The 55,149-nt window shown below is 63.1% G+C and carries 55 protein-coding genes (1 of these 55 cut by a window edge); 23 read left to right on the top strand and 32 right to left on the bottom strand.

Annotated elements, in window-relative coordinates; genetic code table 11:
- Positions 1-99 precede the first annotated feature (99 nt).
- The 4 genes from BLP10_RS07255 to BLP10_RS07240 all read left to right on the top strand — a co-directional run bounded on the left by BLP10_RS07255 (position 100) and on the right by BLP10_RS07240 (position 5,588).
- On the top strand, positions 100-1,314 hold the full coding sequence (locus BLP10_RS07255; protein ID WP_091132693.1) for a putative DNA modification/repair radical SAM protein: 1,215 nt from the start codon (positions 100-102) through the stop codon (positions 1,312-1,314).
- 106 nt (positions 1,315-1,420) lie between these two features.
- A complete protein-coding gene (locus BLP10_RS07250) occupies positions 1,421-2,863 on the top strand; it encodes a UdgX family uracil-DNA binding protein (RefSeq protein ID WP_091132690.1) in 1,443 nt (480 codons plus the stop codon).
- A 175-nt stretch (positions 2,864-3,038) separates the two neighbouring features.
- Positions 3,039-5,171, top strand: a complete 2,133-nt coding sequence (locus BLP10_RS07245; protein ID WP_091132687.1) for a transglycosylase domain-containing protein — start codon at positions 3,039-3,041, stop codon at positions 5,169-5,171.
- 84 nt (positions 5,172-5,255) lie between these two features.
- Positions 5,256-5,588: a DUF1330 domain-containing protein gene (locus BLP10_RS07240; RefSeq protein WP_091132684.1), complete on the top strand. Its 333-nt coding sequence runs from the start codon at positions 5,256-5,258 to the stop codon at positions 5,586-5,588.
- A gap of 4 nt (positions 5,589-5,592) precedes the next feature.
- Here BLP10_RS07240 and BLP10_RS07235 read toward each other — a convergent pair whose 3' ends face one another.
- The 3 genes from BLP10_RS07235 to BLP10_RS07225 form a co-directional block, all read right to left on the bottom strand.
- Complete coding sequence (locus BLP10_RS07235; RefSeq protein WP_091133493.1) at positions 5,593-6,786, bottom strand: multidrug effflux MFS transporter; 1,194 nt, start codon at positions 6,784-6,786, stop codon at positions 5,593-5,595.
- Between the two features lie 82 nt (positions 6,787-6,868).
- Complete coding sequence (locus BLP10_RS07230) at positions 6,869-7,612, bottom strand: M48 family metallopeptidase (protein WP_091133491.1); 744 nt, start codon at positions 7,610-7,612, stop codon at positions 6,869-6,871.
- 109 nt (positions 7,613-7,721) lie between these two features.
- Complete coding sequence (locus BLP10_RS07225; RefSeq protein ID WP_091132680.1) at positions 7,722-8,951, bottom strand: polyhydroxyalkanoate depolymerase; 1,230 nt, start codon at positions 8,949-8,951, stop codon at positions 7,722-7,724.
- A gap of 244 nt (positions 8,952-9,195) precedes the next feature.
- Between BLP10_RS07225 and BLP10_RS07220 the strand changes: the two genes are divergently transcribed.
- Together BLP10_RS07220 and BLP10_RS07215 are read left to right on the top strand one after the other, a co-directional pair.
- Positions 9,196-10,572 carry an ActS/PrrB/RegB family redox-sensitive histidine kinase gene (locus BLP10_RS07220; protein WP_091132677.1) on the top strand — a complete coding sequence of 459 codons (1,377 nt, stop codon included), beginning with the start codon at positions 9,196-9,198 and terminating at the stop codon, positions 10,570-10,572.
- A gap of 59 nt (positions 10,573-10,631) precedes the next feature.
- The gene (locus BLP10_RS07215) at positions 10,632-11,189 is read left to right on the top strand and encodes an ActR/PrrA/RegA family redox response regulator transcription factor (RefSeq protein WP_139165443.1); all 558 of its coding nucleotides are present in this window, start codon (positions 10,632-10,634) and stop codon (positions 11,187-11,189) included.
- A 23-nt stretch (positions 11,190-11,212) separates the two neighbouring features.
- Here BLP10_RS07215 and BLP10_RS07210 read toward each other — a convergent pair whose 3' ends face one another.
- The 3 genes from BLP10_RS07210 to BLP10_RS07200 form a co-directional block, all read right to left on the bottom strand.
- Positions 11,213-11,710, bottom strand: a complete 498-nt coding sequence (locus tag BLP10_RS07210; RefSeq protein ID WP_091132670.1) for an MmcB family DNA repair protein — start codon at positions 11,708-11,710, stop codon at positions 11,213-11,215.
- 78 nt (positions 11,711-11,788) lie between these two features.
- On the bottom strand, positions 11,789-12,175 hold the full coding sequence (locus tag BLP10_RS07205; protein ID WP_091132667.1) for a YkvA family protein: 387 nt from the start codon (positions 12,173-12,175) through the stop codon (positions 11,789-11,791).
- 59 nt (positions 12,176-12,234) lie between these two features.
- Positions 12,235-12,789 (bottom strand): tetratricopeptide repeat protein, encoded by a 555-nt coding sequence (locus tag BLP10_RS07200; RefSeq protein WP_091132663.1) that lies wholly within the window; start codon positions 12,787-12,789, stop codon positions 12,235-12,237.
- A gap of 167 nt (positions 12,790-12,956) precedes the next feature.
- On the opposite strand from BLP10_RS07200, the gene BLP10_RS07195 reads away from it, so the two are divergent.
- The 5 genes from BLP10_RS07195 to BLP10_RS07175 all read left to right on the top strand — a co-directional run bounded on the left by BLP10_RS07195 (position 12,957) and on the right by BLP10_RS07175 (position 19,497).
- Positions 12,957-15,476, top strand: coding sequence for an ABC transporter ATP-binding protein (locus BLP10_RS07195; protein WP_091132659.1), 2,520 nt, complete (start codon positions 12,957-12,959; stop codon positions 15,474-15,476).
- A gap of 96 nt (positions 15,477-15,572) precedes the next feature.
- Positions 15,573-16,475: an MBL fold metallo-hydrolase gene (locus BLP10_RS07190; protein WP_091132656.1), complete on the top strand. Its 903-nt coding sequence runs from the start codon at positions 15,573-15,575 to the stop codon at positions 16,473-16,475.
- 16 nt (positions 16,476-16,491) lie between these two features.
- Positions 16,492-17,499: an NAD-dependent epimerase gene (locus BLP10_RS07185; RefSeq protein ID WP_091132653.1), complete on the top strand. Its 1,008-nt coding sequence runs from the start codon at positions 16,492-16,494 to the stop codon at positions 17,497-17,499.
- A 1-nt stretch (position 17,500) separates the two neighbouring features.
- On the top strand, positions 17,501-18,559 hold the full coding sequence (locus BLP10_RS07180; RefSeq protein ID WP_244510434.1) for an MraY family glycosyltransferase: 1,059 nt from the start codon (positions 17,501-17,503) through the stop codon (positions 18,557-18,559).
- Positions 18,556-19,497, top strand: coding sequence for an NAD-dependent epimerase/dehydratase family protein (locus tag BLP10_RS07175; protein ID WP_091132649.1), 942 nt, complete (start codon positions 18,556-18,558; stop codon positions 19,495-19,497). Before BLP10_RS07180 ends, BLP10_RS07175 begins: the two co-directional genes overlap by 4 nt.
- Here the strand turns inward: BLP10_RS07175 and BLP10_RS07170 are convergent.
- From BLP10_RS07170 to BLP10_RS07160, 3 genes are all read right to left on the bottom strand, one after another.
- Complete coding sequence (locus BLP10_RS07170; RefSeq protein ID WP_091132645.1) at positions 19,430-21,394, bottom strand: nucleoside-diphosphate sugar epimerase/dehydratase; 1,965 nt, start codon at positions 21,392-21,394, stop codon at positions 19,430-19,432. The genes BLP10_RS07175 and BLP10_RS07170 overlap by 68 nt on opposite strands.
- 63 nt (positions 21,395-21,457) lie before the next feature.
- Positions 21,458-22,270 (bottom strand): ABC transporter ATP-binding protein, encoded by an 813-nt coding sequence (locus BLP10_RS07165; protein WP_091132642.1) that lies wholly within the window; start codon positions 22,268-22,270, stop codon positions 21,458-21,460.
- Positions 22,267-23,271 (bottom strand): FecCD family ABC transporter permease, encoded by a 1,005-nt coding sequence (locus BLP10_RS07160; RefSeq protein ID WP_091132638.1) that lies wholly within the window; start codon positions 23,269-23,271, stop codon positions 22,267-22,269. The genes BLP10_RS07165 and BLP10_RS07160 overlap by 4 nt, the downstream gene beginning before the upstream one ends.
- Positions 23,272-24,123: 852 nt before the next feature.
- Between BLP10_RS07160 and BLP10_RS07155 the strand changes: the two genes are divergently transcribed.
- From BLP10_RS07155 to BLP10_RS07140, 4 genes are all read left to right on the top strand, one after another.
- Positions 24,124-25,278, top strand: a complete 1,155-nt coding sequence (locus BLP10_RS07155; RefSeq protein ID WP_091132635.1) for an aminotransferase — start codon at positions 24,124-24,126, stop codon at positions 25,276-25,278.
- Positions 25,279-25,390: 112 nt separating this feature from the next.
- Complete coding sequence (locus tag BLP10_RS07150; protein ID WP_091132632.1) at positions 25,391-26,476, top strand: polyamine ABC transporter substrate-binding protein; 1,086 nt, start codon at positions 25,391-25,393, stop codon at positions 26,474-26,476.
- An 84-nt stretch (positions 26,477-26,560) separates the two neighbouring features.
- A complete protein-coding gene (locus BLP10_RS07145; protein WP_091132628.1) occupies positions 26,561-27,292 on the top strand; it encodes an SIMPL domain-containing protein in 732 nt (243 codons plus the stop codon).
- 191 nt (positions 27,293-27,483) lie between these two features.
- A complete protein-coding gene (locus BLP10_RS07140; protein WP_091132624.1) occupies positions 27,484-27,909 on the top strand; it encodes a hypothetical protein in 426 nt (141 codons plus the stop codon).
- Positions 27,910-27,916: 7 nt separating this feature from the next.
- On the opposite strand, the gene BLP10_RS07135 is transcribed toward BLP10_RS07140, so the two are convergent.
- The 10 genes from BLP10_RS07135 to BLP10_RS07090 form a co-directional block, all read right to left on the bottom strand.
- On the bottom strand, positions 27,917-29,908 hold the full coding sequence (locus BLP10_RS07135; protein WP_091132621.1) for a methyl-accepting chemotaxis protein: 1,992 nt from the start codon (positions 29,906-29,908) through the stop codon (positions 27,917-27,919).
- 64 nt (positions 29,909-29,972) lie between these two features.
- On the bottom strand, positions 29,973-30,431 hold the full coding sequence (ptsN, locus tag BLP10_RS07130; RefSeq protein ID WP_091132617.1) for a PTS IIA-like nitrogen regulatory protein PtsN: 459 nt from the start codon (positions 30,429-30,431) through the stop codon (positions 29,973-29,975).
- 82 nt (positions 30,432-30,513) lie between these two features.
- On the bottom strand, positions 30,514-31,089 hold the full coding sequence (gene hpf, locus BLP10_RS07125) for a ribosome hibernation-promoting factor, HPF/YfiA family (protein WP_091132613.1): 576 nt from the start codon (positions 31,087-31,089) through the stop codon (positions 30,514-30,516).
- A 93-nt stretch (positions 31,090-31,182) separates the two neighbouring features.
- Positions 31,183-32,613, bottom strand: coding sequence for an RNA polymerase factor sigma-54 (gene rpoN, locus BLP10_RS07120; protein ID WP_091132610.1), 1,431 nt, complete (start codon positions 32,611-32,613; stop codon positions 31,183-31,185).
- A 99-nt stretch (positions 32,614-32,712) separates the two neighbouring features.
- Complete coding sequence (gene lptB, locus BLP10_RS07115) at positions 32,713-33,567, bottom strand: LPS export ABC transporter ATP-binding protein (RefSeq protein ID WP_091132606.1); 855 nt, start codon at positions 33,565-33,567, stop codon at positions 32,713-32,715.
- 48 nt (positions 33,568-33,615) lie between these two features.
- Positions 33,616-34,224, bottom strand: coding sequence for an LptA/OstA family protein (locus tag BLP10_RS07110; RefSeq protein WP_244510433.1), 609 nt, complete (start codon positions 34,222-34,224; stop codon positions 33,616-33,618).
- Positions 34,221-35,021, bottom strand: a complete 801-nt coding sequence (gene lptC, locus BLP10_RS07105) for an LPS export ABC transporter periplasmic protein LptC (RefSeq protein ID WP_091132603.1) — start codon at positions 35,019-35,021, stop codon at positions 34,221-34,223. The genes BLP10_RS07110 and lptC overlap by 4 nt, the downstream gene beginning before the upstream one ends.
- A gap of 63 nt (positions 35,022-35,084) precedes the next feature.
- Positions 35,085-35,699, bottom strand: a complete 615-nt coding sequence (locus BLP10_RS07100; protein ID WP_091132599.1) for a ribonuclease D — start codon at positions 35,697-35,699, stop codon at positions 35,085-35,087.
- Positions 35,700-35,812: 113 nt separating this feature from the next.
- Positions 35,813-36,319 (bottom strand): hypothetical protein, encoded by a 507-nt coding sequence (locus tag BLP10_RS07095; RefSeq protein WP_091132595.1) that lies wholly within the window; start codon positions 36,317-36,319, stop codon positions 35,813-35,815.
- A gap of 108 nt (positions 36,320-36,427) precedes the next feature.
- The gene (locus tag BLP10_RS07090; RefSeq protein WP_210183603.1) at positions 36,428-36,826 is read right to left on the bottom strand and encodes a response regulator; all 399 of its coding nucleotides are present in this window, start codon (positions 36,824-36,826) and stop codon (positions 36,428-36,430) included.
- Positions 36,827-37,211: 385 nt separating this feature from the next.
- Between BLP10_RS07090 and BLP10_RS07085 the strand changes: the two genes are divergently transcribed.
- Positions 37,212-37,763: a sigma-70 family RNA polymerase sigma factor gene (locus BLP10_RS07085; protein ID WP_091132588.1), complete on the top strand. Its 552-nt coding sequence runs from the start codon at positions 37,212-37,214 to the stop codon at positions 37,761-37,763.
- Between the two features lie 55 nt (positions 37,764-37,818).
- Here BLP10_RS07085 and BLP10_RS07080 read toward each other — a convergent pair whose 3' ends face one another.
- The 3 genes from BLP10_RS07080 to BLP10_RS07070 form a co-directional block, all read right to left on the bottom strand.
- The gene (locus BLP10_RS07080; RefSeq protein ID WP_175493814.1) at positions 37,819-39,909 is read right to left on the bottom strand and encodes a PQQ-dependent sugar dehydrogenase; all 2,091 of its coding nucleotides are present in this window, start codon (positions 39,907-39,909) and stop codon (positions 37,819-37,821) included.
- A gap of 297 nt (positions 39,910-40,206) precedes the next feature.
- A complete protein-coding gene (locus BLP10_RS07075) occupies positions 40,207-40,707 on the bottom strand; it encodes an Hsp20/alpha crystallin family protein (RefSeq protein ID WP_091132580.1) in 501 nt (166 codons plus the stop codon).
- Between the two features lie 72 nt (positions 40,708-40,779).
- On the bottom strand, positions 40,780-41,241 hold the full coding sequence (locus BLP10_RS07070; RefSeq protein ID WP_091132577.1) for an Hsp20 family protein: 462 nt from the start codon (positions 41,239-41,241) through the stop codon (positions 40,780-40,782).
- 231 nt (positions 41,242-41,472) lie between these two features.
- Between BLP10_RS07070 and BLP10_RS23110 the strand changes: the two genes are divergently transcribed.
- Positions 41,473-41,634 carry a hypothetical protein gene (locus tag BLP10_RS23110; protein WP_175493813.1) on the top strand — a complete coding sequence of 54 codons (162 nt, stop codon included), beginning with the start codon at positions 41,473-41,475 and terminating at the stop codon, positions 41,632-41,634.
- On the opposite strand, the gene BLP10_RS07065 is transcribed toward BLP10_RS23110, so the two are convergent.
- From BLP10_RS07065 to BLP10_RS07045, 5 genes are all read right to left on the bottom strand, one after another.
- Positions 41,635-42,540 (bottom strand): YihY/virulence factor BrkB family protein, encoded by a 906-nt coding sequence (locus BLP10_RS07065; RefSeq protein ID WP_091132574.1) that lies wholly within the window; start codon positions 42,538-42,540, stop codon positions 41,635-41,637. It abuts the gene before it with no gap.
- 107 nt (positions 42,541-42,647) lie between these two features.
- A complete protein-coding gene (locus BLP10_RS07060; RefSeq protein WP_091132571.1) occupies positions 42,648-43,412 on the bottom strand; it encodes a HugZ family pyridoxamine 5'-phosphate oxidase in 765 nt (254 codons plus the stop codon).
- Positions 43,413-43,426: 14 nt separating this feature from the next.
- The gene (gene hutX / locus BLP10_RS07055) at positions 43,427-43,957 is read right to left on the bottom strand and encodes a heme utilization cystosolic carrier protein HutX (RefSeq protein ID WP_244510432.1); all 531 of its coding nucleotides are present in this window, start codon (positions 43,955-43,957) and stop codon (positions 43,427-43,429) included.
- Positions 43,957-44,292, bottom strand: coding sequence for a heme-degrading protein HmuQ (gene hmuQ, locus BLP10_RS07050; protein ID WP_091132567.1), 336 nt, complete (start codon positions 44,290-44,292; stop codon positions 43,957-43,959). Before hmuQ ends, hutX begins: the two co-directional genes overlap by 1 nt.
- A 31-nt stretch (positions 44,293-44,323) precedes the next feature.
- On the bottom strand, positions 44,324-46,483 hold the full coding sequence (locus tag BLP10_RS07045) for a TonB-dependent hemoglobin/transferrin/lactoferrin family receptor (protein WP_244510431.1): 2,160 nt from the start codon (positions 46,481-46,483) through the stop codon (positions 44,324-44,326).
- 243 nt (positions 46,484-46,726) lie between these two features.
- Between BLP10_RS07045 and hemP the strand changes: the two genes are divergently transcribed.
- The 6 genes from hemP to BLP10_RS07015 all read left to right on the top strand — a co-directional run bounded on the left by hemP (position 46,727) and on the right by BLP10_RS07015 (position 51,144).
- A complete protein-coding gene (gene hemP, locus BLP10_RS07040; protein WP_244510430.1) occupies positions 46,727-46,897 on the top strand; it encodes a hemin uptake protein HemP in 171 nt (56 codons plus the stop codon).
- Positions 46,898-46,909: 12 nt separating this feature from the next.
- A complete protein-coding gene (locus BLP10_RS07035) occupies positions 46,910-47,779 on the top strand; it encodes a heme/hemin ABC transporter substrate-binding protein (protein ID WP_091132560.1) in 870 nt (289 codons plus the stop codon).
- An 11-nt stretch (positions 47,780-47,790) separates the two neighbouring features.
- Positions 47,791-48,843: a FecCD family ABC transporter permease gene (locus BLP10_RS07030; RefSeq protein WP_091133481.1), complete on the top strand. Its 1,053-nt coding sequence runs from the start codon at positions 47,791-47,793 to the stop codon at positions 48,841-48,843.
- Positions 48,840-49,655 carry a heme ABC transporter ATP-binding protein gene (locus tag BLP10_RS07025; protein WP_091132556.1) on the top strand — a complete coding sequence of 272 codons (816 nt, stop codon included), beginning with the start codon at positions 48,840-48,842 and terminating at the stop codon, positions 49,653-49,655. The genes BLP10_RS07030 and BLP10_RS07025 overlap by 4 nt, the downstream gene beginning before the upstream one ends.
- 74 nt (positions 49,656-49,729) lie before the next feature.
- Positions 49,730-50,368: an LbetaH domain-containing protein gene (locus BLP10_RS07020; RefSeq protein WP_210183602.1), complete on the top strand. Its 639-nt coding sequence runs from the start codon at positions 49,730-49,732 to the stop codon at positions 50,366-50,368.
- On the top strand, positions 50,365-51,144 hold the full coding sequence (locus BLP10_RS07015; RefSeq protein WP_091132553.1) for an aldo/keto reductase: 780 nt from the start codon (positions 50,365-50,367) through the stop codon (positions 51,142-51,144). Before BLP10_RS07020 ends, BLP10_RS07015 begins: the two co-directional genes overlap by 4 nt.
- Here BLP10_RS07015 and BLP10_RS07010 read toward each other — a convergent pair.
- From BLP10_RS07010 to BLP10_RS06985, 5 genes are all read right to left on the bottom strand, one after another.
- Entirely contained in the window at positions 51,141-51,569 is a 429-nt protein-coding gene (locus tag BLP10_RS07010; protein WP_091132549.1) for a VOC family protein, read from the bottom strand. The genes BLP10_RS07015 and BLP10_RS07010 overlap by 4 nt on opposite strands.
- Before the next feature lie 157 nt (positions 51,570-51,726).
- Positions 51,727-52,470 (bottom strand): Crp/Fnr family transcriptional regulator, encoded by a 744-nt coding sequence (locus tag BLP10_RS07005; RefSeq protein ID WP_091132545.1) that lies wholly within the window; start codon positions 52,468-52,470, stop codon positions 51,727-51,729.
- A 754-nt stretch (positions 52,471-53,224) separates the two neighbouring features.
- Positions 53,225-53,890: a DsbA family oxidoreductase gene (locus BLP10_RS06995; RefSeq protein WP_091132537.1), complete on the bottom strand. Its 666-nt coding sequence runs from the start codon at positions 53,888-53,890 to the stop codon at positions 53,225-53,227.
- Between the two features lie 52 nt (positions 53,891-53,942).
- Positions 53,943-54,857, bottom strand: coding sequence for a DMT family transporter (locus BLP10_RS06990; RefSeq protein WP_175493812.1), 915 nt, complete (start codon positions 54,855-54,857; stop codon positions 53,943-53,945).
- A gap of 13 nt (positions 54,858-54,870) precedes the next feature.
- Positions 54,871-55,149, bottom strand: partial view of an amidohydrolase gene (locus BLP10_RS06985; RefSeq protein ID WP_091132530.1) — the 3' portion only. It continues 1,392 nt past the right edge of the window; only the last 279 of its 1,671 coding nucleotides appear in the window; its start codon lies off the right edge, out of view — the gene reads right to left on this strand; it ends in the stop codon at positions 54,871-54,873.

Raw genomic sequence — 55,149 nt, 5'->3', positions numbered from 1 at the left:
TTCCCGATGCGACCTCCCGACCCGTTATCCACTCTCGCCTCTTCAGCCTGTCCGTGCTAGAACAAAACACGAACAATCCAGCGGAAGGCTTGTGATTCCATGGACGAAAAACTCAGCCGCAAACTCCGGATCCTCGCAGACGCCGCGAAATACGATGCCTCCTGCTCCTCTTCCGGCGCTGGTGGCCGGAAGGCCGACATCGACGGCCTGGGGTCCACGACGGCATCCGGCATCTGCCACGCCTATACGCCGGATGGGCGTTGCGTTTCCCTGCTCAAGATCCTGCTGACGAATTATTGCCTGTTCGACTGCGCCTATTGCGTGAACCGGCGCACATCGAACGTGAAGCGGGCCAAGTTCTCGGTCGACGAGGTGGTGACGCTCACGATCGAGTTCTACAAGCGCAACTATATCGAAGGCCTGTTCCTGTCCTCGGGCATCATCCGCTCCCCCGATTACACCATGGAGCAGATGCTCCTCGTCGCGAAGAAGCTGCGGCGCGAGCATGGTTTTCGCGGTTACATCCATCTGAAAACCATTCCCGAAGCGAGCCCCTGGCTCATCGAGGAAGCGGGGCTTTGGGCTGATCGCCTGTCCATCAATCTCGAACTCCCGACGGAGCAAAGCCTGGAGCGTCTCGCCCCGGAGAAGGACGGCGCGTCCATCGAGGGCGCCATGGCGCAGATGTTCGAGCGCATCGAGGAGGCCCGCGAGGAACGACGCCACTTCTCGCCCGCGGGCCAGACCACACAGATGATCGTCGGCGCGGACGACACGACCGATGCGGATGTCCTACGCACTTCGGCCAAGCTCTATGGGCATTACGCCATGAAGCGCGTGTATTATTCCGCCTTCAGTCCGATCCCCGATTCAAGCGCCATCCTGCCCTTGAAATCGCCGCCGCTGATGCGCGAAAGCAGGCTCTATCAGGCCGATTGGCTGCTGCGCTATTACGGCTTTCAGGTCGAGGAGATCGCGGAGAGTGCCGAGAAGGGCATGCTCGATCTCGACGTTGATCCCAAACTCGCCTGGGCACTCAAGAACCGTCACCTCTTCCCGGTCGACGTGAACCAAGCCGAGCGCGAGATGCTTCTGCGCGTGCCGGGCCTCGGCGCCCGCGCCGTGGACAAGATCGTGATGGCGCGCCGGCATACAACCTTGCGGCTGGAGGACGTGGCGCGCCTCACCTCCGGCCTCAAGCGCGCCAAGCCCTTCCTGATCGCCGCCGATTACCATCCCAACAAGAAGCTCGACCGGCAGGATTTGCGCGAGCGCCTGATCGAGAAGCCGCAACAGTTGAGCCTGTTCGCATGATGAAGATGGCACAGCGCGAACTCTCCTCCCTCTTGTGGGGAGGGAAACAGCGTCTGATCCTGCACTTAAGCTGCACTTCATCGAGGATTAAAGAGAAAGAGTTCGCATGAGCCTTCATCTCATCACTCTCAAAAATGGCGCGGATCTCGACGGCTTTCGCCGGGCCGTGCGCTGGCTGATGGCGGAGGAGCTTGCTCCTCAGCACATCCTCTGGTCTCTCGACGAGGCACCCGGCCTGTTCGGCGACGATGATCTGCACGACGCGCCGCCGGTCACGCTGCCCAAAAGCGTGGCGCGGCTCATCGAGATGTGCGTGTGCCACAGCGATCCCGAGCGTTATGCCCTGCTCTACCAGCTTGTCTGGCGGGTGCTGAACGGCGAGCGCGATCTTCTGGAAATCGCCAGCGATCCGCTGGTGCACCGCATCGACATGATGGCGCGTGCGGTCAGGCGCGACCTTCACAAGATGTATGCCTTCGTGCGCTTCCGCCGCATGAGAACCGAGCATCTCGAACGCTTCGCAGCCTGGTTCGAACCGGACCATTTCATTCTCGAAGCCGCAGCCCCGTTCTTCATCGACCGCTTCCGCTCGCTCGACTGGACGATCCTCACCCCAATCGGCTCCATGCGCTGGGACCGGCGCGACCTCACCTTCGGCCCGCCCGCGCGGCGGGAAGATGCTCCGGACGAGGACAGTTTCGAGGAGGGATGGCGCGGCTATTACGAGAGCGTGTTCAACCCGGCGCGAGTGAACCCCACCGCCATGCGGGCCGAGATGCCGAAGAAATACTGGCGCAACCTGCCGGAGACCGCCGCCATTCCCGGACTGATCCAAACCGCCTCCCAGCGCGTTGATTCCATGATGGAGCAGGAGGCAACCATGCCCTCTAAACGCACACCGGAACGAGCCCTCGAGGCCATGTGGGATCAGGAGCCCAAGACCCTCGAGGAACTCAACGCCATCATCGCGAAGGCGGGCCCGCTGGTGCCCGGCGCAACGCAGGCCGTCTTCGGCGAAGGGCCGAAGCGCGCGGAGATCGTGTTCGTGGGCGAGCAGCCGGGCGATCAGGAGGATCTCCAGGGCCGCCCCTTCGTTGGCCCCGCCGGCAAGCTCCTGACGAAGGCCATGGCCGAGGTCGGCATCGACCGTTCCAAGGCTTACCTCACCAATGCGGTGAAGCATTTCAAATTCGATCAGCGCGGCCACCGCCGCATCCACGCGAAACCCACCACCGGCGAGGTGAAGCATTACCGGCCCTGGCTGATGAAGGAGCTGGAGCTGGTGCGCCCGAGGCTCGTGGTGGCTCTCGGCGCAACCGCTCTCCTGGCGCTCACGGGCAAGTCGACGCCGATCTCCCGCTCCCGCGGGATCGCGCAGTTCGGGCCCTACCGCGGCTATATCACCGTGCATCCGAGCTATCTGCTGCGCCTGCCCGACGAGGCGACGAAGCGCGAGGCCTATGAGGCATTCCTCAACGATTTGCGCCGCATTCACGATCTCGCCGAGGCCGACCTGGATACCGGAGAGCTGCCGCTCGCGGCGGAATAGGACGTATTTTTCAGTCCGTTCAGAGAGTAACAGGGGGTTAAGCCCCCTGTACAAGCTCGGCCGTTCCAGTGTCTCAACGGGTTAACCGCCCCTTAAACCGCCACATTTAGGGTGCCTCAGAGCACAAAGGCCGGAATCGAAACGGCATCGAGCAAAATGCGGGGTTTCAAGGAACGTGGCGAACGGACGTGATCGGCGGGAGCCGGTTTTCGATGCGCCCGCTGCGGAGGCGGGGGAGCTGGATTTTCACCTCTCGCCCGAGGACCGGGCAGGGGGATCCATGACGAGACGGCGCGCTTCCAGGCAGGACGACGGGGGCAGGCGGCCGCGCCGCGGGTCAAGCCCGAAGAAATCCAAGCGCAAGGGCCGCTCATTCCTGGGCAAGCTCATCTATGCGGGCGTCGTGCTCGGCCTCTGGGGCATCATCGCCGTGGGCGGCATCGTGGCCTATTACGCCTCGCAGCTGCCCCCCATCGACCAGCTCTCCGTGCCGAAGCGTCCGCCGAACATCGCCATCCTGGCCAATGACGGCTCGCTGATCACCAACCGGGGCGAGACGGGCGGGCGCACGGTCATCCTGAAGGAGCTCCCGCCCTATCTGCCGAAGGCATTCGTGGCCATCGAGGACCGGCGCTTCTACGATCACTTCGGCATCGATCCCGTGGGCATCTCCCGCGCCGTCTATCGCAATCTCAGCCGCTCCGGCGGCCTGCAGGGCGGCTCGACCCTGACCCAGCAGCTCGCCAAGAACCTATTCCTGACCCAGGAGCGCACCGCCTCCCGTAAGATCCAGGAGGCGATCCTGGCGCTATGGCTGGAGCGCAACTACTCGAAGGACCAGATCCTCGAGCTCTATCTTAACCGCGTCTATTTCGGTGCAGGCGCTTACGGCGTGGAAGCCGCCGCCCAGCGCTATTACGGCAAGTCCGCGCGCCACGTATCGCTCTCCGAGGCCGCCGTGCTCGCGGGCCTCGTGCAGTCGCCCTCGCGCCTTGCACCCAACCGCAATCCGAAAGCGGCGCAGGCCCGTGCGGAACTCGTGATCGCGGCGATGAAGGAACTGGGCTTCATCACGCCCGACATGACGAAAACCGCCCTCGGCCAGCCCGCCGAGCCGATCAAGCCGAACGGTGCGGGCTCGGCCAATTACGCGGCGGACTACGTGATGGACGTGCTCGACGATTTCGTCGGCACCATCGACACGGACATCGCCGTCTTCACCACCATCGACCCGACGATGCAGGCCGCCGCCGAGCGCGCACTGGTGGACGAGCTCAACGCCAAGGGCCAGAAGTTCAACGTGAGCCAGGGCGCCCTCGTGGCCATGAAGCCGGATGGCGGCGTGCAGGCCCTCGTCGGCGGGCGCAATTACGAGGCGAGCCAGTTCAACCGGGCCACCGCCGCCCGCCGCCAGCCGGGCTCGTCCTTCAAGCCCTTCGTCTATCTCGCCGCGGTGGAACGCGGCTACACGCCCGACATGGTCCTGGAGGACGGCCCCGTGAACTACAGGGGCTGGGCGCCGCAGAACTACGACCGCAAGTACCGCGGCCCCATCGCCATGCGCGACGCGCTGGCGCTCTCGCTCAATACCACCGCCGTCAAGCTCAACATGGAGGTCGGGCCGAAAACGGTGGCGCAGACAGCGCAGCGGCTCGGCATCACGTCTCCGCTTCAGGCGAACGGCTCGCTCGCGCTCGGCACCTCGGAGGTGACGCCGCTCGAGCTCGTCTCGGCCTATGCGGCCTTCGCCAATGGCGGCATCGGCGTCACGCCTTACGTGATCAGCGAAGTGAAGACGCTGGACGGCAAGATCATCTACAAGCGCCCGTCATCCGCAGGCGGCCTCGGCCGCGTCATCGATCCCGCGGCGGTCGCGATGATGAACGAGATGATGCACAACACCTTCGTGATCGGCACCGCGCGCAAGGCGCAGATCCCCGGCTGGCCCATGGCCGGCAAGACGGGCACGACGGACGATTACAAGGATGCCTGGTTTATGGGCTTCACCGGCAATCTCGTGGCGGGCGTATGGCTCGGCAACGACGACGGCGCCCTCACCAAGCGCGTGACCGGCGGCAACCTCCCCACGGAGGTCTGGCACAACTTCATGAAGATCGCCCTGAAGGACAAGCAGCCCGTCGCGCTGCCCGGAAGCGAGCGATTCCGCAGCGACGTGCCGGTGGCCGATGCGGGCGGCGATCCGCGTTATGCCAATGCCGGCGACAGCGACGCCTGGGTTCCGCCCCAGCCTCAGCGCCGCGCCAATTCGCGCGAGAAGAACTTCTTCGAAAAGCTGTTCGGGCTTTAAGCCCGGACACATTACCTGAGACGTAATCGCCACGCCTCCCCAGGCACGGCATGCTGGCTCCGTGATCAAGCCAAGGAGCATGCCATGTCCGCTTATGCCGTTGCCCGCCTCACCGATGTCGTCATGGGCCCGGAGATCGTCGAGTATATCAAGAGGATCGACGCGACCCTGGAGCCGTTCAACGGCCATTTCCTGATTCACGGTGGTCCCGTGGAGCGGCTGGAGGGCGCGTGGTCGGGAGACCTGATCATGATCGGGTTCCCGAATATGGAGAGCGCCCGCGCGTGGTATGCCTCTTCCGCCTATCGGGACATCCTGCCCCTTCGGACCAGCAACTCAAAAGGCGACGTCATCCTCATCGAAGGCGTTTCCCCCGACCATCGGGCAACCGACATTCTGAATGCCGTGGCCGCGTGAAATCTCACGCTGCCTTTTCCCGCGCCCTTCCCGTTGCCGCAAACACCAGAAGCGCCAGCACGCCGGTGCCCGCGATGGCCGTCGGCAGCGGCAGGGCGGAGCCGCCGAGGTTCTGTCCCAACACGATTCCGAGAATGGCGGCGAACGTCATCTGACAGATGCCGAGCAGGGACGAAGCCGCGCCTGCGCGATCGGGAAATGGCATCAAGGCCGAGGCCATGGCCTGGGGCATCGTGAGGCCGACGCCCATGGCATAGATCGCCATGGGCCCTGTGATCGCGAAGGATGACGGAACGCCGAGTGCGACGAGGGCGAGCATCAGCACGCCGCCGATGGCAAGGCTCGTCACGCCGAACCGGATCGTGCCGTCGAGACCGCGCCTGCCGACGAGAAACTGCGCCAGGAACGTGCCGCCGATATAGCCGATCACCATGAAGGCGAAGGAGAACGCGTAGGACAATTCATCGAGACGGTAGACGCCCTGAAGCACGAAGGACGAGCCGGAGATGAACGCGAACAATCCGCCATAGGCGAGCATCGAGAAGCTCACATAGGTGCGATAGCCGGGATGCCGCAGCAGCACGCCGAAACCGCGCAGGATCGAGGCGAACGAGATCGGGTGAGAGGATTTCGCGCGGATGCTTTCCGGCAGGCGCGTCAGAACGATGACGGCGAGAGCGATGCCGCAGAGAAGCATCACGCCGAAGGTCACGCGCCACTCGTAGAACTGCGCGATAAGCCCGCCGAAGACCGGGGCGATGGCGGGCACGACGCCCATGATCGAGCCCATGCGCGACAATTCCTTGCCGGCGCGCGGGCCCTCGTAGAAATCGCGCACGATGGCGCGACCGAGAACGATGGGACCGGATGCGCCGAGCGCCTGCAGGAAGCGTGCTGCGATGAGAGTTTCGATATTGGGCGCGAGCGCGCAGATGAGGCTGGCCAGCGTGAACAGCCCGAGCCCGAAGAGAAGCATCGGCTTGCGCCCGACCTTGTCGGAAATCGGCCCGTAGAAGAACTGCCCTGCCGCGAAACCGAAGAGGAACGCGGACAGCGTCATCTGCGCCTGTCCGGTGGTGGCCTGCAACCCCGCAGCAATCGCCGGCAGTGAGGGCAGATACATGTCCGTCGACAGCGGACCGAGCGCGGTCAGCAACGCGAGAACGACGGTAAGAGCCAGGGTATCGGGCTTGAGCATGGACAAGATCGGCACATTGCAAGGGACACGCTGGGACTAAGCCCAAAAGCCCTTCCTGTCATCCGCCGACCTTGGTCGTGTTTCACCCGATCCGATGCAGGGCGCTGCCGTAGGTCTTGAGCCAGGCTTCCGCCTCGTCGGTGCGCGGGCAAAGCTGGTAGGTGATCTTCCAGAAGCGCTGGGAATGGTTGAGCTCGCGCAGGTGCGCGACCTCGTGGGCGGCGAGATAATCCAGCACGAAGGGCGGGGCCATGATGAGCCGCCAGGAGAAGTTGAGCGCGCCATTGGCCGAGCAGGAGCCCCAACGGCTCTTGGTGTCGCGCACGGTGATGCGCTTGGCGGGGACGCCAAGCTGAGCCGTATGCTTCTTCACGGCGAGCGCGAAGTCGCGCTTGGCCTCGGTCTCGAGGAAGTCGCGCACGCGGCGGGCCACATGGGCGGTCTCGCCCGTGACGGCAATGATCGGATGGCCCGCATTGTCGTGCGTGGCCTGCGTGACTCCGCGAATCGACGACCAATGCACGATACGGTGCAGCACGCCCCTCAAGGGGACGAGCTCCCCCGGCTCGAAAGGCACCCGTTCCGGCACCTTGGCGAGGCGGCTTGCGATCCATGGGCTGTGGCTGTCGGCAAACTTCTGGGCCAAGCCTACATCGGTGCGCTCAGGAATGGTGAGCACGACCTCGCCGGTCGCGTGGGACACGCGCAGCGTGATCCGCTTCGCGGTCGGACGGCGCTTGAGGGCCACCTTAAATACCTGGCCCTCATGGGAAACTTTCAAATGTGGTGGGTCCGCAGGAACGCGGCGAAACAGGGCGGATTTCATGTCCGCAATCTGCCCGTTTACGTCGATTCTGTCAGCGCAGCCGTTTGCCGCTCCCAGGAACGCATCAAGAACGGACTTGGGCTCTTGACGCGATCCTGAGGGCTCGTTCTCAGGCGTGCTTTTCCACGAATTCAACGATTCGAGGAGCGATCTGAGCCCTGAAGCGAGAACCGTTGAAGACGCCATAATGCCCGACCCCGGCCTGCAGGTGATAGAGTTTCTTGTCCGAGGGAAGGTTGGGTGTCAAATCGATGGCGGCCAGGGTCTGGCCTACACCTGAAATGTCATCCCGCTCGCCTTCGATGGCCATGATGGCGCAACGGCGGATCGCCATGAGATCGACCGGCTCGCCCCGGTGCAGCATCTCGCCCTTCGGCAGCTCGTGCTTCACGAATACCTTCTCCACCGTCTGCAGGTAGAACTCGGCGGTCAGGTCCATGACGGCCAGATACTCGTCATAGAAATCGCGGTGCTTCTCGGCCGAATCGCCGTCGCCCTCGACGAGATGGTTGAACATCTCCCAATGGGCGCTGAGGTGCCGGTCCATGTTCATGGCCATGAAGCCCGAAAGCTGCAGGAAGCCCGGATAGACATCGCGCCAGAAACCCGGATGGCTCGGGGGCACCTTGACGATGCAATGCTGCTTGAACCACTCGATGCCGCGCTCTTCCGCCAGCCGGTTCACGGCGGTGGGCGAGCGGCGGGTGTCGATGGGTCCGCCCATGAGGATCATGGACCGCGGGATGCCGGGATCGTTCTCGGCCTCGAGACGCGCAACGGCGGCCACCACAGGCACGGCCGGTTGGCATACGGCCATGACATGGAGATCAGGGCCGAACTCCCGGAACATGGCCTTGAGGTAGTCGATGTAATCGTCCAGGTCGAAGCGGCCGTCGGCCAGGGGCACCATGCTTGCATCGGCCCAGTCGGTGATCATCACCCGATGGGTGGGCAGGAAGGTCTCCACCGTGCCGCGCAGGAGCGTGGCGTAGTGGCCGGACATGGGCGCGACGATCAGGAGCTTGGGCTGATTCGCAGCCAAGGAATGGTCACGCTCGAAGGAGATGACCCGGCAGAAGGGACGCTCCCACACGATCTCTTCGGTCACCGTCACGTCCTCGTTGCCGATGGTCGTGGTGTCGAAACCGAAGGTCGGTTTGGTGTAACGGCGGGTGGTGCGCTCGAACAGCTCGCACGCAGCCGAAACGGTGCGCCCGTAGGGAGTGTTGGTCAGCGGGTTGCCGGGATTGTCGAAGAAGAGCCTTGTAATATCGGAAGCTGCGCGGGCGGGACTCAAAAGCCAATGCGCGGTATCGTACCAGTAATAAGAAAAATTCATTATATGTCCCCAAAGGCTGGGTGCCCATCTTCTCCCTTGCTGCAGGGTAGGCTTTATCCTCAACCGTAATTTTTAGATTAAAGTTCCCCTTAAATATTGCAACCAGCTTATCGGTTGGCCGTCTTTCCTTGCGCCATACCTCTTCCGACATATCCCTTCGAATATTTTTTAGGATTTTCTGCCTCTATCCCGTTGCTTCGCGCGTTGCTTGGCGAACAGCTTCCAAACCCTATTCTGTTCGTTCATGGTCGCCATTCCAGCCAACAACCTCAAACCCTCTCCGCGTCAGCTGCGTCTCGACACTCTTGTCAGGCTTCGCTGGCTGGCCATCGCAGGGCAATCGGCGGCCGTCGCCGGCGTGCGCTTCGGTCTCGGCTTCCCGCTGCCCTTCGAGCTGTGCTTTCTGGTCATAGCCGTCTCGGTCTGGACCAACCTGCTGCTGCGCATCCAGTTTCCCGCAAGCTACCGCCTCGGCGACAACGCGGCCACGGCGCTGCTTGCCTTCGACATCCTGCAGCTGGCGGCCCTGCTCTATCTCACCGGCGGATTGGAAAACCCCTTCGCCATGCTGTTCCTCGCGCCGGTGCTGATCTCCGCGACCGCGCTCACTCCGGAACGGACCCTCGCTCTCGGCCTGCTGGCGGTGGGCTGCGCCACCTGTCTCGTGCTCGCCCACCGCCCCCTGCCCTGGTTCCCGGGGCAGAGTCTGAGCCTGCCCTTCCTCTACGTGTCGGGAATCTGGACCGCGATCCTGCTGGGAACGGTCTTTACCGGCATCTACGCCTGGCGCGTGGCGGAGGAGGCGCGCCAGCTCGCGCAGGCTCTCGCCGCCACCGAACTCGTCTTGGCCAGGGAGCAGCATCTTTCGCAGCTCGACGGCCTCGCCGCCGCAGCCGCCCATGAACTCGGAACGCCGCTTGCCACCATCGCGCTGGTGTCCAAGGAGCTCGGCCATACCTTGCCGAAGGAGGGCCCTGTGGCAGATGACCTGCGCCTCCTCCAGGAGCAGGTGGACCGCTGCCGCTCGATCCTGACCAAGCTCACGTCCATGGGAGAGGAGGACGAGGGTTTCCTGGAGACGATCGCGCTCAGCCATCTGGTCGAAGAGATCGTCGAGCCCCAGCGGGCGGTGGGATTCGACGTGCGGGTTAAGGCCCACGGCGAGGGCCCCGAGCCCATGGGACGCCGCAATCCAGGCGTGGTCTACGGCCTCTCCAACATTCTCGACAACGCCACCGACTTTGCCGAGAGCCAGGTCACCATCGAGGCCTGCTGGTCTCCTCACGAGGTTTTCATCGAGATCCGCGATGACGGACCCGGCTACGCGCCCGATATTCTGCTTCGTGTGGGAGAGCCCTACGTCACGACCCGCAGCGCGGCGGAACGCACTGAAACCAACTTAGACGAAGGTGGAGGGTTGGGCTTAGGACTCTTCATAGCCAAGACTTTGATCGAACGATCGGGGGCCGAACTGACCCTCACGAACGCCGCTCCGCCCGCGACCGGAGCCATCGCCCGGATCGTTTGGCCGCGTCATGCGTTTGAAAAGGGTGCGGCAATTTCGCCGCAGGGAGACTCCAAGGGGACTCTCAAAGAACAGAGGAAGAATTCCCATATGTAGAACAGGCTCTTGGGCCTGCTTTCCAGGAAGGAATTTTCCCAATGCAAGGAGATGTTCTGATGGCCGATGCGCCTGTTGCGTTCGAGGATCGGACAGACAAGAGCCTGTTGATCGTTGATGACGACCGGCCCTTCTCGACCCGTCTCGCCCGCGCCATGGAAGGCCGCGGCTATCAGGTGCGCGTTGCCGAAAGCGTGGCCGATGGCATCGCTGCGATCGACAACGAGCCTCCGGCTTTCGCCGTGATCGACATGCGGCTCGGCGACGGCAACGGTCTCGATGTGATCGAGCGTCTGAAGAATCGCCGCCCCGATGCACGCGGCGTCATTCTCACCGGATACGGCAACATCGCCACCGCCGTGACGGCGGTGAAGATGGGCGCGTTCGATTATCTCGCCAAGCCCGCCGATGCGGATGAGATCCATGCGGCTCTCATGGCCCATCCGGGCGAACGTGCGCTGCCGCCGGAAAATCCCATGTCCGCCGATCGGGTGCGCTGGGAGCACATTCAGCGGGTCTACGAATTGTGCGGCCGCAACGTCTCCGAAACCGCGCGCCGGCTCAACATGCACCGCCGCACCCTGCAGCGGATTCTCGCCAAGCGCGCACCGCGGTAGAAGCTGCGCACCGCGGTAAAATCCTAAAGGCGTCCGTCAGCGATCCTGTCCGGATCGGCCAGCGCGTGCAGGGCCGATGCCGCCGCGTGGGCGAAGCGCAGGGTCACCGCCTTGCGGCGCGCGCCGGCAAGCGGATGATGCAGGGATTCCCGCATCACCGCCGCCCCGAAACTGTCGGCGATGATGAGCCCGCGATCCTCGGGAAGAATGTCGAAGGGCACCGTTTCCGGAATGGCGAAATAGAACCGGTCGCAGAAGTCCTCGTAATCGGGCCATTTGCGGTCGGCACGGAAATCCGCAACGCTCGACTTGATCTCGATGATGGTCAGCGACCCGTCGGGCGCGAGCGCGATGAGATCGGCGCGCCGCCCGTTCGCTAGGGTAAATTCAGGCAGCGTCACATGACCGAGTTCCGCAAACAGCCGCCGCACGCCACGCTGGATGCCGGCGGCCACGGGCGATTGCCGCCCGTCGGCGGGAAGGATGATGGTGGAGATGCGAGCGGCTGACGAATCGGACATGGGCGCAGAGTAACCGCTCCGCCCATGCCTGCAACGACAGGAATGTCGCGCATGGAGCGGGCTTGCCGGCGCTGTCCCTCATGAGGCCGGTGCGGGCCACAGGACCCAGAGAAGCAGGCCAGCCGTTGCAATCCAGAGAACGATGATCGCTGCTGCCGCCATGCGGCTTACAGGACGCTCCGACCGCTTCCGCGCGGCCTCGCGGAACTCCGCCATCAGCGGCTCCGGGATCATCCTGATCACGAGCGCAAGGGCCACAGGCAGGATGATCACCTCATCGAGATAGCCCAGCACCGGGATGAAATCCGGGATGAGGTCGATCGGGCTGAGTGCGTAGGCGGCAATCGCCATGGCTGCGGCCTTCACATACCATGGCACGCGGGGGTCCCGGGCCGCGATGTAGAGCGCGAGCACATCCTGCCTGATCGCGCGCGCCCACTCCTTCAGCCGTGCTCCGAATGTCATGTCCCGCCTTCCGGCGCTCATGCACGAGCGCCGGCAATACCCATGGAGGCGTTGCGCGATCAATGCAGCATCAGATTGTGCGGGGACAGGTTCTCCAGCAGGTCGTGCAGTTCGTCCATGTGCGGATTGATGGCGAGCGCGATCTGAAAGGCCGCGCGGGCCTCGTTGAGATGGCCGTTGCGCAGGCACACGTTGCCGAAGCTCGAGATGGCGCCGAAATGGCGAGGCTCCAGCCTCAAGGTCTGGGCGATATCGAGCAGGCTGTCCGCGTCGCGTTTCTCGATATAGGCGAGCGTCGCGCGCTTGTTCCAGGCCTCGGCCCAGTCGGGATGCTTGATCACGAGGTGATCGAGCAGGGGCCTGGCCTTCTGCAATTCGCCCGATGCGATCGCCTCCACGGCAGCCGCCAGCGTTTCCTCCGCCACCCGGTCCCCGTGAGCGCTCCAGAGCGTCCATATCTGGTCTTCGATATCTTCCACCGGACGGGCGGGATCCGTTTGCGACAATTCCCTGAAAAGCCCCTTCAGGCGGCTCGGCAGAGCAGGCGACGGTGTGAGCCCGGGAACTTCGAGGATGAGCTGGAAAACCGGATCGACCGGCAGGGACGACGACATAATGGAGCCTGATCACCCTCTCTGAAAATGCGGATGGAAGGGTCACATAGGGGCGATAACCGGGGCGACGAGGGGCCAATCACAGAGATTGGACTGGCCGGAATGGCCGGGCTTCGCTAGTTTCACCTCCAAATTCGGCACATGAGACAATAACCTGGGGGGATGTCATGGAGCGCGACCCGTTGCGCCTGGCCTGGAAGGCTTCTCCATTCCGTCACGTCCTCGGCTTCGGACTCCTGCTTCTTGCCGGCTTCTGCCTGATCGTCGGCCTGGAATTGATCCGCACCGTCGTGGATCGCGCCGTTGCGGGCGGCGGCTCGACGCCGGGCACGTTGCTGCGCATCGCGCTCGCTCCTCCCGCCAGCCTCTGGCCGGAACCGCTGGTTCTGTTCCCCGGCATCACCCTCGGCCCGGAAGCCTTCGCGCTCGCCTCGATCGGCGGCATCGTGCTCGTTCCCGTTCTCATCGCGCTGCTGCTGGTCCCCCTCGACGGAATCGCCGTCAGCATCGGCTCGCGGGCCCTGGCCAAACTGCGCTCCCTGACCCTGGACGCCATCCTCAAGGCCCCGCCCTCGGCGCAGGACGATCTTTCAACGGCAACGACGCTTGCCGCCCACGGGCTTGCCCGCGAGAATTCCGTGCTGGGCCTGAGCCTCTTCGTCCCCGTCAAGATCGGCGGCATGATCGGCCTGTGCTTTGCCTATGTGCTCGTGATGGATTGGTCGCTCGGCGCCACCCTCGCCGTGGTTCTGACCATCGGCGCCATCCTGAATGCGCGCCGCGCGCTGCTTCGGTTCGACGCCACTGCCGCACGGCACCGGGAGGGCGCGTTGGCCGAGGGCGTTCTCGCAGGCCTCGAGCACCGCATCCCGGCCATGCGCGCCCACGGCACCGGCTTTTACGAACGGGACCGGGTGCGCAATCTTCTCGTCGAAGGCCATCGTCCGGTGGCGCGGCGCGAGTACCGCCTGGCGCTTGTCGATTCCACCTCGGCCATCGTCCTCATGCTGGCGCCCGTCGCGGTGCTGGCGCTCGGCGCGTGGTTTGCGCAGGATCGCCCGCTGACGGCCGGCATGGTCGCGGCCTGCTCTCTTGCTTCCGCGCTCGCGGCCTATGGAGTGCGCGAGCTCGTGCAATGGCACCGGATGGCCTCGCGGGCCCGCGCCCTGCTGTCGGACGTGGCCAAAACCCTTGCTGCCCTGAAGCCGCGCGACGCCAAGAAGGGCAAAGCCTCCCTGCCGGAGAACGGCGCGCTCGTGGCGCAGGGCGTCTCGGCCTACGATCCCGCAAGCGGCGCACGGATCACGGGGGTCAACCTGAACCTCGCCTTCCCGTCGCACGTAGCTCTCGTGGGCGACGGGGATTCCGGGCCGCGCCTTCTCGCCGCCCTCATGAGCGGCCAGCTTCATCCGTCAGTCGGGCACGTCACCTATGGCGGCGTCGATCTGATCGAGGCCAATCCCCTCGAGCGCAGCCAGCGCATCGCCATCGCGGGCGACACGGTGCTCATCGAGGGCAGCCTGCGGGAAAACCTGCTCTACGGCTGCTCCGCGCCGCCCGAGGAGCGCGAGCATCGTCTCTGGGATGCCATCACGGTCGCGGGGCTCGACCGCCTGACCCATGCGCGCGGCTTGTCCGGCACCCTCGACCCCAAGCGCGAGCCCGCGATCGCGGAGGCCATCGTGACAGCGCGCCGCCTGGTGCAGGCCGCCCTGCGCGAGGAGCAGCTCGACCGCTTCGTCGATCCCTTCGATGCCGCGCGCTACAACCGCTACGCCACCATCGGCGAGAACCTTCTGTTCGGTCAGCCGGTCGGCGACACGTTCCAGCAGGACCAGCTCTCCGCCCATCCCTTCGTGCGCGCGCTCCTCGAAGCCAACGACCTCACGAAGACCTTGAGCGGCATCGGCCTGTCGATCGCCACCAGCATGGTGGAGATCTTCGCCGACATCCCGGACGGACACCCGCTCTTCGAGCGCTTCTCGTTCTTCTCCGCATCCGACCGCCCCTACTTCCAGGATCTTGTGGAGCGTCAGAGCGGCCTGCGGCGTCCCGGACGCGATCAGGAGCGCCTGATCGGCCTGGCGCTGCGCTACAACGAAAGCCGTCACCGCCTGGGCCTGGTCGACGAGGCGCTCGAGGCGCGCATCCTGACCGCGCGCAGCGATTTCGCCCGCATGCTTCCGGTCAGCCTCCGTCCGGCCATCGAATTCTACGATCAGGCGCAGTTCTGCAGCGCCGCGAGCGTGCAGGACAACCTGCTGTTCGGGCGCATCGCGGCGGATCAGGCGGGCGCGGCGGAAGCCGTGCAGGGCGTCATCCGCCGGGTTCTCACCGAGCGCGGCCTCGATGGAGAAGTCTCTCGCATCGGCCTCGATCTTCCCATCGACGTGCAGGGCGACGACCTCAGCCTGACCGAAATCGCCGCCGTGGATCTGGTGCGCTGCCTCGTGCGCCGTCCGAGCGTCCTGGTCGTCCAGAGGGCGCTCGACGGCCTGCCCGGTCCCGCAGCCGACCGGCTGGTGGCGGCGCTTCGCCGCTCCATGGTCGGGCGCGGGCTGGTCATCGTCACGCCCGCTATCTCACCTGCCATGGATCAACCGCCCTTCGATGCCGTTATCCGTTTCGAGCGGGGCGAGCCCGTCGTGGTTCCCCGCTTGCGACAACCGGAGGCGCTGAGTGCATGACAGCCCCGACTTGCTTATCCGAAAGAGCTGGGGTCATCTGATTGTCATGTGCGGCATCGCACATATACGGGGTTTTCCGCTGGGCATGATCCAACGATGGTAAGCCGAGTTGCATCTTCTGACGAGCTTCAGGTCCGCTTTTGGGGCATCCGCGGCTCCACCTGCGCATCTGGGCCACAGTTCATGGAATTCGGAGGCCATACGGCCTGCGTCGAGATCCGCTGCGGCGAGCGCCTCTTCATCGTCGATGCCGGAACCGGCATCTCGGCTCTGGGCAACGCGCTCGGCGAGAACGTTCCGGATATCGTCGATATCCTCTTCAGCCACCTGCATCTCGACCATGTGGGCGGCCTCCCCTTCTTCAAGCCGGCCCTGACGAAGGAGCGCCTCGTGCGCACCTATTGCGGCAATCTCGATGGCGACAGCGCCATGGATTCCCTCGACAAGCTGTTCTCCCCGCCGCTCTTTCCGGTTCGCCTCAGCCAGTTCCCGGCCCGTTTCGAGCATGTGGGGTTCAAGGCGGGCGAGACCCTGACCTTCGACGATGGCGCGGTCGTCACGACCCATTCCCTGAACCATCCGGGCGGCGCCACGGGCTATCGTTTCACCCATGGCAACCGCAGCGTCTGCTACATCAGCGACGTGGAGCACAGCGAAGCGTGGCCGGACAAGGGACTGACCGAATTCGTGCGCGATACGGATCTCATGATCTACGACGGCATGTTCTCGGAGGCCGAATATCCGCGCTGCCGCGGCTGGGGCCATTCCACGTGGGAGAAGGGCGTGGAGCTTGCCCAGGGAGCAGGCGTGAAATCGCTTGCCATCTTCCACATCTATCCGGGCCATGACGATGCCTTCATCCGCGCCCTGGAAACCGAGATGCAGCGGGTGATGCCCACCGCCTTCGTAGCCCGGGAGAGGCAATCCGTAATCCTGGACGCTTCCGGCAGCGAGACGGTTGCGGATTGCCCCAAGCCCGCTAAGGTGCCCGCCATCTAACGACGCGGGTCCTTTCATGTCCTCACCCATCCTGGTCACCGGGGCTGCCGGCTTCATCGGCTTTCACGTGGTCGAACGCCTTCTGGAGCTGGGTCATCAGGTGGTGGGCGTCGACTGCTTCACTCCCTATTACGACGTAAGCCTCAAGGAAGCCCGCTTCGGCAGGCTCTCTCCGCGCAACAGCTTCCATGGGGAGCGCGTCGATCTCTCCGATCCGCAGGCGACCCGCGACCTCTTCCAGCGCCACCGCTTCGAGCGCGTGATCCATCTGGCCGCCCAGCCCGGCGTGCGCTTCGTCGATCCGATGCCCTACGCGTCGTCGAACCTCATGGGCTTCATGAACATGCTGGAAGCCTGCCGCCACGGCGGCATCCGGCATCTCGTCTATGCCTCGTCGAGCTCGGTCTACGGCGCCAACCGCAAGCTGCCCTTCTCCGAGCACGACGGCACCGATCATCCGATCAGCCTCTACGCCGCCACCAAGAAGGCCAACGAGATGATGGCGCATTCCTACGCCTCGCTCTTCGGCCTGCCCTCCACGGGCCTGCGCTTCTTCACCGTCTACGGCCCGTGGGGACGTCCCGACATGGCGGTCTACAAGTTCACCCATGCCATTGCCGAGGGCCGCGAGATCCAGGTGTCCAATGCCGGCAAGGTGTGGCGCGACTTCACCTACGTGGACGACATCGTGGAAGGCGTCGTGCGGCTGGTCGACAAGGCCCCCGCCGCCAACCCGGACTGGAACGCGGAATATCCAGACCCGGCCACGAGCGCGGCCCCGCACCGGGTCTACAACATCGGCAACGACAATCCGGAAGAGGTGAACGACCTCATCGCCATCATCGAGAACGCACTGGGCAAAAAAGCCAAGCGCGTGGACGTGCCCCTGCCGCCCGGGGACGTGCTTGAAACCCGTGCCGACGTGACGGACCTGCGCCGCGACGTGGGCTTCGCGCCCTCGACCTCGCTGAAGGACGGCGTGGGGCGCTTCGTTGCTTGGTACCGCGAGTACCATGGGACTTGAGATGATCGACCCTCGGATTCTGATGTTTGCTGCCTTGTTTGTGGCTCTGATCGGAGCCGCTTTTCTATCGGCTATCCTAATCATTGTTCTTAAGCCGCTGCTCGCACGCTATGCACTCGCGCGTCCAAATGCACGTTCGAGCCATAAAGCACCTACACCACAAGGTGGCGGGATTGCCGTGGTGGGCTCGAGCCTGCTCATTGTAGGCGTATTCCTGCTCGAAACGGATTTCGCGGTAAGCTCTATCGTTCCCATCGCGGTTGCTGCGGTCATGCTCGCTATCGTCGGCGTAGCCGACGATATTCGGCCTCTTCCAGCGAAGATACGCTTTGTGCTTCAAACTATCGCTGTAGCAGCCGTAGTCTGGTTCAGCGACGTTCGTGTATTGCCTGAAATCATTCCACAGAGTGTGGAGCAAGCGATCCTCATTCTTGGGGGCGTCTGGTTCGTGAACCTCGTGAACTTCATGGACGGGCTCGACTGGATCACTGTCGCTGAGATGGTGCCAATTACAGCCTTTGTTGCCTTTGTCTGGCTGACAGATATTGTCCCGCTGCAAAATATTATCCCGTTCTCTGCAATGCTAACAGCCGCCTCGCTCTGCGGTGCCCTTCTCGGCTTCGCCCCGTTCAACAAACCTGTTGCCCGCCTCTTCCTCGGCGATGTCGGTTCGCTGCCCATCGGCCTCCTCGTCGGCTGGATGCTGCTGCAGCTGGCCGGAACTGGGGCGCTCGTGGCCGCGCTCCTGCTGCCGCTCTATTACCTGATGGATGCGACCATCACCCTTTTCCGCCGCCTCGCGAAGCGCGAGCGGGTGTGGGAGGCGCATCGCAGCCATTTCTACCAGCGCGCCACCGACAACGGCTTTTCCGTCATGTCCGTCGTCACCCATGTGTTCGTGCTCAATCTCGCGCTCGCCGCGCTCGCGGCCGTGACACTTCTCTGGACCTCGAGCGTTGTGCAGATCGGAGCCTTGGCCGCAGGGCTTCTTCTCGTCGGCGTTGTTCTCCGCCGCTTCTCCCATCCCCGTATGACGGCCCCCCTGGAGGTTTCCCGATGAATGCACCCTTGATTGCGCTGACCGGCTCAACGGGGTTCATCGGCCGTCATCTCCTCGCCGAACTGCCGAAGCGCGGCTACCGGGTGCGGGTGCTGCTGCGCCGTCCCTCGGAGGTGCCGGCGGGTGCATCGAGCGCCGTGATCGGCGACATCGCCTCGCCGCACAACATGGCGGCGGCCCTGCGCGACGTGGACATGATCGTCCATTCCGCGGGCCTCGCGCACGTCATGTCGGGAAAGCCCGAAGACGATTACCGCACCATCAACACGGAGGCGACGATCAAGCTCGCGCAGGCCGCCGAGCGCGCGGGCGTGAAGCGCTTCGTCTTCCTCTCCTCCATCCGCGCGCAGAGCGGGCCGGTGGCGGAAGGCGTTCTCACCGAGGACATGGAGCCGAAGCCCACCGACGCCTATGGCCGCTCCAAGCTGGAAGCGGAAAAAGGCCTCGCGGCGCTGGGGCTGGACTGGGCGGCGCTTCGCCCGGTGCTCGTCTACGGACCGGGCGTGAAGGGCAACATGGCGGCCCTCCTCGGCCTCGCTCAATCGCCATGGCCGCTGCCCTTCGGCGGCCTGAAGGCGCGGCGCTCGCTTCTGTCCCTCGACAACCTGACGGCGGCTCTCGACACGCTCCTGAAGGCGCAAGGCCCGTTGCGGCGGCCCTTCATCGCCGCCGATCCGGACCCGGTGACGGTGCCTGAGATCATCGCCGCCCTGCGAAAGGGCCTCGGACGCGGCCCGGGCCTCATTCCCGTGCCGTCCTTCGCTCTGGGCGCGGCGGCCGGACTGGTGGGGAAGACAGAGGCTTACCAGCGCCTGGCGGGCTCCCTGGTGGCGAGCCCCGCGGCGTTGCGGCGGCTCGGCTGGCAGCCGGTCAATTCGACGCCAGACGGGCTGGCTCAGCTGGCACGGCAGGCTGCAGAGACAGCTTCCGGCGCTTGAATTCGGGGATCGCATCCTCGAACACACGATCAGCCGCCGCGCGATCTCCGTCCTTGACCGCCCGGCTGAGAGCCTTCAGCCATTCATCGACCTGAGCGCGATCGGCGAAGATGGGCTTGGCGGCCATGACGCCGTCGATGCCGATCTCGGCGCGGGGCTCCTCACGGGCAAAGAGAATCTCATGCAAGCGCTCGCCGGCGCGCGCGCCGGTGACCAGGATCTCGATATCCTCGCCGGGCTCGTAGCCAGCAAGGCGGATCATGCGCTCGGCAAGGTCGTAGATGCGCACCGGCTGACCCATCTTCAGCACGTAAACGGAGGCGCGCTCCTCGCCGTTGGTGGATTCGACGCGAATGCGGTCCTGATCCGCATGGGACGCGGAGGTGAGCACGAGATCGGCGGCCTCGCGGGTGGTCATGAAGTAGCGCACCATGTCGGGATGCGTGACGGTGAGCGGGCCGCCGCGGGCGATCTGCGCCTTGAACTTCGGCACCACGGAGCCGACCGAACCCAGCACGTTGCCGAAACGAACGGCGATGATGCGCGTGGCGCCGTTGCGGCCCATGAACTCCGCATCGAGCGCCTGGCCGTACATTTCGGCGAGGCGCTTCGTGGCGCCCAGCATCGACACGGGATCGATGGCCTTGTCGGTGGAGACGATCACGATCTCGGACGCGCCGGCCTCCACCGCCGCATCGGCCACGTTCACGGAGCCGAACACATTGGTCTTGATACCCTCCATCCAGTTCCGCTCGAGATAGTGAACATGCTTGAGCGCCGCGGCATGGAAGACCACGTCGGGACGGAACTCGTTCATCACCTCCTGCACGCGCACGCGGTCGCGCACATCGGCGATGACGCCGTCGACATGGGTGTCGCTCGACAGAAGGGTCGGGTTCTCCAGGATGTGGTAGAGGGACGGCTCGGAGCTTTCCACGATCATGAGATCGCTGGCGCCGAAGGCCACCACGCGGGTGCAGATCTCCGACCCGATGGAGCCGCCGCCGCCCGTCACGAGCACGCGCTTGCCGCGGATGAAGTTCTCCAGACGCTGCCGGTCGATCTGCACAGTGGGCCGCAACAGCAGGTCCTCGATCTCCAGCGGGGCCAGCTCGGCATTGCGCATGCCCTCGCCCAGGCTGGTCACACGCACGAGCGGCAGGCCGAGGCGGCGGGCGCGGGCGAGCAGCATGTCAGGGTTCGCTTCCGGCACGAGCGCGCTCGGCGTCGCCACGATCCGGCGGATCGGCTCGCCGCGTTCCTGGAAATCCTGCACCACCTGATCGAGATCGTTGAAGTTGCCCAGCACCGGCACGCCGCGGATCGCTTGGCCCAGATCGTCCGGGCGGTAGGAGAGGACGCCCTTGGGACGCATCTTCTTGACGGTGCCGGTCTCGATGGCGCGCAGGATCACCTCGATATCGCTGCCGCGGCCGAGCAGCAGGGTCGGCGTGTTCGTGTCCCGGTCGAGGGTGTGGCGCGAGCGGGCGTATTTGACATAGCGAAAGGCAAGGCGGGGCCCGCCCAGCAGGAACATCTGGATCAGCCAATAGAGGGCGATCGTGATCTTGCCGAAGAAGAACGCGCCGAAGAATTGCGGCGAGAGCAGAACGTAGTCGATCACCAGCAGGGACAGCGCCAGCACGGTGGAGGCGCGGAAGATGTTGAAGAGATCGGGCAGCGAGGCGAAGCGCCACTTGGAGCGGTAGAGGTGGAACACCCAATAGACCACGCCCGCGAAGACGATGTAGGGCGGCAGGAAGACTGGCATGTCGCCCAGTCGCTCTTGCAGCAGCGGGCCCTCGAAGCGCACGGCGAAGGTCGCGACGATGGCCACGCCCGTCATCAAGAGATCATGCGCGACGATCAACGCCTTCTTGAAATTCTGCCGATTCATTGCCTTGCCATCTTTTGAAACCGGGGTATCGGTCCGGCTTATTCCTTTGTCAATGTAAGGATGTCACTTCAGTGCAGGCGCGGCGTTTCCGTGCCCGGGGACAGGCAGTGGACGGTCCGCCACCACCACGAGGTGTCCGTCCTCGTGCGAGACATGCGCCTGGATGCCGAAATTCCTGGCGAGCCCCTCCTCCGTCAGGACCGCCTCGGGAGCGCCCGAATCCGCGACAAGTCCCTGATTTAATAGAACGATCACATCCGCGAAACGCGCGGCCAGGGTCAGGTCGTGCATGATCACGGCAACCGTCCGGCCTGCCCGGGCCTGGTTCTTCAGCACATCGAGCACGATGAGCTGGTGGCGCGGATCGAGCGCGGCCACAGGCTCGTCGGCGAGCAGCACCGGAGCCTGCGTCGCCAGGGCGCGGGCAAGCAGCACCCGCGCCCGCTCGCCGCCGGACAATTCCGTCGCGGGCCGGTTCTCGAACCCCTCGAGCCCCACCGCGTGGATGGCCGCCGCCACCGCCTCCTGCCCGCGCGGGGGAAGGTCGTCGGGCTTTTCGCCATGGGGGAGACGTCCGAGGGCGATCACCGCGGAAACGGGCAGCGGCCAGGCGACGGTGCCGCCCTGGGGCAGATAGGCGATGGAGCGCGCCCGTTCCCCGGCCAGCATGCGCGTCACGGGCTGCCCGTCGAGGGTGACTTCTCCGTCGGCAGGCTCCAGAAGCCCCGCAAGGGTGCGCATCAAGGTGGTCTTGCCCGCGCCGTTGGGGCCGACGATCACCGTCAGGCGGCCGGAGGACAAGGTCAGATCGACGCCTGCAAGCGCATGGCGCTTTCCCAGATCGACGGCGAGTCCATGGGCCTGGAGTGTGCTCATACGGGCATCTCCGAAAGCTCCGCCTTGCGGCGGGCGATCACCCACAGGAAGAACGGCACGCCGAGAATGGCCGTCAGCACGCCGATCTTGATCTCCGTCTGGGAGGGGACGAGGCGCACGGCGCAATCCGCGGCCAGCAGCAGAGCCGCGCCCGCCAATCCTGAAGGCACGAGGGTGCGCGCCGGATCGTAACCTGCGAAGGGGCGCACCAGATGCGGCGCGACGAGGCCCACGAAGCCGATGGAGCCTGCCACAGCCACCGCAGCCCCCGTGCCGACGGCCGCTCCCGCGACGAGAAGAACCCGCAGCCGCATCACGTTCACCCCGAGGCTGCGCGCGGTCTCCTCCCCTAAGGCCAGCGCCCGCAATCCCGTCGAGGAGGACAGGACGAGGGCGGAGGCCACGACGATGAAAGGCGCTGCGAGCAGCACGTGAACCATCGACCGGTCCTCGAAGGAGCCCAGGAGCCAGAACACGATCTCCGTGACGGCGAAGGGGTTGGGCGAGAGGGTGATGGCCAGCGACGTGCCCGCCCCCGCAAGGCTTCCGATGGCAAGGCCCGAGAGCACCAGAACCACCACCGTGGCCCTGCGCCCCGCAACAGCGACCACAAGCGCGATCGAGGCCAGCGCCCCGAGGATCGCCGCGAACGGCAGGGCCCAGGACAGCGCGCCCACAAGGCCGGAATAAAGCACCAGCACCGCCCCGAAGGCTGCGGCCTGCGGCGCGCCGAACACCGCCGTGTCGGCGAGCGGATTGCGCAGCAGCCCCTGCAGGCCCGCTCCAGTGAGCCCGAAGATCCAGCCGATCAGGATCGCAAGCAGCGTTCGCGGCAGGCGGATATCGCGCACCACCACGCTCGTGCTGCCCTGATCCGAGACGAGCGCCGCCAGCGCGCGCAAGGGCGGGATCGGAGCAGGCCCGATCATGAGGGAAGCGACGCTCAGCCCTCCGACGAGAAGGACGAGGCCGAGAATGAGAGGCAGCCGGGGCGAATGCATGAAGGGGTTCGGTGTTGTCGCGTCTGGCGATAGCAACCCCGCCCTCGGTTGTCATCCCGCACAACGCAGCGGGACCCGGGATCGCGTAACGAATGCAGCGCGCTTCCCTCCCCCTTGCGGGGAGGGGTAGGGGTGGGGGTCGGAGTGTCGGAGCGCTGCGCTTCATCCAGAACGTACGACAGTCCTACACCACATCCCCTCTCCCGGGTGGGAGAGGGGCAGGGGTGAGGGACTGCCTTGTCCGGAGAGGGCACTCCCTCACCCGGAGCTGCGCTCCGACTCTCCCACCCGGGAGAGGTATTCCAGTGTGTCACTGGTTCAGCCGCTCACCCGGTCGATCGACCCCCACCCCTTCCCCTCCCCGCAAGGGGGAGGGAACACCCGCCTCATCCGCCGACGCTCCCGGCTCTGGCTGGGCCAGATGCAATGTTCTTACTTTGTTCTTGACTTTGGTCCTAAGCTGGGCTATATCCTTGCCTGTCCCGACCCGCTGAGGGGCGCGCTCGCGAGGCGTCGCATGTGTGGGGTTGGGAGCGGTCCTGTGCAGGCGCTGACGCAGCGCCTGGATGGGAGGCCCATCGCTGAAAGACGCGGTGTACGCCTAAACAAACCGTGCGTGAGGGGCCGTCAGGTTCTTCATTCCTTCCATAGCGAGCCGGACGCCTCCTCGCGCCCTCCCTCGTCCCAAACCTCGGAGCAACACGCTCGCGAGGACACTCCCGCATGCTCTTTGACAGCCGAGAGCTCGACCCGCCCCGGACCCGCTTATTTCTCTTTGGTCTGTGTTCAACCCCGCCCGCCTTCCATGATACGAAGCGCTTCACGTCACCGTGCATTGCTTGAGGATCCGGCATGAACCGATTGTTCGCGAATCTGCCCACCACCGTCTTCGAGGTCATGTCGAGCCTTGCCCGGGAGACCGGCGCGATCAATCTCGGCCAGGGCTTTCCGGACGATCCGGGACCGGAGGATGTGCGGCGCGTCGCGGCGGATGCGGTGCTGAACGGCTACAACCAGTATCCCTCCATGATGGGTCTGCCGGAGCTGCGCTCCGCAATCGCCGCCCATTACAGGCACTGGCAGGGCCTCGATCTCGACGCGAACACCGAAGTCATGGTGACCTCCGGCGCGACGGAAGCGCTCGCGGGCGCAATCCTCGGCATCGTGGAGCCGGGCGACGAGGTCGTTCTCTTCGAGCCCATGTACGACGCCTATCTGCCGCTCGTGCGGCTCGCGGGCGGCGTGCCGAAATTCGTGACGCTCCAGCCGCCGCATTTCCGGCTCACGGAAGAGGCCTTGGCCAAGGCCTTCTCGCCGAAGACCAAGGCGGTGGTGTTCAACAATCCGCTCAATCCCACGGCCACCGTGTTCTCGAACGAGGATCTCGCGCTGCTGGCCGATTTCTGCCGCCGGTTCGACGCCATCGCGATTTCCGACGAGGTGTGGGAGCACGTGGTGTTCGACGGGATCAAGCACCAGCCGGTGCTGGGGCTCGAGGGCATGCGCGACCGTTCGGTGAAGATCGGCTCGGCGGGCAAGATCTTCAGCCTCACCGGCTGGAAGGTCGGCTTCGTGGCGGCGGCTCCTCACATCATGAAGGTGCTGGCGAAATCACACCAGTTCCTCACCTTTACCACTCCGCCCAATCTCCAGACGGCAGTGGCCTACGGCCTCGCCAAGGACGACAGCTATTTCGACGGCATGCGCCAGAATTTTGCCCGCAGCCGCGACCGCTTCACGGATGGGCTGCGAACCCTGGGTTTCGACGTGATCCCGAGCCAGGGCACCTACTTCCTCAACATCGACATCACCCCGCTCGGCGAAACCGACGACGTTGCCTTCTGCCGCCGCCTTGTGACGGAGCACAGCGTCGCCGCGATCCCGGTGTCCGCCTTCTATGCGGAGGGCGCCGTGAAGAACGTGGTGCGCTTCTGCTTCGCCAAGAAGGACGCGACCCTCGATGCGGGGCTGGAGCGGCTGGCCGACGTGGTGAAGCGGGCGGTCTGAGCCCGGAACCGCATGGGCCTAAAGCAGCCTTGACGCGGAGGACATTAGGTCTTCAAGTAAGCGCCTAGCCAATCACGGCTTTTTTCACTTTTCCTAGGAGTTCCCTCCCCTGATGATCCGTCTTCTCGCTTCGGTTGCTCTGGGCCTCGGCCTTGTCACCGCCGCCGCCGCCCAAGAGCGTGTGGTCAACGTCTACAACTGGTCCGACTATGTGGACCCCAAGGCGCTGGACGAGTTTACGAAACAGACCGGCATCAAGGTGGTCTACGACACCTACGACAACAATGAGATCGTCGAGACCAAGCTGCTCGCCGGCAAGTCGGGCTACGACATCGTCGTGCCGTCCGGCCCCTTCGTGCAGCGCCTCATCGGCGCCAAGGTGTTCCAGAAGCTCGACAAGGCGAAGCTGCCCAACCTCTCGAACCAGTGGCCCGAGATCACGAAGAACCTCGCCGTGTTCGATCCGGGCAACGAATACGCCGTCAACTACATGTGGGGCACCACCGGCATCGGCGTGAACACCAAGAAGGTGAAGGAGATTCTCGGCGACGTGCCGCTCAACACCTGGGATCTGGTGATGAAGCCGGAGATCGCCTCGAAGCTCAAGAGCTGCGGCATCTACATGCTCGACTCGCCCGAAGACCTCTTCCCCGGCGTGCTCGCCTATCTGGGCCTCAACCCCGATTCCAAACGCAACGAGGATCTGACCAAGGCGGGCGACGCCCTGTTCCGCATCCGCGGCAACGTGCAGAAGTTCCACTCCTCCGAATACATCAACGCCCTCGCCAACGGCGACATCTGCGTGGCGGTGGGCTATTCGGGCGACATGATCCAGGCCAAGTCCCGCGCCGAGGAAGCCAAGAACGGCGTCGAGATCTCCTACGTGATCCCGCGCGAGGGCGCCCTCATGTGGTTCGACAGCTTCGTGATCCCGTCGGACGCCAAGAACGTGGCCGAGGCGCACGAGTTCATCAACTTCATGATGAAGCCCGAGATCGCCGCCATGAACACGAACTACGTGTCCTATGCTTCCGGCAACCTCGCCGCCAAGCAGCACGTGGACGAGAAGATCCTCAACGATCCCGGCATCTATCCGGACGACGCCACCATGAAGCGCCTGTTCACCAACACGGCTTATGACGAGCGCTCCCAGCGCACCGTCACCCGCCTCTGGACCCGCGTGAAGACGGGCCGTTAATCGCCCGCTCAGGTTTCATCCTGCAAAGATGTTACGCCCTTTCAACTCCGCCTCCGGGCGGAGTTGTCGTTTCAGAAGGACGTCATGACCATGCGCCTCATCACCGCTCTTGCCCTCGGCCTTGCCTTTGCCTCCCCGGCCCTCGCCCAGAATCCCGCTCCGCGCCAGCCGACGATCAGCGTCATGGGAACGGGCGAGGCCGAGCTGAAGCCGGATTTCGCCACCATCACCGTCATGGTGGAGACGGAAGGCGACACGGTGCCGAAGGTGGTCGCCGACAACAAGACGTCGTCCGATGCCGCCATCGCCCGAATCGAGGCCCTCGGCGTGAAGAAGGACGACATTCGCACCCAGAACTTCCAGGTCTTCGAGACGCCGATCCGCATGGACAAGGACGGCAAGGAGATCAAGGTACCGAAATTCACCGCCCGGCACCGCCTGCAAATCAAGATCACCGATCTCGATGGGGTCGGACGAATCGCGGGAGAGATCCTGTCCGGCAGCAACATGCTGTTCCAGTCCGTCTCCTTCGGCCTGAACCGGCAGGAGGAAGGTAGTGATGCCGCCCGCCGCGCCGCCGTGCAGGATGCCCGCCGTCAGGCTGAACTTTATGCGGAGGCCGCTGGCGTCAGCCTCGGCAGGCTTCTGGAGATTGGCGCCGGTTCGGCCCAGCCCTATGCGAACGAGTTCAATGACAATGTGCGGATGCGCGCCGTGGCCAAGGCCGCCCCCCTGGAAGCGCCCATCGTTCCGCCCGCCACGATCCGCTACACGGCAAGCGTGCAGCTCGTCTGGGAACTGGAGCAGAAGCCCTGATGCGCACGGCATGATCGGATGGTGAAGCGGCGCACATCATGGTAGATTGAAGGCTCGTCAATTGAGCCGATCAATCCGATCGTTCTCGCTCTCCGGGCCCCTCCGCTCCGGTGACGTCTGCCTTCGAGCAGGATCGGCTCCTCTCTTCGCAAGCGGGTCAGCCCCACACGAGACTGCAGGAGATTGACCCGATGACGAAGACCGTTACGTCCCTCTTCCATAGCGTGCGGCACGCGGAAACAGCCGCACGCCGGCTCGAGCAGGCCGGCATCCCGAAGCACGAAATCGATATCTGGTCCGAGCCGATCAACCTCGCTCCTCTCCTGGAAGATGGAGGCGTCTCGCGGGCCGATGCGCACGCCTATGCGGAAGGCGTGATGCGCGGCGGCTCCGTCATCATCGTCAGCTGCGCCAACGACAAGGTGGCGGAGGTCGTCCGCATTCTGGACGATGAAGGCGTGCTGGACCTCGACGAGCAGCAGGCCTCCTGGCGTTCGGAAGGGTGGGAAGGCCCGGAGGCCGAGCGGCCGGAAAGAGAGAGCCACGGCCGGTTCCGCATCCAAACCCGCGAAGACCGCCCCGATGATCGGCCCGGAGATTGGACCTTGCACGAGTAGAGCAGCGTCAGGCGGACCTGACGCTGGCGAGGAAGAGATGAATCTCGCGACCGAGGCGCTCCGCTTGGGTATCCAAGGTGGCGGAGAGATGCGCTACGGCTCGAGCCGCATCGAGGGAATGAACCGCCACATTCTCCGTGGTCTCGATGGCGGATGCTCCCGCCTGGGCTTCGGATGAAACCTGCGCGACGGAGCGCGCGATTTCCGACACCGCCACCGTTTGCTGGCTGACGGTTCCGGCGACCGTCGACACCACGCCTGCAAGATCGTCCACGGATGCCTGGACAGAGCCGAGCGCCACGAGGGTTTCGCGGGAAGCGGCCTGCACCGCCTCGATCTGGCGCGCGATTTCCTCCGTCGCCTTGGCGGTCTGGCCAGCCAGGTCCTTCACCTCGCTCGCCACCACCGCGAACCCCTTGCCGGCTTCGCCCGCACGCGCCGCTTCGATGGTGGCGTTGAGCGCAAGCAGGTTCGTCTGCGACGCGATGGAGCGGATGAGATCGGCCACCTGCCCGATATGGGATGTGGCTTCGGCCAGAACCGTCATGCTGCTGGAAGCCTCCCGCGCTTCCGTGACGGCGCGCTGCGAGGCCTGCGTGGAGGCGCTCGTCTGCGCTGCCACTTCGGCAAGCGATGCATCGAGTTCCTCCGCCGCGCTCGCCACCGCCGCCATGTTCTGCGAGGTGCGCGACGAGGCGGAGCCTGCCACCTGCGCCTGCTGCGTCACCTGGTTGGCCGAGCCTTCCAGCTCACCGGACGCGGCCGTGAGATCGCCGGTCGCGCGGCGGACCTCGCCGAGTATTTGCTCCACGGAGGCATCGAAGCTCGCAATCGCCTCGGTGATGGTTTGCGCGCGACGCGCCTCCAGGGCAGCCTGCCCCTCGCGCTCCTGCGTCAGCCGCTCGCGCTCGCGGGCATTGTCGCGGAACACCAGGACCGTGCGGGCCATGGCTCCGATCTCGTCGGATGCAGCGGTGGATGGGACCTCGATTCCCGCATCGCCATCGGCGAGACGCTTCATGGCCTGCTGCAGGCGACCGAGCGGCAGGGAAATCGAGCGTCCCACGAGAAGGTTGAGAACAAGACCGAGAAGCAGGGTGATGCCCATGGCCCAGAGAATCAGCGTGAAAGTGCGCTGTTGCGAAGCCGTGAGAGCCTCGGCGGTCCGCGTGGCCTCCGCATGGACCTTCGCCAGAAGCTGCTCAAGAGCGGGGACGAGCAGGTCGAACTGACCTTTCAGGCGCTCGCCTTGGCCGGAGACCTGCTGCTCCACCTGCGTCCAGGCGTTGAAGGCTGCCTGGTAAGTCTCGCCTGCCTGCTGGACGGCAGCCTTCTCGGCGGCGACCTCTTCAGGGAGTTGTGCCAGAGCCCGCGTGAAGCGGCCCTGGTCGACCTCGAACGCACCCAGCAGAGTCTCTTCCATGACATGGCGGGCGCGAGCCTCCTGCCTGAACATCCCCAGGGTCGCGGCCCATAAGCGCAACGCGGCCGTCTCACCATTGCTGGCAAGCGGCCTGACCAATTTCTCGAGATTGTCTTCGGCGGACAGGAGACGCCCGAGAGCCCCTTCATCCGCCTTGTAGCCGATCGCGATGTAGAGCTTGTCGAGGGCATTGCCCTGCTCGATCAGGATGGCGGATCGGTCCTGAAGCTCCTTCAATTCCGCCTCGATCAAGGCCGCCCCGGGAGCCGCGGCGATCTCTTGGAGCTGGGCGGCGAGGGCCTTGTGCTGGTCGAGGAAGGCCTGGCCATGATGTCCTTGGCGGGTAGCGGTCCATTCCAGGGCGATGGCCTTCAAAGCATCGGCCCGGCCCCGGAACTGATAGGCCTTGTCCGAGAGGGCGAAATAGGTCTGCTGGGTTTCGAGTGCGTTCTCCACCTCGCTTCGGCCCATCTGGAAGACGGCTCCGATCACCGCAAAGCCCACCACCATGATGCCGCTCAGGGCCGCAACGCGCACCCTGACAGACGGCCAGCGCAAACCGGCACGAGTCAGCATTGTCCCGAATCTCCCTCTTATTTGGGGCAGGACAATAATCAGCCTAGCTTGTGCGAAGTTGGCGTCAGGCTGCTTTCGGCAGCTCGGTCATGATCGCATAGAGGGCGGTGGCATCCTTGGTGGCACGCACCCGTTCGATGAGGCCGGGCTCGCGCAGCACCCGCGCGACGCGGGCAAGCGCCTTCAGATGGTCGGCCCCCGCACCTTCAGGCGCGAGAAGCAGGAAGAGCACGTCCACCTGCTGGTCATCGAGGGCCTCGAAATCAACCGGCTTCTCCAACCGGGCGACGAGACCGAAAATGTGGGTCAGGCCAGGCAGTTTACCGTGCGGAATGGCAATTCCCTCGCCAATCCCGGTGGAACCAAGGCGTTCACGCTGGAGGAGGGCCTCATAGATGGCAGCCTCGGACAAGCCCGTAAGCTTCGCCGCATGGGAGGCCAGCTCTTGAAGAGCCTGCTTTTTGCCGCTCACGCGCAAGGCGGGGAGAACGGCCTGGGGGTCTAGAAAATCCAGCAAGGGCATCGATCACGCTGCATTAGGGTGGGAAGCCTCAAGGGCCTCTCACCGTTCCAGGCAAAAACCAGGCCAAGATGGGTTAATCCCATCAAGGCTGAGCGGGCGGTGGGTCGACCCATCCGATCGCCCCGTCGCCGCGGCGGTATACGACGTTCACGCGGCCGGTGCTAGCATGGATGAACACGAGAGCGGGAACTCCCGTCATATCGAGCTGCATCACCGCGTTACTGACCGATAAGCGATGAAGCGGCTTCGTGGTTTCGGCAATCACTACAGGGTGATAGCCCTCTTCCTCGACTGCCTCGTCGGTGGGCGCTTCAAACACGGCATAGGGTGCTTCCAGGCCTGTATCGTGCCCATCCCCGGGATTGGCATGCTCTTTCAGGCGCTGTTTGTAGCGCCGCAGGCGCTTTTCGATGCGAATCGCTGACTGGTCGAAGCTGGCATAGGCGTCCTGAGCAGCCCCCGAAGCCTCGATGGTGATCCCCGAGGTGAGATGGAGCACGCAATCGGTGCGAAAGCCGGCGCCGTCCTTGGCTACCGTCACATGACCGGAATAGCCCCCGTCGAAATATTTCGAGAGGGCGGTCGCGACCCGGTCCGTGACCTGAGATCGAAGGGTATCGCCTATATCGAGATTTTTGCCGGAAACCCTCAATGCCATGGCGTTCTCCCTCTGTAAGCGCCCATTTGAATGGGACTGGTTGAAGCCCATGATGATCCGAACGGGCGGCAAAGCAAGCGCCTTTCAGGCTCATCACAAGATCTTCAAGCTGTGCCTTTTCCGCCGCTGGGCCGAGGATGGGATGCGCATGGCCTCCCGGTACTTTGCGACCGTCCGGCGGGCGGCTGCGATGCCTTCCGCCTTCAATCGTTGGGCAAGTGCCTCATCGGAGAGCACATGGTCCGGTGTTTCCGCCTCGATCAGTTGCCGTATCCGATGGCGCACGGCTCTGGCCGCATGTTCCCCCTCGCCCGTCGCGGCGTTGAAGAAGAACTTCATGGGATAGGTGACGCCGCCGGATCCGATGGCTTTGTTTGCCGTCACCCGGGAAATGGTGGATTCGTGCATGCCGACGGCTTCGGCGACGCTTTTCAGGGTCATGGGCCGCAATGAGGCTATGCCCTTATGGAAGAATCCCTCCTGCTGGCGGACGATTTCGGTAGCGACCGTCAGGATGGTCCTGGCCCGCTGGTCCAGGCTCCGGGTGAGCCAGCTTGCGGATTGGAGGCAATCGGAGAGGAAGCTCTTGTCGTCGTCCTTGCGCACCGCTTTCGCGACCTCGGCATAATAAGTGCGGTTGAACAGGATGCGCGGGAGCGTGTCGGGATTGAGCTCAAGGATGAAGCTGCCATCGGCGCCTGACCGCACCAGAACGTCGGGCACGAGCACGTCGATAGGAGCAGCCGTGAAGGAAAGGCCGGGCTTCGGCTCCAGGCGCCGGATCTCGGCGAGCATGTCGATGAGATCCTCCCGGTCCACGCCGCAAGATATCTCAAGCGCCGCGTAATCCTGCCGGGCGACGAGATCGAGACGTGACAGCAGGAGCTGCATGGCGGGATCGAGCCGATTGCGCTCCCGCAGTTGGATTTCCAGGCACTCCTGCAGATTGCGTGCGCCGATGCCGGAGGGCTCGAATGATTGGACCAGCCGTAAAGCGGCCTCGGCCCGGTCGAGGGGCACGTTCAGACGCCGGGCCAAATCCTCGAGGGTTTCGGTGAGATAACCTGCGTCGTTCAGGGAATGAATCAGATGCCGGCCGATCTCGCGTGAAGCAGGATCGGCAGAAGCCATGTTGAGTTGTGCTTCGAGATATCCGGTAAGGCTCTGCGCACCTGCGAGCGTTGCCTCGAGCTCGGGCTCCAGCCCCGAATGGGCAGAGGCCGCGCCTTGCGATGAAGCTCCTGCGGCGCTTTCGGTCCGCGACGGCGGCGGGCCGGGAATCATCCGGCCTCCCGCTTCCGCATATCGCCGCTTGGCGCGCAAGAAGTCCGCAAGGCTGGGAAGCCGCGCCTCTTCTCCTTGCGCCTCCGCCTCCTGCAGAAGCGGATTGCGCTCGAGTTCGGCCTCCACATAAGCGAGGAGTTCCGCATGGGAGAGTTGCAGGAGCTTGATGGATTGAACGAGCTGGGGCGTCATCGTCAGGGATTGGCCCTGGCGCATTTCAAGCCGTTGGATCGAGCTCATGACGACACCCAGCTAAAAAATCAGGCATGCTTCTTGCATGCCTGATTCTTGTATCGCGCTGCCCTCCGGGCCGTCAAAAGGCGGATGTTCTGGCGCCTCTTACAGGCGGAAGTCCTCGCCGAGATAGAGACGGCGCACTTCCTCGTTCGCCACGATGGCGTCCGACGTTCCTTCCGTGAGCACACGCCCGGAATGGATGATGTAGGCACGGTCGATGAGGCCCAGGGTCTCGCGCACGTTGTGGTCGGTGATGAGCACGCCGAGCCCGCGGCGGGTCAGATGCCGCACGAGATTCTGAATATCGCCGACCGCAATCGGGTCGATGCCCGCGAAAGGTTCGTCGAGGAGCATGAAGGTGGGCTCGCCCGCAAGGGCGCGGGCGATCTCGCAGCGGCGGCGCTCACCGCCCGACAGCGCGATGGACGGTGCCTTGCGCAGGCGCGTGATGTTGAATTCGTCGAGCAGCGCATCGAGCTTGCGCTCGCGCTCCTTGCGGCTCGGCTCCACGATCTCGAGCACGGCGCGAATGTTGTCCTCGACCGTCAGGCCGCGAAAAATCGAGGCCTCCTGTGGAAGATAGCCGATGCCCAGACGCGCGCGGCGATACATGGGCAGGCCTGTCACATCGTGTCCGTCGAGGCTGATGAGGCCGCGATCGGCCTGCACGAGGCCGGTGATCATGTAGAAGATCGTGGTCTTGCCCGCGCCGTTGGGGCCAAGCAGACCCACCGCCTCGCCGGCGCGCACATTCAGGCCGGCATCCTGCACCACCGTGCGGCCGCGATAGCTTTTCTGCAGTCCCTTGACGGCGAGAACACCCGGCCCGCCGAAAACCCCCGAGCCCTCCATGTGGCCGAAGACATGCGGCGACGACCCTGCTCCCTGGCGGGCCAAGGTCGTCGTGTCCGCCGGAGCGGATTGAGCGCGATTGAAGAACGACTTCACGGAATCCATCACAAAAGGAGAAAGGCCGGACGGTGCTCCAGCCTTGCTTTAAAAACGTTACGGCTTGGGCTTGGCGTTGCCCGCGCCCGTCGGCGCCGGCGCCCCTTGTCCGGGCACGAACAGGGCCCGCACGCGGCCGCCGGGCTTCGTGTCGATGCTCGCCACGCCCGTGTTGATGTCATAGGTCACACGCTCGCCGCGCGTCACGTTGGGACCGTCGCTCAAAGCGGCATTGCCGGTGAGCAGGATCTTGTTGGCCCCCCGATCGAAGGTGGCGTTGTCGCCGGTGGCCACCTGCGTGCGGGACACAATGGTGACCGGACCCTTGCAGTCGATCTTCTTGATCGCACTCTCGCTGGGGCCCTGCGGGGTGGCCGCGGCGGGTTGCGCGCCGCCCTGGTTCTGCTGCTGCTCGTAGAAGACGGTCATGGCGGTGCATTTCATGGTGCTCTCGCCCTGGACGGCTACCACGTCACCGGAGAAGACCGCGCGTCCTTCCTTGTCGAAGACGTCGAGCTTGTTGGCGTCGATCTTGATCGGCTCCTTGCTGGAACCGAAATTGCCGAAGCCAACCGCGCGCTCCTTCGAGGCCTGGGCCCAGGCGGCAGAGGTCGCCGCCGGCAGGAGCAATGCGAGAGCGAGCGCGTTTCGTGCGAAACTCATCATGGACGAACACTTGTCGGTTGAGCCGCATCGGCAGCGGCAGGAGAAGAGTCGGGAGCTGCGGAGCCCGTGTCGTTCGAGGCGGGTTCGGAGCCGGATGCCGGCAGGAAGGTGGTCCGCACCCGCCCTGTGAAGCTCAGAACCTTGCCATTGTCGGTGACCCGAAGTCCCTCGGCCTCGATCTGGCCGTTGCCGCCGAGGATCACGGTGACGGGCTCGTTGGACGTCACGCCACCGGATTTGAAGTTCACGAAGGCGGAGCGCATGTAGACCTCCTGGCCTCCATCGGTCCGCACACGAACGTTCTGGCGCAGATTCATCTGTTCCTTCTGCGTGTCCAGAATGCCGATATCGGCCTCGAGCCTGGCAGCGCTGCCCCTCTCATCGGTGACGATGCGGGCGCGCAGATCCTTCAGCTCGACGAGGTTGGGCTTGCGCACATCCTGCGTGGCGGCGCTGGCGGTCACTTCATAGGGCCGGTTGTCGTTTTTGAAACCGGTGAGCTTGGGCGCTTCCATGGTGACGTTCGTGCCATTGACGCCGATGGACCCGAAGCTCAGATCCTGAATCTGCCTGAAGGGCTCGAAATAGGCGAAAAACACCACGATGCCTATGGACACGATGGAGCCCAGGGGGATGGCGACCTTGGCGAACCGCACCCAGCGGGAATGACGCCGGGCCTTCCTGAAGGCGCGCGAACGCACAGCCGGCCTTGACGCCGGGCCGCCCTGCATCATGGTGCCCTGAATTCCCGCCACGCTCAATCCAATCCCTTCCGTCCCATTACGGTCTGGCGCCATGCCCTTCGGAAATGGCGATGTTATGACGGATATGGGGTTTATGCGGGAAAGTTTAAGCCTGCGTCAACTATGGGCGAAAATGTCGGTCTCGGGCCACCCGAGAAGATCGAGCTGCGCCCTGGTTGGCAGGAACGAGAAGCATTGATGGGCGATCCCGAGCCGGTTCTCCCTCTCCAGCCTCTGGTCCAGCTTTTCCTTGAGAGCATGCAGATGCAGCACGTCCGAAGCCGCATAGTCGAGCTGGGCCGGCGTAAGAGTGTCGGCACCCCAATCGGAGGATTGCTGCTGCTTGGACAGCTCGACTCCGAGGAATTCCCGTACGAGATCCTTCAAGCCATGCCGGTCCGTGTAGGTGCGCACCAGCCGTGAAGCCACCTTGGTGCAGTAGACCGGCCTCGGCATCACGGCGAAAGCATGGAAGAGCACCGCAAGGTCGAAACGCGCATAATGAAAGATCTTCAGCACGCTCTCGTCGGACAAAACCCGGATCAGATTTTCAGGGCGCGGGCCGTCCTTCAGGATCTGCACCACGTCGGCATCGCCATCGCCCTTTGAGATCTGCACCACGCAGAGCCGATCCCGATGCGGGTTGAGGCCAAGCGTTTCGGTATCGATCGCGATGGCGGAGCCTGGTTGGTAATTCGCGGGCAGATCTCCGCGATGGAAGCGCGTTGTCATGAAAGGTAAGCCACCTGAAAAGCCATGGATACCGCCTCTAACCTGTCACGCTCCCCGCTTCAACGCTCATGAAAAGCCCCGCATGAAGCGGGGCTCTCGAACTTTGGATGGCCTCAGTAGCAAACCTGCACCCGCCGCCAGATCGGGCGGCCATAGCGGTTGATCACGCGCCTGCGCTCCAGCACGCAGCGGGGCGCATAATAGGCCGGACGGTAATATCCTGGCCCGTAATAAGGGGCAGCGTAATAGGGGCTCGCCAAGGCGCCGAGGGTGAGACCGCCGATCAGGCCCGCAACGACTGCACCGCCGCCATAGCCACGGCGGTAATAGCCATAGGGATAGCCCCCGTAGTAACGCCGCCCATAATAAGCTGGGCGGTAGGCGCGACGGCCATAATAGGCGGATCGGTAAGGCCTGCCGTAATACGCCCGGCGGTAAGACCGCGGAGCGTCATAGCGCGGCCTTTGAAAATCGCGCCGGATGGCCGGAGCGGGTCTGGCGCGGGGAGAGGGAGAGTAGCGCTCGGGCCCGACCTGGGCTGAAGCGGGGCTCGGTTCGATCGCTGCTGCGCCGCCTAGGAGAAGGGCTGCAGCCATGAATGTTTTGAACAATGAACGCATGGCGTCCTCCAGGACACGAGATGCAGGAGAACGGCCTTTCGTTATCGATGTTCCGAGAGAGCCCCCACGTCTCGGTATCGCTAAGGGACCGGCCTTGGCCCGGGCTCTTCAGCCCAGTTGATTGCTTCTGTCGAAGCCTGAGGGAGCCTGCGCTGGATACACCGTGTTTCTAAGCGTATCGGCCAGCGTTTCGCGGCTCACAGGTTTTTCGAGCCAAGGGACGTCCTGCAACTCATCTCCTCTGTCCGCACTCTGAGGTAATCCGGAATAGACGACGAACGGAATGCCTCGATTTTTCAAGGTCCGGGCGATCTCAAGTGACGTACCGTCCTTGAGCATGATGTCGAGCAGAGCAATATCCGGCGCGTCGTTCTCGAGCCAATCCAGCGCCTGTGCGCAGCTCATGAATGGACCTTCGACAGCAAAGCCCACCTCTTCTAGAGAAGCCTCGAGTGACATCCCGATAAGGGCCTGATCCTCAACGATCATACAACGCAATAAAGTCATCGGATTTACTAACCTGTCTGACTGATAACCCATGGCAGGCGTTGGACCGGGCGAAGAATTTCGCCGCGCAGGGAATCACTTCGACCCGTCCTTGTTCGAATTTCATAGGTCCTCCCTGTTACTGCATTCACCTATGTAAAGCTAAGGGATTCGGAAAACCTTAACCCTTTAGAGAGGAAGATCTTCCGCAAAGGCAGATTCCGGGTGGTTATGTAATAAATCGAAGCCCGATCGCTGTTGAAACACGAGAGCTTAACGGTTACTTGCGGATCATAAATTCCTATTTGCCGTTTTCGCTGAGAAATCAGTCTGGGTTCACATAGGTTAATGCATCAGCTTCCTAAGAAGCGTCTCCTTTGAAGTTCGTGATCGGAAGGGATACGTTATGGCGGCTGACACAGCCCTGAAAGATCAGATGCTCGCAGCTATTCCTCATCTGCGTGCCTTTGCGATTTCTCTCTGCGGCAGTGTGGATCGAGCCGACGATCTGGTGCAGGGGGCTCTGTTGAAGGGCCTTAGCAATTTCGACAAGTTTCAGCCCGGCACCAGCATGCAAGCCTGGCTTTTCACGATCCTGCGCAACGATTTTCTTACCCAGGCACGCCGCAAGAAGCGTGAAGTCGAAGATCCCGAAGGCGCGTGGGCCGAGAAGGTTGCCGTCTTGCCCGAACAGGGTTCGCGTCTCGATTTCGATGACATGCTGAAAGCCCTCGGCAAACTTCCTGTCGATCAGCGCGAAGCGCTTCTGCTCGTGACGGCGGAAGGATTGACCTATGAGGAGGCGGCGCGGATCTGCGGCACGAATATCGGCACCATCAAGAGCCGCATCAACCGCGCGCGCCGTCGGCTGGCCGAGTTGCTCCATTTCGACGCGCACGACGATCTCGGCCCCGACCGGCTCGTCAGAGCCGCGCTCTTCATGCATACATCGGCTTGAGAACTGGCGTGAAGGAACACCGCCACTCTGAAAGAGCGGCGGTGCTTCTCAAACCTTAAAGGATGAAGTTTTCAGCGCTGAGCGTGTGAACGCCTGCAAGGCGGATCACGCCTTCAGCCTCGAGGTCCGCATCCGTATTGAGATAAACGAGCGTCACACCACCAACCGTTTCGTAGCGAACCTGACCCGCGCGCGTGAATTGCTCGGTGCCGATGAAGCTGAAAGCCTGTGCGCCGTCGCGATCCTCCCGGGCATCGATATTTAAGAGACTCAACCGATCGCCCTCCGTTTCCTTGAAGTCCAGGACGATATCGGCCTCCGCCAGGTTCAGACTCGTCTCGGCTGTCGAGAGCCACACGAAAGTGTCGCCTCCGGCGCCTCCGGTCAGGTGATCCGTTCCTGCGCCGCCTTCCAGCTTGTCGTCTTCCGTTCCGCCGTCGAGGCGGTCGTTGCCGGCGTCCCCGTGCAGATCGTCATTGCCCGCGCCGCCATTGATCACGTCATCTCCGCCAAGTCCGCGGATGATATCCGCACCACCCATCCCCGAGAGCACATTGGTTCCCGCATTGCCCGAGATCTGATTGTCGAGTTTGTTGCCGGTCAGGTTGATGGAGGCCGTGCCGGACGTATTCGTCGTCCAGAGCACCTCGACCGACATCGCGTCCGTCAAGGTATAGCTCACCTTGGTCTTGATCGTATCCTTGCCTTCGCCAGTCCTTTCAACAACCTTGTCCTTCGCATCGTCCACCACGTAGATATCGTTGCCGCGTCCGCCGAGCATGCGATCACGGCCTGAACCGCCGTCGATGGAATCGTTGCCGTTCATTCCGCTCAGCGTATCGTTGCCCGTACCGCCGAAGACCTTGTCATCGCCTGCGCCAGCATAGACCACGTCGTTGCCGCCTCCCGCATCGATCACGTCGGCCTCATCAAGCGATGTAGTCTGCGCGGTGAGCTTGATGATGTCTCTGCCAAAAGTCGCCACGTAAAGATTGCCGAGAGCATCTTCTCCGAAGACGCCCGGATTGCTGAAGGCGGCATAGCCTTTTTTGATGTCGGCGGTTCTTTCCGTGACAGCGCGCTGCTCGCCATAGACGTCCATCGACCAGACCTTGCTCTTGCCGAAGTCGCCGAAGAAATACTGACCGTGGAAAGCATCATCCTGACCCCGGTAGACATAGCCGCCGACAACGCCACCACCGGAAGTACGCCCAAAAGCGTGAATGGGATTCGTGAAATGTGGATATTGAGCCGGGTCAAATGTTCCCTCGGTGCGGCTCCACCCGTAATTCGCACCTGCTTGGATGAGATTGACCTCTTCAGACCCGCTCTCAGCTACGTCAGAAATGTAAAGCTCACCGGTCGCCCGGTCGAAGCTGCCCTTCCATGGGTTACGAAGTCCTGCCGCATAGATGCCTGTACCCGTAGCATCACCCGCAATTCCCGCGATGGTCCTCGGATTGTCGGACGGAACCGCATAATTGTTGTTGGGATCTGCCGGGAAATCGTCGCCGTGAACGTCCAGGCGCAGAATCTTGCCAAACGGATTGTCGATCTTCTGCGCATTCGCTCCGCTGCCGGCGTCACCAACGCTCACATACAGATACCCGTCCGGCCCAAAATCAATCCATCCGCTCCGATGACGGGTGTTTCCATCCGGGAAGTCGATCTTCTTCACGACGTGCTTGCTGCTGGGATCGACTTCGTGCGGGTTATTTGCAGCAGTGGTGTAGCGCCGGATTTCGACATCATTCGGCTGCGTGCTGATATAGACGTAGATGAACCGGTTCTCTTCATAATTGGGATCGAAGGCGAAACCGAGCATGCCTTGTTCGCCATCGATCGGGATCTCTGACGACAAATCCATGTAGGGAGATTCGAGCATCTTCCCCGTAGTGACATTTAGAACGCTGACGACGCCTTTCTGCTGAACCACGAACAGATGGTCGGGATCGTCTGGGGGAGACGTCAACGCCAAGGGTAAAGCGCCTCGTGGTTTGTCCCTATCGCCGTAGCTGGCGATCTTTGTCGCCAGGAGCGAAGCGTCTTGAGAATGGGCCGTGAAGCCGTAAAGGATCTCGGCCGCTTCGGTTCCCGAAAGCGAGTTCGATCCGTTGTCACCGTTGATGACGATTTTATTGGTCATGGGCATTTTCCTGTATTGGACGCCCCCACGACCCTGCGATAACATAAATACGATATTTCAATACATCATACGTTATATCTAATCATTTAGGATTATTGACCTTACTCTACGCATAAATTTTCTACCGACTTTGCAGCTAAGCTCTGCCGAGCGTTCGCTTGCAGAAAACATTATTTTCCCTTGCGGAATAGGTCTGTGAGAACTTGTACCTGGAAGAAACTCTGGGCCGACATTGCGGGAATCGGCATCGTGAGCGCCCGGAAAGCCGGGCGCTCTGGCCAATTATCCGATGCAGCCTCAATGCTTGGTCGGATCAGCACCGTTTACGGCGATGCGCTTCACACTCGCCTTGGTCTCTGCCGACTTCGGCATCGTGACGGTGAGCACGCCGTTCTTGAAGGAAGCATCGACCTTGTCTTCCTCCACGTCCCAGGCAAGCGGGATGCGGCGCTCGAATCGTCCGTAGGTGCGCTCGCTGAAAGCGCGGTCCTTGTCCTCGGTTTCGGACCTTTTCTCGCCGCGGATCGTAAGGATTCCATCGCCCATGAGCACCTCGACATCCTTTTCGTCCATGCCGGGCAACTCAGCGGAGATGCGGACATCCTTGTCGGTATCGACGACTTCCACATGCGGCCAACCGGCCATGCGACCGAACGGACTCATCTCGAAATTGCGGAAGGCATCGTCAAAAAGCCGATTCATTTCACGGTGAAGGGTCATGAAAGGATCGCCCTCCTCACGATAGCGGCCCGGGGTCACTTGATGACGACCCCATGGAATGAGATCGCGCATGTTCATCGCAGTTTTCCTCCTGTCATGCGTGGGAGTCTCCGGCGCCGGTCGCTACCGGCGCCGTCATTGATGGCCTGATCAAGCAGCCTTGTTGTGCTCGATCTGCTGAGCCTTGCCGCCGGACGCAATCTCGATCCGGCGCGGCTTCAGAGCCTCGGGTACTTCACGCTTCAGCTCGATCGTCAGCAAGCCGTTCTCAAGGTTCGCCCCAACCACTTTCACATGATCGGCGAGATTGAAGGTTTGCCTGAAGGCACGGGTCGCAATGCCGCGATGCAGATACTGCTTACCTTCCTCCGAACCATGTCTCTGACCCGCAATGACGAGTTGGTTCTCTTTCTGGGTGATCTCAAGCTCATCGGGCGAGAAGCCGGCAATGGCCATGGTGATGACATACTGGTCCTCACCAGCCTTCTCGATGTTGTAAGGCGGCCAGTTCGTCATGGAATCGATCTGCGAGGATTGATCGAGCAGATCGAACAGCCGGTCGAAACCGACCGTGGAGCGGTAGAGGGGAGAAAAATCGAAAGCTGATCTCATAGCTACATCCTCCTGTGAGCAACGTAACCACAAGGGCGCCGGACACCTGCCGGCGCCCGTATGACCAAGCCTTAAAAGGCCTTGGCGATCATGATTTTAAGAAGCCTTTTTCGGTTTTTCAAGAGGACAGGAAAGCGCAACTGGAACCAGGTGAAGTCCATCGAGAACCGGCTGGCCATCGGGCAAGTCCGGGGCTAGCATCGTACGGTTTCGATGAAGGGATGCCAGATCATGCTTCGCGCCGTTTCCCTCGCCGTTCTCGTCGTCTTCGCAGCTCCGTCCTTGGCGGCGCAGCCTTCGAATGAAACCGTCATCGCCCAACAGCAACAGCAGCCGCAGCAGACGACGCCCAAGCGCGACTGTGAGAGAAAGCAGGACGAGGGGGTCAGCTGATCAGAGCTGTTGGGGCGAGACAGGCTCCAGCGCCATCGAAGGCCGAGTCTCTTGGCCCGCTGCCGATCTGCGGCGGCGCAGGGCAGCGTTGAGCTCCGCGCCGAAAATGAAGATCGCCGCCGAGATCTGCAGAAAGATCAGTGCGGTGAGGATTCCGGCCAGTCCTGCATAGGTCGATTTGATGTGCGCGACGCTGGCCAGGAACTCGCCGTAGAGAGTCGCGCCTGCAAGCCAGAGAACCAGGGTCGCCACAACACCGGGCGCCACATCCCGCAGATTCGGACGCGCATCCGTCAGCCACAGATGTGTGGCTGTGAGCCCCACGACGAGAACGATGGAGGCGAGCGCAAGGCGCACGAGATCATAGGTAAGGCGCACGGATTTCAGGCTCGTCATGGTCGACCCCGCGGCACGCCAGATCGAAGGCCACAGCACCACGAGAACGGAGGCAGCCACAAGGGCGAGCGCGCCCACCGCCACGAAGCCGATGCCGATGACGCGTGCCTGCCACCAAGGCCGGAAACGCATGACGCCATAGGCCCGGCAGAGGGCCACGCGCAGGCTTTCGACGCCGTTCGTCGCCACAAGGAGCGTGATGACGATGGAGATCGTCAACACGTTGCGCTTGGGAACGAGCACCTTATCCGCTTCGCTCGCAAGCGGTCCGGCCACACCCTCGGGCCAGAAGTCGAAGAGCAGATGGACGATGTGGGTGGAGATGCGCCCAGCGCCGAGGAAGGCCGCCAGGGCGGCCACGCAGATGAGGAATGGAAACAGTGCGATGACGAGAGAGAGCGCCACATGGCTTGCCATGGCCAAGCCGTCGTTGCGAGCAAAGCTCGATCCCGCATCGGCAAGGGTCGCGAGGATAGAGCGGGAGCGGTTAAGGACGGCAGCAAAGGACATGGCGACATGGGTCTCGGGATCGGGGATCGTATCAATGTTTCGCGCGATCCTGCCCCTTGATGAAGGCCGGGCCTGCCCATGGCAAGCCCCAAGATGCCTCAGCCTCTTCAAACGTCTTTGGCCCGAGCCTCCTTGGCCAGCTCCACGAGCTTCATGCGCAGCTCGCCCGAACCTGTGAGCGGCGTCGCGAAGTTCAACCGGATCAGCTCGTCGCCGAGCGCCATCTGCAACCCTTCCGGATCGATGCCGATGAGCCGCCACGGACCTTCTTTGGCCCCGCAGAGCTTGGTCGCATAAAGCCCCACCGCCTCTGCGTGATCCTCATTCATGTGCTCCACCGCGCCCGCTTCCAACTCAGCGAAATCGGGAAAGGCGGAGAGATCGGCCAACAGATCCCCCCGTTCCATGCGGTAAGCGCGACCGAAGCCGCCGTTGAGGCTGCCCCACGAGACGTTGAGCCGCCAAAACGCGAAATCGGGGAAGTCCACGTAAAGCGCGGCTTTCGGATGCTGCAGCAGGTAACGGCGGCGGATGGCCTGCGCCCGTTCCGAGCCGGGCTCCAGCCGCTCGGCCTGCGCCAGCAGGGTGAGGCGAGGATGGGCGAGCGGGTCGCCCTTGCCGATGGCGGAGAGCAGCAGCGAGCAGCGAGCATCCGCTGCAAGCAGCCGGGTATGAACCGAAAGCTGTGAGGTGAGGATCACCGGCGTGCCGTCGAGATCGGTGCCCACCGACACGAGGCTGGCAAAAGGCATGCCGTCCTCGGCCCCGTTGGTAGCGAGCGCGCCGGAGCGGGCCGTGCGCATGAGCCGCTTCGCGAGAAGCCGCGCCTCGTCATCCACCGGCAGGATCGGTTCTTTCTTCTCCATGGTCATCCTTTGTAGGCTCTTCACGCGCGCCCGGCAAATCGGGCGCGCAAGCTCTCGAACCTGACGAGTTGATCCTCCTTCAGGCTCCTGTCCTCGTTGCGGCCCACGAAGATCTTGAACATCACGCCGCCGTCCTCATTGACGAACTGCACCGAGCAGGAGCGCTTGCCGAAGAACGGGCGGTCGACGAAATAGATCGCCCGGCAGCGATCCATGCGCAGATGCCCGCCAATGGGGCTCTCCCCATGGATGTTGAAATAGCCGCGCCCTAATGTTCCCGGCGGCACGCTGCCCTTGCACTCGAACACGCCGTCGCGGGTGTGAACCACGAAGGTGATGTCGCCCCAGTTGGTGAGATCGCTCCAGATTTCCTCGAACAGATCGCCGGATGCACGCATGGCCGCGTGGGGCTCAAGGCAATCGAGAACTCTCTGAAGCGGAACGCCGCGCGCCTCGGCAATCGTTTCCAGAACCCCGTCGGGCTTTGCCGCAAGATCCTCGCGGATCAGCGCCTCGACATCCTGTGCCGCCTGCATTGCGCTCATGCTCATCAGGCGGCCTTCGTCACGCGGCCGATGGTCTGGATCACCTCGAAGCCCTCGAATTCCGGATGGCCGAGTGTGAGCGGCTTGTTGCTGTCCGTGCTGGCGCGGGTATGCGAGGCGCGGAACTGCTCCGAGCGCGTCCAGGCCTCGAAATGCGCCTTCGAGGCCCACACCGTATGCGAGGAATAGAGCACGTGATCCTCGCGCTCGGGCCCGCGCAGCATGTGGAATTCCACGAAACCTTCGAGCTCGTGCAGATAGCTCTCGCGCGTGAGCCAGCGCTGCTCGAAATCCTCTGCTGCATCCTTCAGGACCTTGAAGCGGTTCATGGCAATGAACATCGAGAATGTCTCCTTGGTTGAAGCAAGCCGCTCAGCGGCTTGCGAATTTCACATTGAGGCCGAACTTGGCCGTGAGGCCGGGGCTCGCCTGGCTGTTCTGGTACTGGACGTATTGCCGGTCGAACACGTTCTGGATTGTGATGTCGCCGCTGATGTTCTCGTCATAGCGGTAGGATGCGAACAGATCGACGAGACCATAGCCCTTTGTCGGATTTGCGACCTCGCTCTCGCTGTCGGCAACGAAGGTCACGCGCGTCCCAAGCGTCAGCTTGTCGTCGAGCAGACGGAAACCCAAGGTGGTGCTGAGCCGATCGGGATAAACCGAGTTGAGCGGGTCGCCCGTCGCCTCGTTCTCACCTTCGATGATGGCACCTGCCACGCTGATGAAGCCTCTGCCCCAATCGTAAGCTGCTTCAATCTCCGCGCCCTGGAGGCTCGCCTTGGCGATGTTCTGGTACTGCTGATCCCGGATGCCGATGAGGCACAGGCTCGGCACGAAGGCGCAGATCCTCACAGGCATGCCCGGAACGACCGGCACGTTGTAGGCGGGACCGACGCTGACGGTGTCGATGTAATCGTCGATCTCGTTATGGAACACAGAGACCTTGGCGCGGAAGCTGTCGCCACTTTTCAACACATTGTCGTACTGAATGTTGACGCCGCCTTCGATGTTGCGCGCGACCTCGGGACGAAGTGAAGGATTGGGCAGGAGGTTGAAGATCGGGAAGGGATGGGAGGCCTGGATCAGGGTTTCCGTGATCGAGGGAGCGCGATAGCCCTCCGCATAGGTTCCGTAGAACTCGATGCCCTTCACCGGCTCGACGCCCAATGTGATCTTGGGCGAGACGCGCGATCCGTCCGAGCTTACGCCGCCGCCATCGAGCTCATAGCTATCGAAGCGCAGTGCGCCGACCGCACGCAGCCAAGGCGTGAAGCGCACTTCGTCCTGGATGAAGCCTCCGAAGAGATTACGCTCGCCGGACGGCGTGAAGGCCGATCCGTAGCCGCCCGCGCGGTCGAGGGTCTCGGCTTGATCCTGCGCGGCGTCGATGCCGATGGTGAGTGCGTGGGAGAGACCGCCGGCCTCGAACCGGGCCGTGTTGCTGATGTCGAAGCCGACGGTCTCCATGCTGTAGTTCAAAAGGTCGCCGGGCCTTACCCCGAGGGAGCTATAGGTTCTGCTCGGCGTGATGACGCGCTTATCGTCCTCGGTCGACGTGTAATAGGCCTTCATGCTCAGATCGAGCCAAGGCACGTCGGGACGGTTGAAGCGATAGCCGAGCGTATAGGTATTGGCGACCACATCGTTGGAAAACCGCGTTCCGACGCCGCTGCTGCCGTTGTTGGCGAACGTGTAGTTCTGCAACAGGGCGGAACCGCTGATCGTGTGGCCGTCCGCCGGATAGACGTTGAACTTGAACAGGCCCGACGTCAGCTCCGAGCCCGTATCCCAGATCTTGTTGTCGTCGCCGTCATAATAATTGTTGGCGTTGCGGTAGAGGAACTGGCCGAACACGTCCGCCGCCGTTCCGATGCGCGCGCCCACCATGCTGTTGGTGAATATGCCCGCGCCGTTCGTGCCGTAACCGGTTCTCTGCACCGCGCCGTATGTCTCGTCGGGGTTCAGGATGTCGTCGATGGTGCGTGTGCGGAAGGAGACAACGCCGCCGATGGCACCCGAGCCATAAACCGTGGAGACGGGCCCGCGCACCACATCCACCTGCCCGATCAATTCGGGATCAAGATAGAAGGTGCCGTTCGCGCCGTGGCCGCTTACCTGGTAATCCTGACGCGCCCCATCCACGAGCACGTTTACGCGGCCGAAATCCTGCAGACCGCGAATGTTGATTGCCTGCCCCGGATCGGTTCCCGTTTCCTGCACCGTCACGCCGGGCACGCCCTGCAGCACATCGGAGACGCGCGAGGATTGCAGAAGGTCGATCTGCTGGCGCGTCACGACGCTCGACCCCGCAAGATCGTTGATCACCTTGTCCTCCGTCTTGCCCGAGGTGATCGTCACCGTATCAAGCATGAGGACACCGTCTTCGCGGGGAAGAGGCTGTGCGGCAGGCACAGGCAAGCTTTGTGCAAGGGCCGCGGAGGCGATCGGCGCCCCAGCCAGGGGGGCGAGCATGAGGAGGGCGAGAGGCGAGGTGGACGCGCGAAGGCCTTCGCGCAGGAGAGTAAACATCCTGACGATCCCAGTCTTTAACAGTGTTTTTTATTGATGACTGGCTGGCTGGCGCAGAAACAAAGTCACGCTGGCTGGCTATCGATCTCTTCCCAGGAGAAGAGGCTTTACATCCGATAGCCAAATCAAGTAACCGCGTCAACACTGACTCGTGACTTGCTAGTTTTACATAATTCTAAACTGCGAATACATGAGTCGACTGTAAAAGTTCTAATTTAGAATGCGTAAAAACTGGAGAGTACCGTGCAGCCTCCTCACCCACCCTCGGACTCCAAAGACGACAGGCTGAACCCCATGCGCGAGATCGATGTGGCGAGCCTCATCGGGTCAGGCCGGGAAGTGGTGCTGATTCACCGGGGCGAGCGCTACCGCCTCCGGGTGACGGCGAACGGCAAACTCATTCTGACCAAGTAAGGAATGTTTCCCATGACGCTGCTCTCCCGCCGTGCCCTCCTCGCCGCCCCCGCGCTGATGCTCGCCGCGCGCCACGCCAAGGCCGCCCCTGCCCGCCGGATCGTCAGCGTGGGCGGCGCGGTGACGGAGATCCTTTATCGCCTTGGCCAGGAGACCGAAATCGTAGGCGTCGACGCAACCAGTCTTTATCCGGCGGACGCGCTTAAGACGAAGGCCAATGTCGGATACATCCGCGCGCTGGGCGCCGAGGGCGTTCTCTCCCTCAACCCTACCCTCGTGCTCGCGGCGGAAGGCGCTGGTCCTCCCGATGCGCTGCAGCTGATCGCACAGGCTGGCATCACAATCGTGCGCGTTCCCGACCGGCCGAGCGCCGATGGAATCGTGGAGCGGGTGAAGGTGATCGCGCAAACTCTCGATATGCCCGAGCGCGGAGCGGCTCTGATCCAGGAGATCGAACGCGGCTTCGCGGAGCTGACGGACGCTAGGGCGCGCATCAAGCAGCCTGCGCGCGCCCTGTTCGTGCTCTCGTTCCAGAACGGCCGTCCCCTTGTCGGAGGACAGGGCACAACGGCCGATGCCATGCTCGCTCTTGCAGGGGCCACCAATGCAGCCTCTTCGCTCAACGGCTGGAAGCCCATGTCAGACGAGGGCGTCATCGCGGCGGCCCCTGAAGCCATCGTGATGATGAGCCATGGCCCCGGCGGCGCGGCGCAGGACCCGTTCACATTTCCGGCCTTCGCCGCGACACCTGCCGCGGTAAAGCGCAGACTCGTCGTGATGGACTCACTCTACCTCCTCGGCTTCGGCCCGCGCACGCCTGCCGCTGCACGCGAGCTCATGGCGGCTCTCCATGCCGAGCAGATCAAGGCAGCAAATCCGTGACGGCACTTGCCATGACCAGGAACGGATTTGCGCCACTACACAACCGCAGGCCCCTGCTGATGATTACGCTCGGCTGTCTCGTCGTTCTCATGAGCCTGCTTGCCTTGGGCGCTGGCGCGACGGGCATTCCCCTGTCGCGCGTGCTTTCGATCATGATGGAGCCTTCGTCCGTGCCTTCAGGTGAAGCGCTCGTCATCCTGCAGGTGCGGTTGCCGCGCCTGCTGCTCGGACTCCTCATCGGTGCCGCGCTTGCATGTTCCGGCGCGTTGATGCAGGGGCTTTTTCGCAATCCGTTGGCGGATCCCGGCCTCGTCGGCGTTTCCGCCGGCGCAGCACTCGCTGCGGCTGCTACCATCGTCGTCGGTGATGCGTTGCTTGCGCCTCTCATCGGGCCATTGTCCTTCGTAGCGCTTCCCATCGGGGCTTTCGTCGGCGGTTTGATCACCACCTTCGCGCTCTATCTTGTTGCCACGCGTCAGGGTCGCACATCGATTGCCACCATGCTGCTTGCCGGCGTGGCATTCGGCGCGCTCTCAGGCGCGCTCATGGGCTTTCTCTCTTACCTGAGCGACGATCGGCAATTGCGCGATCTTTCTTTCTGGTCCCTGGGCTCACTCAGCGGGGCCACCTGGACGAAGGTCGCCGCTGCAACTCCCTTGATCCTGCCCGTTCTCATCGTCACGCCGTTTCTTGCGCGCGGCCTCAATGCGCTGGCCCTTGGAGAAGCGGAAGCCTTTCATCTCGGCGTGCCGGTCCAACGGCTCAAAGCAGTCGCGATCCTGCTCGTCGCGGTCACTGTCGGCGCATCCGTTGCCTGTGCGGGTATGATCGGCTTTATCGGCATCGTCGTGCCACATATCCTGCGCCTTACCGCAGGGCCCGATCACCGCATGCTGCTCCCGGCCTCCGCCCTTCTCGGCGCGGCGCTGCTGGTTTTGGCCGATACAGTGGCGCGCACCATCGCGGCTCCGGCAGAACTCCCCATCGGCATTCTCACCGCCGCCTTCGGCGCGCCTTTCTTCCTGTGGCTTCTCCTGCGCCGCCAGGGAGGCGTCGGCTTATGAGCCCCATTCTCGAAGCGAGGAACATCGATTACCGCACCGGCGGACGCATGCTGATCGAGGGCATCAACCTCTCCATTGAGAGCGGCACGCTCACCATCGTCATCGGCCCCAACGGCGCCGGCAAGTCGACGCTTCTGCGCGTGTTGTGCGGCGAGTTGCCCCCCGCTCACGGCGAGGTTCGCCTCAACGGGTCCTCGATCCACGCCATTCCGACCTGGCGTCTCGCCCATAGCCGGGCGGTCATGCCACAAGCCTCCGAACTCGGCTTTCCATTTTCGGCCTTCGAGGTCGCCCATCTCGGTGTCGAAGGCATCGGCCGGGGTTTGAGCCACCATGACCGGCAACGCATCGTTCTCGATGCCCTCGAACAGGCCGATGTGGGGCACCTTGCCCACCGCAATTATCAGACGCTCTCGGGCGGCGAGCGGCAGCGGGTTCACTTCGCGCGGGTGCTGGCCCAACTCAATGCCGGGCGCAGTATCGAAACGCGGCAGGTGCTGTTCCTCGACGAGCCTATCGCGAGCCTCGATCTCAAGCACCAGCTCGCGCTGATGAACAAGGCCCAAACCCTCTCGCGGCAAGGCCTCACTATCATCGCCGTGCTGCACGATCTTCAGCTCGCGGCCGATACGGGCGACACATTGGTTCTCCTGCAGGCAGGCCGCCTTATTGCCCAGGGGAAAGCCGATACGGTGCTGAGCCCTGACCGGCTCTCCGAGGTGTTCGGCGTGAGTCTCGTTCCGCAGAGCCTTCCACCCAGCCCGTGGAAGCTGACACTCCAAAACAATTGGCCGGGAGCCGCTCAGAACTGAACGGGTGAAAGATCTTGCGGTCTCAAGCCTCTGCAACCTAACACTATGAAAGCTGTCAGTTGCCCGAGGACGCCATGGCGCATGAATCCATTATGATCGCGAAGATCGACGAAATGCGCCGAACACAAGGCTTTCTCGGAGTCGAAGCAGTGCTTGCCCTGGCCGAAACGGGCAATGTCGTTCTCGATCCCTTCTCCATCTTGATCGCCAACAATGCGCGCATCGGTGCGAGCAACATCTTCTATCCTGGCGTCACCATTCGCTGCGTCGCACCCGGTGAGCTGACCATCGGCGACGGCAATACGTTCCACTCGGGCACGTGGCTTTCTGCTGAAATGGGAACGCTGACGATCGGCAATTCCAACCTGTTCGGCGAGGGCGGCGGCTTCATGGCGAAGGCTGATCGCGCGGGCGCTCGCATCGTCATCGGCGATCACGGCCGCTACCAGGGCGGCGCGTCGGTCTTCGGCGAAACGTTTCTCGGATCGGGCAGCCAGCTGCTTGGCATGATCATGGTCGACAGCTGCCATCTCGCTGCTGGAGGATCGTTCCGCGAATCCGATCCGGATTCCCGCGCGGCTCTTCTGAAAGGCCAGGGCGTCGCCCGCAATCTCCGTCTCGAGGTCGGGCAGGTTATCTCCACCAGGGATGAGTTCACGATGGACGGCGTGAAGCCACAATCCTTCTTTCATCCCAAGGTTTCGCGCTCATGAACGGCTCTGTTTGCCTGGGCCTGGGGTTGCTCTCTATCGGCCGCGCCTGGGGCTATCGAAACGGATTTCCTCCGCCGGAGGAGGATGCGCTCGCGCTGCTCGAGCATGCTGTCTCGCAAGGAATCACGGTCTTTGATACGGCTCCCGCCTATGGCACCAGCGAGCGGATTCTTGGCCGCTTTCTCAGGGGCCGGACCTCTCAGGCTTCGCACCTCACCATCGCGACGAAAATGGGCGAGCACTGGAACGCGGAAGAACACGCCGCCTTCACCGATCATTCCTATGACGCTCTGTGCCGGAGCCTGGACCAAAGCCTCGAACGGCTGGGTCGCATCGACCTTCTCCAGATCCACAAGGCAAGCGCGGCGGTGCTCGCCTCGAAAGACGTGGAGCGTGCCATCGCTTATGCTCGCTCGAGCGGCGTGAGAAATTTCGGAGCGAGCGTAAGCGATCTCGATGCCGCGTGTCTTGCCTGTGCATCCGGCACCTACACCACGATTCAGTTTCCGTACAACCGGCTGTCCGCAGCTTTACGGCCGGCTTTCGATATGGCGTTGAGCGCAGGCATGGACGTCTTCGTCAATCGTCCCTTCGGCATGGGCGAGATCGTCCCGAATGAAGGCGACAAGATGCCTGCGATGCAGGACGCCCTGACATTCATCCTGCACCAGTCCTTCAAGGGCGCGATCCTGACCGGAACGAGGTCGCTGCGCCACTTGGACGAGTCCATCACGGCCTTTTCCAAAGCATCCGCTTCGATCAACCGCATCTACTAAAACGTGACGCGGACCGAAGGCGCGCTGCGCTGCGATGGGCCATGATGAACGGCCTCGATGTTGTTTCCATCGGGATCGAGCACGAACGCGGCGTAGTAGCCGGGGTGATAAGGGCGCTCGCCGGGCGCGCCGTTGTCCTTGCCGCCGTTGTCGAGGGCAGCACGATAGAAGGCATCGACCATCGCGCGGTCGTGGGCCTGGAAAGCGAGATGATGGCGTCCGGTCAGCTTGCCTTGGGCAGCCTCACTCTCAGCAGATGAGATGAAGAGTTCATCAGCCCAGAAATAATCATCGCCGCTTCCACCTAAGGGAACTCCGAGCACCTGAAAAACCGCCTCATAGAACCGGCGGCTCGCCGGCAAGTCCCTGACCACAAGCTGGATGTGGTCGATCAGTCGACCACGATGCAATTCCTCTGTTTCCATCTCTGTTCTCCGAAGCGGCAGGTGCTTTCGTCTCGCACCCCACATGACCAACCCGATCATCTAAGCTGCGCCGTATGGCATGGCGTTCGGGATCAATTGGAAAGCGGGCGAGGCTCTTCAAGCCTTCAGCCTTCGCGGTTTTCCGCGAAAGAGCGTTTTACTTCGCCTCTTCCTGTCTCAGATGGAGGTAGAGCGGATCGAAATCGCCGGCTTCCTGTAATTTCGCCCAATCCGGGATGATCATCTGCGAGCCCCGGGACTGGATCAAGCCATCGGCGCGAAGAGCCTGGAGGACCCGGTTGACATGCACTGTGCTGGTGCCGATGGCATCGGCGAGTTCAGCCTGGGTAATGGGCAGGTCGAAGGTGTTGTCCGTGGCTAGTCCAACCGCCTTCAGGCGCATCAGGAACTCGCATAGGAGGTGAGCCACCCGGGTATAAGCCTCGCGCCGTCCAATGTTGAGCATCCACTCCCGAAAGATCGAGGCGTCCACCAGCGTCTCGCGCCAGAAGGCGGCGGTGATCCGAGGATAGCGCTCGCACACGCGCCGCAGATCCTCGTGCTGAATGAATCCGACCGTGCAAGGGGTGATCGTTGCGATGCTGTTGTCCATGACCTTCAGGTGAAGGCTCTGCAGGTCAGGAACGTCGCCGGGGACATGCAGCCCCATGATCTGGCGCTTGCCCTCCGAAGTCATTTTGTAGACGCAGGTGAAGCCTTTCAGGAGAAGACAGGACTGGGATGGGTGGTCGCCGATGCGTACGATATCCTGGTCGGCCTCGAAGAGAGCAATCCGCACAGGCAGCCCCTGGAGAGCCTGCCTCTCCTCCTCGGAGAGAGGAAAGATGCTGTCCAGCTTGCGGATCATCAGGATCTGAGGGGAGTGAAGCTCAGCTGTCATCTCAGAATGTCCTGTCCAGCCTCCCTTGCAGATTCGCCTCGGTCGGGGAGTAGCTAGACAATAACGATGCCAGGCTGGGATTGTGCCGAAATCAAGAGACCGCGCCTGTAGCGTATTACGGGATCGACCGCCCCGAAAGTAGCACGATGAGATCCCGATTCGACACGTTGTTCATTGTTTCCTGGATGTTGGAACTGACGTGTCGCAGACTATGCCTCACACCGGCAGAGATGCGCTTGTCGATGAGTGGGTAATGTATCGAGCCGTGTCCCTAGACAACAAGCCCAGAGAGCCTGTTTGGCCTTGCTAGAGCCTGATCGGCTCGGCGCAATATGCTGTAGGGCTTATTTTATTTGCGGATCAACCCCTTAGAGGGATGATGGTGCCCAGGAGAGGATTGTACCAATCCTCTCCGAACCCTAGTAAAAACAATAACTTAAGAGCTGCCTACTGGAAGCGTTTGTACCACTCTTTTGGACCACCGTCGAGGCTGCTCTCACTGCCTGACAGTCAGCAGTAAATGTTGCCGTATCGGTCGATGCTGTAGGCCGGCCAGCGACGGGGGGCTTGGGAAGGATCCGGCATCACAGGATGCTGGATCCTCGGAGAAGCCGAACCATCGTGCAGACGCTCGCGAGGAACCGAGCATGCTGCCACGAGCAGCAGCATTCCCGTCAGCATGATTTTCGCGAAAACCCTCATCCGGCTCCTCCCTCATTTCGTAAGATGACAAAAGCGACAGTTCAGCCGCCCCTTATGCCGGAACAGAGCGACCCGTGCGGAGACGTTCCTGGATAGCGAGGAGCTGGCTTCTCAGAACCTCTGTCGGAGCCGTACCCAGGACGACGCCTGCCTCCTCGATCACCACGGACGGAATGGAACGGATGCCGAGGCTGCGCGCCTTGGCTCTGTCTTCTTCAACCTTCTGGCGGGTATAAGCGCTGCGGAGGTCGCGCTCGAAGCGCGGCATATCGAGGCCGATTTCCCGGGCCACATCGACGATCACGCCTGCGTCACCGATGTTGCGGTTCTCGGTCAGGTGAGCCCGCTGCACGGCATCGAACATGTCCCAATGCGCGGCCTGTCCGCCCTGGATCTCGGCGGCCTTGCAGCCGAGGGTGCCGATCATGCCGGACGGATACTCGAACGTCTGCTTCCACATGCCTTCGACATTGATGCGGCTCTTGTCGTCATCCGCATCGCGGCAGCGCTCCCAGTGGCCGAGGATTTCCCGCTTGGCGCGCTCCAGGGAGCCCCAGGCACGAACCATCTCCTCACGGGAATCCTGAAGCACGAAGCTGCGGTGGCGGATCTCGAGCGGAAGCTCCTCGCTGAGCTTGCGCAGACGCGGCGCGATGACGAAGCACCAGCCGCAGACGACGTCGTGGTAGAAGTCGATTTTGATGACGGGATTGGACATGACGAACTCCTCTGCAAGCCGAACGGTGCGGCGTGGTCGGGATGACTGAAGATCAGGTACGGCGTGCTGAATTCACCACCAGGACGCCTGCCGCGATGGTGATGCTCGCGGCCCAGATCCAGGGCGAATAGGTCTCGCCGAAGACGAGGGCTCCGGAGGCAAGGCCCGCTGCGGTCGCCACATAGCCGACCTGGCTGACATAAACTGGGCCAGCCGCTTTCTGCAGGCGCATAAACATCAGGAATTGCAGGGCGTTGAGAGCGGCCTGGATGGACGCCAGCAACGGCGCGTCGAGCAGGCTCGCAATATCACCGATGCGGCCCTTGCCGAGCATGAGGAGCAAAACCCATCCGCCGCCGGCCAGCATGGTTCCCGCCGAAAGCGCAAGAGGTGAAGAGCCTGCAGGCCAGAAGCGGGAGCGGAAGATATTGCCTGCGGCCAGGAAGGTCGGGATCGCAAGCGCCAGCAGCAGCCAGCCGTAGAGATCGGGAGAAGGCAGATGGCTGCGCTGACTGACGATCATCGCAGCTCCCGCGAAGCCGAGCGCGATCCCGAGGCTGCGTTGGGTTCCGGGCTTTTCCATGCGAAGTGCGGCGGCGAAAGCGAGCGTCAGGATCGGAGGCAGCGTATACACCACCGACGAGAGCCCCACGCCGAGATGCGGCATGACCGTGAAGAGGATGAAGTTGGGAAGTCCCATGGAGAGGAGGCCCGCCCCGGCGTAATAGGCGAGATGCAGTCGCGAGACGGGAACGGCCTGCCCGCGTATCAGCGCCATGGCCAGCAGGATAACGCCGCCGAACAACAGCATGGACAGGGTCCAGGCGAGCGGCGCGACCCCGGCCCGCGACGCCAACTTGCCAAGCGGGAACATGGCTCCGAAAACGCCGCCTGTGGCGATCAGGAGAGCGACGGCTCCGAAGCGGTGGGGCTTATGCGCCGACAAGGGGGCTGTGGTGGCGGTCATCGTGTTTTCTTCTTCACTGCTGCGTGCGGGCGTCATGAACGACTTTTCCGCCTACCACCGTCATCACAGCCGTGATGTGCCGGATGCGGTCTTCGGGGACGCTCATGTAGTCTTCCGACAGCACCACGAAGTCGGCGAGCTTTCCCCTCTCGAGAGTGCCGAGCTCGTTCTCGGAGAAGAGCAAGTAAGCGTTCGAACGGGTGTGAGCGATCAGGGCGTCCTGGCGGGAGAGCGGTGGGCGCGTGACGAGAGCGCCGTCGAGCGCCTTGCCGGTCACGGCCCACCAGAGAGT

Origin of the sequence: Microvirga guangxiensis, assembly GCF_900102135.1 — a bacterium.
Classification (GTDB): Bacteria; Pseudomonadota; Alphaproteobacteria; order Rhizobiales; family Beijerinckiaceae; genus Microvirga; species Microvirga guangxiensis.
Note: the sequence above shows the minus strand (reverse complement) of the source record. Positions and strands in the feature narration are given on the sequence as shown.

Excerpts from the sequence above, each read along its gene's own strand:
- BLP10_RS07215 (WP_139165443.1), top strand. The coding sequence starts at position 10,632 with ATGGCCGATGCGCCTGTTGCGTTCGAGGATCGGACAGACAAGAGCCTG.
- BLP10_RS07255 (WP_091132693.1), top strand. The coding sequence starts at position 100 with ATGGACGAAAAACTCAGCCGCAAACTCCGGATCCTCGCAGACGCCGCG.
- BLP10_RS07155 (WP_091132635.1), top strand. The coding sequence starts at position 24,124 with ATGAACCGATTGTTCGCGAATCTGCCCACCACCGTCTTCGAGGTCATG.
- BLP10_RS06995 (WP_091132537.1), bottom strand. The coding sequence starts at position 53,890 with ATGTCCAATCCCGTCATCAAAATCGACTTCTACCACGACGTCGTCTGC.
- BLP10_RS07135 (WP_091132621.1), bottom strand. The coding sequence starts at position 29,908 with ATGCTGACTCGTGCCGGTTTGCGCTGGCCGTCTGTCAGGGTGCGCGTT.
- BLP10_RS07065 (WP_091132574.1), bottom strand. The coding sequence starts at position 42,540 with ATGTCCTTTGCTGCCGTCCTTAACCGCTCCCGCTCTATCCTCGCGACC.
- lptB (WP_091132606.1), bottom strand. The coding sequence starts at position 33,567 with ATGGATTCCGTGAAGTCGTTCTTCAATCGCGCTCAATCCGCTCCGGCG.
- BLP10_RS07045 (WP_244510431.1), bottom strand. The coding sequence starts at position 46,483 with ATGTTTACTCTCCTGCGCGAAGGCCTTCGCGCGTCCACCTCGCCTCTC.
- ptsN (WP_091132617.1), bottom strand. The coding sequence starts at position 30,431 with ATGCCCTTGCTGGATTTTCTAGACCCCCAGGCCGTTCTCCCCGCCTTG.
- BLP10_RS07150 (WP_091132632.1), top strand. The coding sequence starts at position 25,391 with ATGATCCGTCTTCTCGCTTCGGTTGCTCTGGGCCTCGGCCTTGTCACC.
- BLP10_RS07225 (WP_091132680.1), bottom strand. The coding sequence starts at position 8,951 with ATGAATTTTTCTTATTACTGGTACGATACCGCGCATTGGCTTTTGAGT.
- BLP10_RS07185 (WP_091132653.1), top strand. The coding sequence starts at position 16,492 with ATGTCCTCACCCATCCTGGTCACCGGGGCTGCCGGCTTCATCGGCTTT.
- BLP10_RS07180 (WP_244510434.1), top strand. The coding sequence starts at position 17,501 with ATGATCGACCCTCGGATTCTGATGTTTGCTGCCTTGTTTGTGGCTCTG.
- BLP10_RS07075 (WP_091132580.1), bottom strand. The coding sequence starts at position 40,707 with ATGAACATGCGCGATCTCATTCCATGGGGTCGTCATCAAGTGACCCCG.
- BLP10_RS07110 (WP_244510433.1), bottom strand. The coding sequence starts at position 34,224 with ATGATGAGTTTCGCACGAAACGCGCTCGCTCTCGCATTGCTCCTGCCG.
- hutX (WP_244510432.1), bottom strand. The coding sequence starts at position 43,957 with ATGAGCATGAGCGCAATGCAGGCGGCACAGGATGTCGAGGCGCTGATC.
- BLP10_RS07220 (WP_091132677.1), top strand. The coding sequence starts at position 9,196 with ATGGTCGCCATTCCAGCCAACAACCTCAAACCCTCTCCGCGTCAGCTG.
- BLP10_RS07035 (WP_091132560.1), top strand. The coding sequence starts at position 46,910 with ATGACGCTGCTCTCCCGCCGTGCCCTCCTCGCCGCCCCCGCGCTGATG.
- BLP10_RS07080 (WP_175493814.1), bottom strand. The coding sequence starts at position 39,909 with ATGACCAATAAAATCGTCATCAACGGTGACAACGGATCGAACTCGCTT.
- hmuQ (WP_091132567.1), bottom strand. The coding sequence starts at position 44,292 with ATGTTCATTGCCATGAACCGCTTCAAGGTCCTGAAGGATGCAGCAGAG.
- BLP10_RS07210 (WP_091132670.1), bottom strand. The coding sequence starts at position 11,710 with ATGTCCGATTCGTCAGCCGCTCGCATCTCCACCATCATCCTTCCCGCC.
- BLP10_RS07070 (WP_091132577.1), bottom strand. The coding sequence starts at position 41,241 with ATGAGATCAGCTTTCGATTTTTCTCCCCTCTACCGCTCCACGGTCGGT.
- BLP10_RS07240 (WP_091132684.1), top strand. The coding sequence starts at position 5,256 with ATGTCCGCTTATGCCGTTGCCCGCCTCACCGATGTCGTCATGGGCCCG.
- BLP10_RS07170 (WP_091132645.1), bottom strand. The coding sequence starts at position 21,394 with ATGAATCGGCAGAATTTCAAGAAGGCGTTGATCGTCGCGCATGATCTC.
- BLP10_RS06990 (WP_175493812.1), bottom strand. The coding sequence starts at position 54,857 with ATGACCGCCACCACAGCCCCCTTGTCGGCGCATAAGCCCCACCGCTTC.
- BLP10_RS07085 (WP_091132588.1), top strand. The coding sequence starts at position 37,212 with ATGGCGGCTGACACAGCCCTGAAAGATCAGATGCTCGCAGCTATTCCT.
- BLP10_RS07165 (WP_091132642.1), bottom strand. The coding sequence starts at position 22,270 with ATGAGCACACTCCAGGCCCATGGACTCGCCGTCGATCTGGGAAAGCGC.
- BLP10_RS07025 (WP_091132556.1), top strand. The coding sequence starts at position 48,840 with ATGAGCCCCATTCTCGAAGCGAGGAACATCGATTACCGCACCGGCGGA.
- hpf (WP_091132613.1), bottom strand. The coding sequence starts at position 31,089 with ATGGCATTGAGGGTTTCCGGCAAAAATCTCGATATAGGCGATACCCTT.
- BLP10_RS07175 (WP_091132649.1), top strand. The coding sequence starts at position 18,556 with ATGAATGCACCCTTGATTGCGCTGACCGGCTCAACGGGGTTCATCGGC.
- BLP10_RS07145 (WP_091132628.1), top strand. The coding sequence starts at position 26,561 with ATGACCATGCGCCTCATCACCGCTCTTGCCCTCGGCCTTGCCTTTGCC.
- BLP10_RS07195 (WP_091132659.1), top strand. The coding sequence starts at position 12,957 with ATGGAGCGCGACCCGTTGCGCCTGGCCTGGAAGGCTTCTCCATTCCGT.
- BLP10_RS07140 (WP_091132624.1), top strand. The coding sequence starts at position 27,484 with ATGACGAAGACCGTTACGTCCCTCTTCCATAGCGTGCGGCACGCGGAA.
- BLP10_RS07020 (WP_210183602.1), top strand. The coding sequence starts at position 49,730 with ATGGCGCATGAATCCATTATGATCGCGAAGATCGACGAAATGCGCCGA.
- BLP10_RS07005 (WP_091132545.1), bottom strand. The coding sequence starts at position 52,470 with ATGACAGCTGAGCTTCACTCCCCTCAGATCCTGATGATCCGCAAGCTG.
- rpoN (WP_091132610.1), bottom strand. The coding sequence starts at position 32,613 with ATGAGCTCGATCCAACGGCTTGAAATGCGCCAGGGCCAATCCCTGACG.
- BLP10_RS07100 (WP_091132599.1), bottom strand. The coding sequence starts at position 35,699 with ATGACAACGCGCTTCCATCGCGGAGATCTGCCCGCGAATTACCAACCA.
- BLP10_RS07030 (WP_091133481.1), top strand. The coding sequence starts at position 47,791 with ATGACCAGGAACGGATTTGCGCCACTACACAACCGCAGGCCCCTGCTG.
- BLP10_RS23110 (WP_175493813.1), top strand. The coding sequence starts at position 41,473 with ATGCTTCGCGCCGTTTCCCTCGCCGTTCTCGTCGTCTTCGCAGCTCCG.
- BLP10_RS07200 (WP_091132663.1), bottom strand. The coding sequence starts at position 12,789 with ATGTCGTCGTCCCTGCCGGTCGATCCGGTTTTCCAGCTCATCCTCGAA.
- BLP10_RS07090 (WP_210183603.1), bottom strand. The coding sequence starts at position 36,826 with ATGACTTTATTGCGTTGTATGATCGTTGAGGATCAGGCCCTTATCGGG.
- BLP10_RS07230 (WP_091133491.1), bottom strand. The coding sequence starts at position 7,612 with ATGAAATCCGCCCTGTTTCGCCGCGTTCCTGCGGACCCACCACATTTG.
- BLP10_RS07190 (WP_091132656.1), top strand. The coding sequence starts at position 15,573 with ATGGTAAGCCGAGTTGCATCTTCTGACGAGCTTCAGGTCCGCTTTTGG.
- BLP10_RS07205 (WP_091132667.1), bottom strand. The coding sequence starts at position 12,175 with ATGACATTCGGAGCACGGCTGAAGGAGTGGGCGCGCGCGATCAGGCAG.
- BLP10_RS07160 (WP_091132638.1), bottom strand. The coding sequence starts at position 23,271 with ATGCATTCGCCCCGGCTGCCTCTCATTCTCGGCCTCGTCCTTCTCGTC.
- BLP10_RS07235 (WP_091133493.1), bottom strand. The coding sequence starts at position 6,786 with ATGCTCAAGCCCGATACCCTGGCTCTTACCGTCGTTCTCGCGTTGCTG.
- lptC (WP_091132603.1), bottom strand. The coding sequence starts at position 35,021 with ATGGCGCCAGACCGTAATGGGACGGAAGGGATTGGATTGAGCGTGGCG.
- BLP10_RS07010 (WP_091132549.1), bottom strand. The coding sequence starts at position 51,569 with ATGGAAACAGAGGAATTGCATCGTGGTCGACTGATCGACCACATCCAG.
- BLP10_RS07060 (WP_091132571.1), bottom strand. The coding sequence starts at position 43,412 with ATGACCATGGAGAAGAAAGAACCGATCCTGCCGGTGGATGACGAGGCG.
- BLP10_RS07095 (WP_091132595.1), bottom strand. The coding sequence starts at position 36,319 with ATGCGTTCATTGTTCAAAACATTCATGGCTGCAGCCCTTCTCCTAGGC.
- BLP10_RS07015 (WP_091132553.1), top strand. The coding sequence starts at position 50,365 with ATGAACGGCTCTGTTTGCCTGGGCCTGGGGTTGCTCTCTATCGGCCGC.
- BLP10_RS07250 (WP_091132690.1), top strand. The coding sequence starts at position 1,421 with ATGAGCCTTCATCTCATCACTCTCAAAAATGGCGCGGATCTCGACGGC.